Consider the following 54,504-nt stretch of genomic DNA (forward strand, 5'->3'; position numbering starts at 1 on the left):
CTGGAGATGAACACCCGGCTCCAGGTCGGGCACCCGGTCACCGAGATGACCACCGGGATCGACCTGGTGGAGCAGCAGATCCGGGTCGCGGCGGGGGAGCGGGCGTCGTTCCCGGAGGTCCGGCCGCGCGGGCACGCGGTGGAGTTCCGGGTGTACGCCGAGGACCCGCGCCGGTTCGTGCCGTCGCCGGGGCGGATCAGGGTGTGGGAGGAGCCGGTCGGCGAGGGCATCCGCATCGACGCCGGATACGCCGAGGGCACCACCGTCACCCCGTTCTACGATCCGCTGCTGGCGAAGCTGTGCGTGTTCGGCGCCGACCGGGAGGCGGCGCTGGGGCGGGCGGCGCAGGCGCTGGAGGCGTTCCGGATCGAGGGACCGACGACGAACCTGCCGTTCCTGCTGGAGCTTCTGAGCCGCCCCGAGTTCGCGGACGGCTCCTACGACACCGGCCTGGTGGCGCGGATGCGCCCCTGAGCCCCGCTGTCCTGTTCGACGCGTACCGCGTCGAACAGGCGTTGGCCGGCCCGGTCGTCCCCGGTGACGGTGAGCCGGCCGTCGTCGATGGCTCCGGCGAGCACCGTCGAGTCCGTGCCGACGACGCGGTTCAAGGTGTCGGGGTCGGTGTCGATGACCGTGTCGGGCCGGCCCTGCGGCTCCCCGCGGCCCATCTCGGCGAGCCGACCGTCGACCACCCGGATGGTGAAGCGGTGGCGGCCGAGGCGCACCTCGTAGGTGGCGGTCCAGGGCCGGTCCGGCCGCGGGCGGAAGAGACCGCGCATCTTGATCATCGCGGAGTCCGCCCCCACGTGGTCGCCGGAGGGCTCCGGTGCGCCCTGCCCCCAATGTCCCAGCGTGACGACGACGGCATCCAGCCGGGCGCCCCATTCGGTCAGCTCGTAGACCTGTGAGGCGGCCGGCGGAGGCAGGGTGCGGCGCCGCACGACACCGTTGCCCTCCAGCTCCCGCAGCCGCTGCGCCAGGATCTTGGGGCCTGCGCCCGGCAGCCCGTCCTGCAGGTCGGTGAACCGTTTCGGCCCCAGCAGGAGCTCGCGCACGATCAGCAGGGCCCACCGCTCGCCCACGTGGTCGAGCGCGGTCGCGATCGCGCACCCATCACCGTACCGACGGTTCGTCGCCATGGTCCCCATCGTACTCACCGCCGCTTGCCCTTGACGCGTTGATACTTCCTATAAGAAAGTAGCGAGTATCAAGTTGAAAGGAGATGGGGGACATGGAACGAACAGCCGTCAACCCCTGGCCGTGGTCGGTGCGGCTCGGCTTCGACCAGGCGCAGCTCATCGAGGGCCGACGCCGGGAACTCGTCTGCAGCGCCCAGGACGCCGTCGACGCCGACGGCGAGGCGCGGCATCCGGGCGACATGGCCGCCCAGCTCCGCATGGCGGTCGACAACCTCGAAGCGGTCCTCGCCGACGCCGGCATGACGCTGGCCGACGTGGTCCGGCTCAACGTCTACACGACCGACGTCGACACGCTGCTCCAGCACTTCGCCGTTCTGACCGGGCGCTTCGAGGGCGCCGGCGAGCGCTTCGCCAGCACCCTGCTCGGCGTCGACCGTCTGGTGAGCCCGCAACTCCTCGTCGCGCTCGAAGCGACCGCGATGGACTGAGCCGAACCGGCCGCGCCGCACGCGGCACCCCGCCACGAACGCGGAAACCGCGACCCACAGGAAAGAGAAGCCGATGGTCCAGCTCACCGAGAAGGCGCGCGCGCTGTTCGACGGCGCGAACTTCGCCGTACTCTCCACGCTCGATCCGGACGGCAGGCCGCACTCGACCGTGGTCTGGGTGAAACACGACGGGGACGACCTGCTGTTCGCACTGCCCAGAAGCCGTCGCAAGGTCGCCAACCTGGAGCGGGACCCGCGGGCGACCGTGGCGATCTTCGACCCCGCCCGCCCCTACGAGAGCGTCCAGGTGCAGGGCACCGCCTCCCTCACGGACGACCCGGACGGCACGCTGATCGACGAGCTGTCGCACAAGTACACGGGCGGGCCGTATCCCGGGTTCGCCGGACCGGACCCGCAGTGGGTCGTCGCGCGGATCACGCCCGGCAAGGTGACCGCCACCTGGCCGAGCCCCTGATCCCCGGCCCGTGGCGACGAGGTGACGCCTCCCCGGCCGGTCCGCGCACTGGTGGTGCCGTTGATGTGGCCGTGCGGTTGGGTGACGGGGCCTGGTGTGGCCGTCCTCGGGAGTAGGTAGGGTTCCGGCCGTGACGAACGCTGTGGAGACGTACTGCGACCGTTGCGGGGAGCCCGCCGGGGAGGGCGACCACGCGGCGTGCCGCGCGGCCCGCGCGATGGAGCCGCCCCGGTACTGCCCCCGGTGCCGCCGCCGGATGGTCGTCCAGGTGACGCCGCTGGGGTGGACGGCGCGCTGTTCGCGGCACGGAGAACTCGCCTCGGCCTAGCCGGTCCTAGCCGGTCCCGGCCGGTCCCGGCCGGGCGGGAGGGCCGCCGCGCGACCCGCTCGTAGTCGTTAGGGTCTTGACGACGGGTGGGGTGGGGCGGTTGGTTGGAGGTGTCGCCGGGCGCTGTTGGAGGCGTGATGCCGATCCCCCGTTCCATCCTGTCCAAGACCGGCATGACCGACCTGGAGCTGGCGGTCGTCGCCGGGACCTGGCCGGACGACATCACCGGCCAGTTCGTGGTCAGCACCTCCGACCAGCGCACCCATCCCGTCCACGCGTTCTTCGGCGACGGGATCATGGCGCGGCTGGCGCTGCGGCCCGGGCCGGGCGGGACGTTCGCCTGGCGCGTCCACCTGATCGACACCCCGTCGGTGCGGCTGCGGCGCAGGCGGCCCGACCTGTTCACCGCCGGGCCCGTGGGGACCGGCTCGCCGTGGGGGTTCGTGAACGCCGCCAACACCGCGCCGCTGCCGTGGGGCGACCGGCTGTTCGCGACCTGGGACGCCGGGCGGCCCGTGGAGGTCGATCCGGTGACGCTGGCGTTCGTCGCCGAGGTCGGGCACCGCGACGACTGGAGGCCCGCGCTGGACCAGGCCGTGCTGCCGCTGGTCTCCTCGTCGGCGCACCCGGTGATCGACCCCGAACGCGACTGCATGTGGAACGTCAGCCGCGACGTCGTGTCCGGCGCCGTGTCGGTGGTCCGCTACGACGGCACCGGAAAGCACGTGCGCCGCTGGGTCGTGGAGAACGCCACGCTGCCGCAGGCCACCCACACCATCACCCAGACCCGGGACTGGCTGGTGCTGGCCGACACCGCCTACAAGGTCGATCCGCAGGAGATCCTCGGCGGGGACCGGACCGTCGCCAACAACCCCGACGGCCCCGTGCTGCTGGTCCGCAAGGACGACCTGGTGCCGGGGCGCACCACGGTGACCTGCGAGGAGTTCCGGATCGCGCCGGAGGTCAACCACTTCTACGCGCGGTACGACGACGCCGACGGCATCGAGGTCGTCATGGAGCACACGCCGGGCGTGGACATCGGGATGTACCTGCGCGAGGACGACGTGGACGCGTTCGGGAGGCCGATCGACCCGGCGCTGCGCGGGATGTACTGCCACGGGATGACGCCCGCGCTGACGACCCTGCTCCGCTTCGACCCCGGAACCGGGAAGGTCACCGAACGGGCCCGCGCCCGCGATCCGCGGCGCTGGTGGCAGGCGGAGCTGTCGGCGATCGACTGGAGCCTCCCCGGCCAGCTCGGCCCGACCCGGCACCACCTGGTCTTCCTCGGCTTCCACCCCGAGGCGATCAACGAGCGGGCGCTGCGGAACTACGGCGACCGGATCGACCGGTCGCTGTTCCCGGCGGAGGAGACCCCGGCGGTGCTGGCGTCGTTCGACCGGGACGGGCTGAAGCCGCTGGCGGAGTGGACGTTCGCGCTGGACGACTACCCGACCTCACCGGCGTTCGTGCCGCGTTCGCCGGGCGCGGGCGGCGACCCCTACGCCGGGGCCGACCCCGGCGGGCACGACGGGTACCTGGTGCTCGCGGTCCACAACGACGACCGCTTCCGGGTGGAGGTGTTCGACGCCGCCGACGTGGGGCGCGGCCCGGTCGCGGTGCTGGCGCCGCCGCACGGCACGACGGTGCCGTTCCTGATCCACTCGGCGTGGATGCCGCGGGCGGTGCCCGCCCCGGAGGGCCTGGACCGGCTGCGCTTCGCCGACGACCTGGACGAACGCCTCGACCGGCTCGATCCCGAGCTGGTCGCCCTCACCCGCGAGGTCGCCGCCGAACTGGACGCCGGCGCGCCCTGACGCGCCTCCGCCCGGCGCGGCGGGCCGCCTTGCGGAGGGCCTCGTCGCCGGGGACCAGCTCGCGGGCGAGGCTGGGGCGTCCGGGGCGGTTCCGGCAGAAGCCGCAGGCGTCGTCCCAGCAGGTGCCGTTGGTCCAGCGGTCGCAGGAGGCGCACAGGTAGGAGTCGAAGTCCACCGCGTACTCCTGGCGGAGGCGGCAGCGCGGGCAGATCCCGCCCGGGCGGAAGTCGGCGCGCAGGGCGCCCGGCCGCCTACGCGGCATCGCCCCTTCGGGTGGTGATCATCATGGGCATCAGGGCCGGGCGAGGTCCCGGCAGGTGGTCTCGTCGGGCAGGAGCGGGCGGAAGCGGACCGAGTAGGTCCCGCCCCGGCTGCGCCATCGGTCGGCGGGCTTGGCGGTCCGGGCCAGGGAAGCGGCCTTCCCGGCGTCGGCGCCAGTGTAGACCCGGCACGCCGCGCCGCCCAGACGCTCGCCCCCGCCGAGCGCGGGCAGCGGCCAGGGCCTGGCGTCGGGGGCGGGGTCCTCGCCGGTCAGCACCGCCACGCGCCGCGGAACGTAGGGGCGCGGCGGGGCCGCCTGGTCGCCGTCGGGCCAGGCGCGCGGATCCAGGCGTTTCCGGAAGCGCACGGCCGGGTCGCCGGGGGCCGCCTCGGGCTGCGCGATGCGGACGCGCGCCCCGCCCATGACGAATTCGAGGGTCAGTGCGTCGGGGATCCGGTGGTCTCCGGCGGTGCGGCTCCGGTCCAGCCCGGCGGCGCGGGCCTCGTCCAGGAGACGCCGGAGGGCCTCGGGCCGGAGACGGTACTCCCGGAGGGCGCCGCGTTCGGCGGTGACGGCGCGGCCGTCGCCGTAGAGGGAGAAGTCGGGGAGGCCGCCCGGCTCGCCCAGCCCGGCGATGCCGCCGAGCGTCCGCCAGCGCAGGACGAGCGCGGTGGGCGCGGCGGTGGGCGCGGGGGAGGCGGTCGGCGCCCGGTCCGGAAGCGGGGTCGTCTCCGGACCACCGTCCCCTGCCGGGCCGCAGGCGGTGAGCGCCGCTCCCGCGACGGCCGCCGCGATCCCCCGACTGGTCGCGTTCCTGAGTCGTGCGGATGGACCGGCCATGCGACTGGGACGCGGCGGGCGCCGTTCCGGTTCCCGGCCGTACAAAAAGGGGAGGGGCAAGACTGTGGGTTCCGGTGGACGTGCTCCGCGCGGGGTCACGCTAGGGTGCCGCTCGTGAGTGTGCTCGTGGTCACCGGGACCTGTACCGGCGTCGGAAAGACGGTCGTCACCGCCGCGCTCGCCGCGCTGGCGGCGGCCCGCGGCTCGTCGGTCGCCGTCGTGAAGCCGGGCCAGACCGGCATCGCCGACGGCGAGCCCGGCGATCTGGACGCGGTGCGCCGCCTGGCCGCGATCGACGACCTGCACGAGTACGCGCGCTACCCGGACCCGCTGTCCCCGGCCGCCGCCGCCCGGCACGCCGGAACGCCCCCCGTCCGCCTCGCCGAGATCGTCGGCCGGATCCGCGAGCTCGCGGCGTCCCGCCGCCTGGTGCTGGTGGAGGGCGCGGGCGGGCTGCTGGTCCGCTACGACGAGGAGGGCACCACGATCGCCGACCTGGCGCGCTGGCTGGGCGCGGCCGTCGTCGTGGTCGCCCGTCCCGACCTCGGCACCCTCAACCACACCGCGCTCACCCTGGAGGCGATGGCGCACCGCGGCGTGCAGCTCGCGGGCCTGGTGCTGGGCGAGTGGCCGGACGACCCCGACCTGGCCATGCGCAGCAACATCCAGGACCTGGAGACCATCGCCGCCCGCCCGCTGGCCGGAGCACTGCCCGCCGGGGCCGGGGCCCTGGACCCCGCCGAGTTCCTGGTGGCCGCCCATCGCGGGCTGGCCCCGGCGTTCGGCGGCTCGTTCGACGCCGCGGCCTTCCGCGACGCCTTCGGCCTGAACAAGGAGAGACCGTGACGGACATTCTCGATGTGGCCCGCCGGCAGGTGCTGGAGGAGGGCAGGGGCCTGACCGCCGCGCAGGCCCTGGAGTGCCTCACCCTGCCCGACGACCGGGTCGGTGACCTGCTGGCCCTCGCGCACGAGGTGCGGATGCGCTGGTGCGGCCCGGAGGTCGAGGTCGAGGGCATCGTGTCGCTGAAGACCGGCGGCTGCCCCGAGGACTGCCACTTCTGCTCGCAGTCGGGCCAGTTCGAGTCGCCGGTGCGCTCGGTGTGGCTGAACATCCCGCAGCTCGTCGAGGCCGCCAGGGAGACCGCGAAGACCGGCGCGACCGAGTTCTGCATCGTGGCCGCCGTGCGGGGGCCCGACGAGCGGCTGATGGCGCAGGTCCGCGAGGGGATCAAGGCCATCAACGAGGCCGTCGAGATCAACATCGCCTGCTCGCTCGGCATGCTCACCCAGGGGCAGGTCGACGAGCTGGCGGCGATGGGCGTCCACCGCTACAACCACAACCTGGAGACCGCCCGCTCCCACTTCCCCAACGTCGTCACCACCCACTCGTGGGAGGAGCGCTGGGACACGCTGCGGATGGTCAAGGAGGCCGGGATGGAGGTGTGCTGCGGCGGCATCATCGGCATGGGCGAGACCGTCGAGCAGCGCGCCGAGTTCGCGGCCCAGCTCGCCGAACTGGAGCCGGACGAGGTGCCGCTGAACTTCCTGGCGCCCCGCCCGGGAACGCCGTTCGCGGACCTGCCGCTGGTGGAGGGCCCGGAGGCGCTGAAGACGATCGCGACGTTCCGCCTGGCGCTGCCGCGCACGATCCTGCGCTACGCGGGCGGCCGCGAGCTGACCCTGGGCGACCTCGGCACCCGCGACGGGATGCTGGGCGGCATCAACGCCATCATCGTCGGCAACTACCTGACGACGCTGGGCCGCCCGGCCGAGAAGGACCTGGAGCTGCTGACCGAGCTCCAGATGCCGATCAAGGCCCTGTCCAAGACCCTCTGACACCCCGCGCCCCGGGGCGGCGGCGCTCCCGGGGCGCGTCGGCGGGAACGAGGACGCCGCCCAGCAGCGACCCGAGCGCGAGGCCGGCGGCCCCGGCCCCCGCCCCGGACGGCGCAGCAGCGCGCCGCCGATCTCCGGCGGCGTCACGGACACGACGCTGTCGTCGATCGCGCTGATGACCTGCGCGATCGCGAGCAGGACCGGCATCGCCCCGGTTCCTCGTCGACGCCCCCTGGGCCCGCACCCTGCGCGGCTGACCTCAGCGACCTTGCCGGGGCAGGGCCTCTCTGACCGCTTCCATCTCAGCCTTGACGTGGCCACCGCAACGCGACCAACGCGCGCTGTCGATCTCGATGCTGAACGGTTCGGGCAGCACGACGACCTCACCGAACGCCCGGCTCCGCGCCGAGCCATAAGTCCCGGCGCCGGAATCGGGGGCGGAGTACGGCGTCGTACGGGGCTCGTCCGCATGCCGGTCGATCAGAAGATGGTGCGGGATCCCGGCCCTCGCGCAGGCGGTCCACTTGGAGATCCGCCCGTCCGTCGGCGGCCGCGTCGCGTCCGGTCCGCTCCAGGGCGTCACCTCGGCGACGATCTCCACCTGGCCGGGGAGCAGGTAGTGGGCGCCTTCGCGCGCGGCCGCCTCAAGCACCTCTCGGTCGAGCACCACGAGGTTACGCCGGGTCCGCGAGCTCGGCCAGGGTGAACGCCCGGTTGATCTCACCGACCATGGGACCGTGCCGCATGTCCCACGGGGCCACGGAGACGGTGATCTCGCCGCCGACGACCTCCGCGTGGTTCTTCTCCGGGAGTTCGAGGAAGTCGTCAAGCTCTCCACGTGCCCACAGGGCGTAGGGCGCGGCGGGCAGAGCGGTTCGTGTCCATTCCGGGAGAAGCATGAGTGGCGGTGGCCGTCACTCCCAGGGCTCCCAGAGCTCGGTGTCGATCTCGAAGTCGAGCGGCTCCGGGAGGCGGATGGTCTCGCCGAACGCCCACGAGTCCTCGTGGAGGTAGGCGGCGGTCGCCTCGTCCGGGATGGAGTACAGGAAGACGCGGGCGACTTTCGGATCGCGGTCGACGAGCAGGTAGTAGGGGATGCCCGAGGCGGCGTAGGAGTTCCACTTGTTGTCGTTCCGGCGCGCCCGGGGGCGTCGGTCGGTGTCCGCGTCCCCGGGCGAGGTGATCTCCACGACCATCTCGACCTCGTCGGAGACGTACTTCTTGGCCTTGGTCTTGTGCACGGCCAGAGCAGCCTGCTGGTCGAGAACGGCCAGGTCGGGAACGAACCCCTTCTCCGTCCCCATGAGTACGATCCTGCTCCCGGCGTCGCACCCCCACGGGAAACCAGGCTTGTCTCGCTGTGCGTCCCTCACCGCATAGATGAGGCTGATGACGAAACTGTTGTGTTCGGGTACTGGAGCGGGGGACACGATGATCTCGCCTTCGACGACTTCGACCTTGGAGCCTTCGGGCACGGGGAAGAAGTCATCGAGCCTGTCGTTCACCCACAGGTTGAACAGGGTGTCCGGGAGGGCTTCCGGGTCCCTGTAGTGAAGTGTGACGGTCACGTTCGGCGACTCCTCTCTCACGATCTGCTCCAGTCATCGTAGGGACGCTCGCCCTTGAGCGTACCCGGAACGGCAGGAGTGGTCGCCGAGAGTGACGAGGAGTCAGTGGCGGTCGCGGCGCAGGCGGGTGATGAACTTGTAGCGGTCGCCCCGGTACAGGGACTGCGCCCATTCCACCGGCTGGCCCGTCGAGTCGAACGCGTGCCGCGACAGCAGGAGCATCGGCAGCCCCACGTCCACCCCGAGCAACTGCGCGTCGTGCGGGGTGGCCAGGACGGTCTCGATCGTCTCCTCGGCCTCCGCCAGGTGGACGTCGTACGCCGTGCCCAGCGTCTCGTACAGCGAACGGTGCCTCGGCAGCTCCCGGCGCAGGCCGGGGAAGCGGCGGGCCGGGAGGTGGGAGGTGTCGATCGACATCGGTTCGCCGTCGGCCAGGCGGAGGCGGTGGATGCGCAGGACCCGGCCGCCGGGGCGGATGCCGAGCAGCGCCGCCAGGCGCTCGTCGGCGCTCACGTAGCCGATCTCCAGGATGCGGGTCTCCGGGTGCAGGCCGTGGTGGCGCATGTCCTCGGTGTAGGAGACGAGCTGGAGTTCCTGGGAGACCTTCGGCTTGGCGACGAACGTCCCCTTGCCCTGGATGCGCTGGAGCCGCCCCTCGACGACCAGCTCGGCGAGGGCCTGGCGGACCGTGGTGCGGGAGGTCTCGTACTTCTCGGCCAGGGTGCGCTCCGGGGGGAGCGGGCTGCCCGGCGGGAGGGACTGGATCAGCTCGACCAGCAGTTCCTTGAGCTTGTAGTACTTGGGAATCCTCGCCGGCGTCGACGCCGGGTGACGCCTGTTGATGTCACCCAACGGCGCGCGTTCGTAGCCGACCCCGTGGCGGGGCCTGCCACTGACCTCCGTCACGGCCTCTCCTCACGTTCATCACCGGTTGTCCCCGATGTTACGTCCGAAGACTACGGGCGGTAGAGGCCGCCACCCGCCTCAGGGCCCCCCGGAGTGTTGCGATATCGGTCTCGTTCAGGCCGGCGTGGGCCGTCAGGCGCAGGCAGGCGCGGCCCTTGGGGACCGAGGGGGGACGGAAACAGCCGACCCGGACACCGTGGTCACGGCAGGTTTCGCGGGCCTGGAGGGCGAGATGGGGTTCACCGAGGAACACGGGGACGACGGCGGCGGCCGGGACGGCGGTCTCCAGGCCGAGACCGGCCGCGAGGTTTGACAGGGCGGCGGCGTTGGAACGGGCCCGCGCCGGCAGGTCCGGATCGGCCTCGACGACGTCCAGGGCCGCCAGGGCCGCGCCGACCGCCGCCGGGTTGAGGCCGGTGTCGAAGATGAACGAGCGTCCCGTGTCCACCAGCGTGTCGATCACCTCGGGCGCGCCCAGGACCGCCCCGCCCTGCGCGGCCAGGGACTTGGACAGCGTCAGGGTCAGGACCACGTCCGGTTCGCCGGTGAGACCGGCGGCGTGGGCCGCGCCCCGGCCCCCGGGGCCGACGACGCCCAGCGAGTGCGCCTCGTCGACCACCAGCAGGGCGCCGTGGGCGCGGGCGGCCCGGTGCAGGTCGCCCAGCGGGGCCAGGTCGCCGTCCACCGAGAACACCGCGTCGGTGACCACCAGCGCGTGCTCCTCCTCGCGTTCGGCGAGCGCCTGCTCCACGGCGGCGGCGTCCCGGTGCGGGACGATCACCACGCGGGACCGCGACAGGCGGCAGGCGTCCACGATGGAGGCATGGTTGACCTGGTCGGACACCACCAGCACGCCGGGGCCGGCCAGCCCCGCCACCGCGCCCAGGTTCGCCAGGTAGCCCGAGGAGAACGTCAGCCCCGCCGCCGCCCCGGTGAACGCCGCCAGCCGCCGGTCCAGCTCGGCGTGCAGCTCGGTGGTGCCGGTGACCAGGCGGGATCCCGTCGAACCGGTGCCCCAGTGCCGTGCCGCGCGGACCGCGCCCTCGATCAGGCGGGGGTCGCGCGACAGACCCAGGTAGTCGTTGGAGGCCAGGTCGAGCAGCCCGTCGTGGTCGGCGGTGCGGGGGTGCAGGCGGCGGCGCAGGCCCGCCTCCTCCCGGCGGAGCGCGGCGGCGCGGAAACGGGCCAGGACGTCGGTCATGCGCGCATCCTGCCAGGTGGGAGCGGTGTCGGGGATGGGGCAGGGCGACAAATGAGCGATGATGTGTTTTGTGCCTACGTTGAGCGACCTGGTGCGCGACCACACCGATCTGACCGCCGAGGACGTGGAGTGGCTGCACGCCCTGGTGTCGGACTGGCAGCTGCTGGCCGACCTGTCCTTCGCCGACCTGCTGCTGTGGGTCCCGCTGAAGGCGGACGCCGCGCCGCCCGAGGAGCCGGGGCGGCGGCCCCGGGGCGGCGACCCGCGCCCGGCCGCGCCCGACGCGGTGCCCGGCTGGGTCGCCATCGCCCAGATGCGCCCCACGACCGGCCCCACCGCCTACCCGGAGGACCTGGTCGGCAAGGTCGTGCGGACCGGGCGGCGCGGGCTGATCGACGTGGCCTGGCGGGAACGCCGCATCGTGCGCGAGGGCGACCCCGAGTGGGGGAGCGGGATACCGGTCCGCGAGGAGTCCATCCCGGTCCGGCGGGGCGCCAAGCTGGTCGGCGTCATCCAGCGCTCCACCAACCTCAGCTCCGCCCGCACGCCCAGCCGCCTGGAGCTGACCTACCTGCAGAGCGCCAGCGACCTCGCCCAGATGATCGCCGAGGGGCGGTTCCCGGTGCCGGGGGAGGAGCCCAACCTGGTGCGCTCCCCGCGCGTCGGCGACGGGCTGATCCGCCTGGAGCGCGCCGGCCGCATCACCTACGCCAGCCCCAACGCGCAGTCGGCGTTCCGGCGCCTGGGGTTCTCCGGCGACCTGGTCGGCGAGTCCCTGGGAACGGTCACCGGTGCGCTGTGCGACACCGGCGAGCCCGTGGAGGAGGCGGTCAGCGCCGTGCTCAGCGGGCGCGCGCCCCGCGAGGTCGAGGTCGAGGCCAACGGGTCGATCATGCAGTTGCGGACCATCCCGCTGGTGGTCGGCGGCACCCGGATCGGCGCGATCGTGCTGTGCCGCGACGTCACCGAGCTGCGCTGGCGCGACCGGGAGCTGATGACCAAGGACGCCACCATCCGGGAGATCCACCACCGGGTGAAGAACAACCTGCAGACCGTGGCGGCGCTGCTGCGGCTCCAGGCGCGGCGGCTGCGCATCCCCGAGGGGCGGGCGGCGCTGGACGAGGCGGTGCGGCGCGTCGGGTCCATCGCGATCGTGCACGAGACCCTGTCGCTCACCCCGGACGAGCTGATCGACTTCGACGACATCGCCGACCGGGTGATCATGATGGCGGGGGAGGTGTCCACGCCCGAGACGCGCGTGGTGCCCAAGCGCACCGGGACGTTCGGCGTGCTGTCCGCCGAGATCGCCACCCCGCTGGCGATGGCGCTGACCGAGCTGCTGCAGAACGCCCTGGAGCACGGCCTGGCCAACCACCGGGGCGGCACCCTGGAGGTCTCGGCCCGCCGCTACGGCGAGCCCGGCCCCGCGGTGAAGACGGCCGTGGACACGGCGCAGACCCCCGTGTGGGGGGAGTGGCCCGACTCCGGCGACGCCCAGGCCGCGCCGCGCGAACCGGCGGGCGAGGGGCGGCGGCTGGTCGTCACCGTCTCCGACGACGGCGTGGGCCTGCCCGACGACTTCGACGTGGAGAACAGCAACAGCCTCGGCCTGCAGATCGTCCGCACGCTGATCGTCGGGGAGCTGGGCGGCCGGCTGGACTTCCGGGCCCGGCCCGGCGGCGGCACGGAGGTGGAGGTGGACGTCCCCCTCGACCACGGGCAGCGCCCCGGACCGCCGCGCTGACGAATGGCGCCGCGGTGAGGGGGCGGAACGCGACGAACCCCCGTGGTGTCACGGGGGTTCGTTCGTCTGAGACGCCCTGGGCTCTCCGGCCGGGAGGTTCGGAGGCGGCGCCGCCGTCGAAGTGTCGCGGTCCTCGTGGAGTTGTGGTGTCGCGGTGTCGTGGTCTCGCGGTGTCGTCGTGCGGCCGCCGTCAGGCCGACACGTCGGCGTTGGCGCGGGCGCGGGCCCGGGCGGCGCGGCGCTTGAGGGCGCGGCGCTCGTCCTCGCCCATGGCGCCCCAGACGCCGGAGTCCTGGCCGGACTCCAGGGCCCAGCGCAGGCAGGCGTCGGTCACGTCGCAACGCCGGCACACCTGCTTGGCCTCTTCGATCTGCAGGAGCGCGGGCCCGGTGTTACCGATCGGGAAGAACAGCTCGGGGTCCACGTCACGGCAGGCTGCGCGGTGGCGCCAGTCCATGCGGTCCACTCCTTCGTCAGCGATGGTGGAAGTCACTTCACTTGTGAACAGATTCACACGTCGCGAACACCCCAAGATCCAAAAGGTTTGGTCAGGGGTGACGGTGTGGCGGCGCTGCGATCAGGAGGCTGACGGCACTGGGCCACCTGTCGGCTGGCGCACTTTGAGCGTGTCAGGGCCGCCTGGGCAGACGCAAGACCTTTGAGAAATGTTTCTCAAAGGTTGGGTGTCGTATGTGTCACATCAGTGGGTCGCCGCTGTTGCTTTCCTGTTAACAGGGTCCGGCGGCGGCCTCAAATGACGATCCGCACCGCCCTGGGCACCGCCCGGAACACGAAGCCCTCCTGCTCTCCCAGGTAGTCGCCGTCCAGCTGGAACGCCACCGGGCGGTCGGCGTGCAGTGTGACCTGCGCCGCATCGTGGACGTTCACCACCTGCCGCCCCTCCACCGGCCGGGTCCGCGTCGACATCATCCGCAGCAGCGCCGCCAGCGTCGGCGCCACGTCCAGCGAACGCATCCCGAACACATCCAGCCCGCGCGAGAAGTTCGCCTTCGGACTGGGATTCACCGGCAACGGCCCGAGGAAAGTCCAGGGCGCGGCATTGGACACAAAGGCGAGAAAGAGGCCTTCTTTGCTGGGCCGTCCCGGCACTTCCAACGTAAGCGCCGGATGGCGCCGGTCGGTGCCGGTGAAGAAATGCCGCAGCGCCGTGCGCACATACAGCGACGGGTCGGCCTTCGCGCCGCCCAGCCGCCGCAGCTCCACCTCGCGCACCACCTCGGCGTCCAGGCCCACGCCCGCGTTGAACGTGAAGTACCGCTCGGTCCCGTCGGCGAGCTCGGCCACCGCCAGCCCCACCGAACGGTGCCGCCCGGCCCGCAGCGCCTCCAGCACCGGGCGGGTCGCGGCGATCGGGTCGTTGGGCAGGCCCAGGGCGCGCGCGAACACGTTGGCGCTCCCGCACGGCAGCACCGCCAGCGCGGGCAGCTCCGGGTCCGCGCCCTGCGAGAGCAGGCCGTTCACCGCCTCGTTGACGGTGCCGTCGCCGCCCAGCGCGATCACCATGTCGAAGCCCTCGTCGGCGGCGCGGCGGGCCAGCTCGGTGGCGTGGCCGCGGTGCCCGGTCTCGGCGACGTCCACGTCGAGGTCGCCGGTGAAGGCCCGCAGCAGCAGTTCGCGGGCACGCCGGGAGGTGGAGGTCGCCATGGGGTTGGCGATCAGCATCGCGCGCACGGCGCAAGGGTATCCACCTCGTCCGGGGCATGAGCCCACCATGGGCCCACCGCGATCGCCCCAACACCCGGTCAGCGCCCGGCCGGCGCCCGATCGCGTCGGGTCGCGGCGGGCCCGCGCGGTGCGGGCAGTAGGGTTTCGGGTTGTGTCCAAGCGTCCCAGCACCGTTTACGCCGCCGCCGCGTTCGAGGGCCTGGAGGGCCTGGCCGCCCTCGGCTTCGGGCTGTTCGTCGGCCTGGAGACCGTCCTCGGCAAGGCCGTCGATCCGGCGACCGCCGTCGCGTTGACCGTGTTCGCGCTGGTGGGCGGGGCCGTCATGGTGGGTGTCGCCCGCGGCCTGCTGCTGGCGCGGCACTGGTCCCGCGCGCCGGTCGTCGTCACCCAGCTGTTCGCGCTGCCGGTGACGTGGAGCCTGTGGCAGAGCGGCCAGCCGGCGTACGCGATCCCGCTGGGCGTGGCCGCGATCGGCGCGCTGGTGACGGTCCTGGCGGGCCCGACGACCCGCTGGCTGGCCGAGGCCGAGCAGGACGAGGACGACGCCGAGCTCTCGGAGTGACCCCGCGACGCCGTGGAGCGCCGGCCCCTTCCGGGGTCCGGCGCTCCACGGCGTTCGTCGTCCGTCGCGTCACTCGTCGGCGGTCAGGCCGTCGCGGAGCTGGGCCAGCGTCCGCGCCAGCAGGCGGGACACGTGCATCTGGGAGATGCCCAGCTCCGCCGCGATCTGCGACTGCGTCATGTTGCCGAAGAAGCGCAGCAGCAGGATCTTCTTCTCGCGGGCCGGGAGCTTCTCCAGCAGCGGCTTGAGGGACTCGCGGTACTCCACGCCCTCCAGCGACTCGTCGATCATGCCGAGCGAGTCGGCGACCGCCGGGGCGTCCTCGTCGCCGGAGTCGGGGGCGTCCAGCGAGACGGTGGAGTAGGCGTTGGCGGACTCCAGGCCCTCCAGCACCTCCTCCTCGCTCATCTGGAGGTGCGCCGCCAGCTCGCTGACGGTGGGCGCGCGGCCCTCGCGCTGCGCGAGGTCGCTGATCGCCTTGGTCAGCGACAGCTTCAGCTCCTGGAGCCGCCGGGGGACCCGGACCGCCCAGCCCTTGTCGCGGAAGTGCCGTTTGATCTCACCGACGATCGTGGGCGTGGCGTAGGTGGAGAACTCCACGCCCCGGCCCAGGTCGAACCGGTCGATCGACTTGATCAGGCCGATGGTGGCGACCTGGATCAGGTCGTCCAGCCACTCGCCGCGGTTGCGGAACCGGCGCGCCAGGTACTCCACCAGCGGCAGGTGCAGCTCCACGAGCTGGTCGCGGATGCGCTGGCGCTCGGGGTCGCCCTCGGGCAGCTCGGCGAGCCGCTCGAACAGCGCGCGCGCCCGCGCGCGGTCCGGCACGGCGCTGCTGTTGCCGGTCACGGCCTCGGGGCGCTCGTTGCCCTCGCCCGCCAGGGATGTCGTCTTTTCCGTCACGGGGCCCCCGCAGAACCGCGGCGCTTCTGGAGCGTCACGGTGACCCGGTCGTCGGCGCCCGCGCGGGCGTCCACCTCACCGGCCAGCGACGACAGAACGGTCCAGGCGAACGTCTCGCGGCTGGGTTCCTGACCGTCGACGGTCAGCACGGACACCGCGATCCGGACGGTGTCGTCGGTCAGCTCGAACTCGCAGGTCAGGTCGGTCCCAGGGACCGCCTGCGCGAGCAGCATCGCGCACGCCTCGTCCACGGCGATGCGCAGATCCTCGATCTCGTCCAGCGTGAAGTCCAGGCGCGCCGCCAGACCCGCCGTCGCGGTCCGCAGCACGGACAGGTACGCGGAGGCGGCCGGCAGCTTCACCGTCACCACGTCGCGCTCGGACAACTTCGTACTGGCCGCCAGTGCAGCGGTTTCCTCGGTCACGTCACTCCTCGTGGGATGGTCCCGCTGTTTCGAAACTACCGCTAACGGGGCCCGGTGCGAGCGTTCGGCGCGCGTGGCTTTCCCACCGATGTCGCGCCGACTTCGGAGTTCGCCCCGCAAACCCGTACACGAAGCGAAATAAGTCACGCCGTGTGACGTGTTCAGCGTCCCGTGGCCGGTGTGACGGCGCTCTCGGCGAGTTCCCCGATGGTGTCGCCGGTGAGCCGGTACACGTCCCACTCGTCCTGCGGGCGGGCGCCGAGCGACTCGTAGAACCTGATCGACGGGGTGTTCCACTTCAGCACGGCCCACTCGACGCGGCCGTAGCCGCGCTCGTCGGCGATGCGGGCGAGCTCGGCCAGCAGCAGCCTGCCGTAGCCCCGGCCCCGCATCTCCGGGTCGACGTACAGGTCCTCCAGGTAGATGCCGTGGCGGCCGAGCCAGGTGGAGAACGTCAGGAACCAGACCGCGAAGCCCACGACCCGGCCCTCGTGCTCGGCGATCAGCGCGAAGACCTTGGGCTCGGGGCCGAACAGGGCGGCGTTCAGCTGCTCCTCGGTGGCCCGCACCTCGTGCAGGGCGCGCTCGTACTCGGCCAGGTCACGGATCAGCCGGAGGATCTCCGGAACGTCCTCGGGGGTCGCATTGCGGATCATTGCCGCAGGTTATCGCGTACCGGGAACGCGACGGGCCCGCCCGCCGGAGTGCGGCGGACGGGCCCGGTCCGCGCGTGCGCGGGTTCGCCCGGAGGTCGGGCGGAGGTCAGGCGGCGACCTTCTTGGTCTCCCAGAAGATGTCGCTGATCTCCTGGATCTTGGCGAGGAGCTCCTCGGCGACCTTCACGTCCACGCTGCCCTTGGTGCCCGCGGCACCGGCCAGCTTGGTGGCCTCGTTGAACAGCTCGTGGAGCTGCGGGTACTTCTCGAAGTGCGGCGGCTTGAAGTAGTCGGTCCACAGCACCCACAGGTGCTCCTTGACCAGGTTGGAGCGCTGCTCCTTGATCTGCAGCGCGCGGGCGCGGAAGACCGGGTCCTCGTTGGCGTGGTACTTCTCGACGATCGCCTTGACGGACTCGGCCTCGATGCGGGCCTGCGCGGGGTCGTAGACGCCGCACGGCAGGTCGCAGTGCGCGCTCACCTTGGTCGTGGGGCGCAGAAGGTTGACGAGCACCTTCGTTTCCCTTCCCTCGTAACGGATCATGCTCAGGTCTCTGACATTACTCTTGTGCGCGCGGCGGCGGCGCGTCAGGGCGCTCGGTCTTTGGGCGTAGGACCCACAGGCCACGGCCCGTGCGCCGGGTTCGCCGGACTCGCCGGTCCTTCACCGCTCGGCGGACGTTCGATCGGGGAGCGCGGGATGAAGTCGAGGGGAGCCGCCGGGCTGCTGGCGGCCGGGGGCGCGCTGGCGGCCGGAGGCGTGCTGCTGGCGCGGCGGCGGCTGCGGGCGGTCGCGGTGACGGGGGAGTCGATGCTGCCGGCGCTGCGGCCGGGGGACTGGCTGCTGGTGCGGAACGGGGCGCGCGTGTCGGCCGGGGACGTGGTGGTCGCGCGGCATCCCCTGCGGCCGGGGACGCTGGTGGTGAAGCGCGCGGCGTTCCGGTCCGGGGACGGCTGGTGGCTGGAGAGCGACAACCAGGGGGCCGCCGGGCGCCAGGACAGCTGGGACTTCGACGCGGTGCCGGACCGGCTGGTGCTGGGGCGCGTGGTGGCCCGCTACTGGCCGTCGCCCCGGGTGTTCCCCGCCGGGGACTGAACCTCGGCGGTGACCTGGTCGCTGGTGCGGCGGGCGGCGGCGACGCCGGGGCGGCCCGTCCAGTGGACGGCGCAGTGGCGGCGGGTCCGGGTGGAGGTGGCGTCGAAGAACACCCGTTCGCAGCCGTCGGCGCGGCACACCCCGAGGCGCTGGAGACCGTGGTCGCTGATCTTCACGGCCAGGCCCATCGCGGCGCGGGCGGCGAACCGGTCGGGGATCGAGCCGCCCTCGTTGAGGTGCAGGTGCCACTCGCCGTCGTGGTCGGAGATCTGCGGATGGACGGGGTGCTGGATGAGCAGCGAGTTGAGGCGGTCCATGGCCTCCTGCTCGCGTCCGGCCGCGGCGGCGACGAAGACGGCGTGCAGCTCGGCGCGGAGGCTGCGCATGACGTCCAGGTCGCGGTGGCCGATGCGGCCGCCCATGTGCGGCTTGTCCCGCAGCAGGGTCTGTAGTCCGGTCAGGTCCTGTAGCGCGTCGCCGGCGGAATCCCGCGTGTTCACGAGTTCGATCGCCAGGTCCGCGTAAGAGGCGAGGTCCACGTGCGCTCCTGACGGAGTGACCTGATGTGCGAATCGTTGAGGTGGTGATTCCCCTATGTCGAGTATTACACCTTGGGTGACGAAGGAAGCAGGCACGAGAGTCGCAGAATATGAAATATTGTGCGGCCGCGGCCGATGGTGGCCGTCAAATTGATCGTCGGACGGCCGATCGGAAACAAACTCCATGGCCGCCTCGGGGCGGCGCGGGATGACCGGAACGGTGACGGCCCGTGATCCCCCCGGGGGATCACGGGCCGTCGCGCGTCGGATGCCGGGGTCAGGCGCGGGCGACGCCCTCCCGGCGGGCCTGCGCGGCGACCGCCTCGGTCACCGCCGGGGCGACCCGCTCGTCGAACGGGTTCGGGATCACGTAGTCGGCCGACAGGTCGTCACCGACGATCGCGGCCAGCGCGTCGGCGGCCGCCAGCTTCATGCCCTCGGTGATGGTGTGCGCCCGCACGTCCAGCGCGCCGCGGAAGATGCCGGGGAACGCCAGCACGTTGTTGATCTGGTTGGGGAAGTCGCTGCGGCCGGTCGCCACGACCCTCGCGTGCCGCCGCGCCACCTCCGGGTGGACCTCCGGGGTCGGGTTGGACAGCGCGAACACGATGGCGTCCTCGCTCATCGTCGCCACGCACGACTCCCGGACGGTGCTGCCGGACAGGCCGATGAACACGTCCGCGCCGCCCAGCGCCTCCTCGGTGGAGCCCTCCAGGCGCGACCGGTTGGTGATCGTCGCGATCTCCCGCTTGATGGGGTTGAGCCCGTCCCGGCCCTCGTAGATCAGCCCCTTGCTGTCGGACAGCGCGATGTCGCCGATGCCCGCGTTGATGAGGATCTTCGACACGGCGATGCCGGACGCGCCCGCGCCCGCCACGACCGCGCGCAGCTCCGACAGGTCCTTGCCGACCAGGCGGGCGGCGTTCTTGAGCGCCGCCAGCGTCACGATCGCCGTGCCGTGCTGGTCGTCGTGGAACACCGGGATGTCCAGCGCGGCGCGCAGCCGGTCCTCGATCTCGAAGCAGCGCGGCGCGGAGATGTCCTCCAGGTTGATGCCGCCGAAGCTCGGGGCCATCCGGATGACGGTGTCGACGATCTCGTCCACGTCGGTGCAGTTCAGCGCGATCGGCACCGAGTCGACGCCCGCGAACTCCTTGAACAGCAGCGACTTGCCCTCCATGACCGGCATGGAGGCGGCCGGGCCGATGTCGCCCAGCCCGAGCACGGCGGTACCGTCGGTGACGACCGCGACGACCTTGGAGGTCCAGGTGTAGTCGTGGGCGAGCTCGGGGTTGTCGGCGATGGCGGTGCAGACCCGGGCCACGCCGGGCGTGTAGGCCAGCGAGAGGTCCTCGGCGTTGCGCACCGGGATGCTGGAACGCATCTCCAGCTTGCCGCCGCGGTGCAGCGAGAACGCCGGATCGTCGTCGAGGGACGGTTCGGTGGGAATGGGCTCAGCAGCCACAGCGACCCCTGTCAGTGAAATGGATTCGGGCGATGCCCGCCGCAAGGTGGTGCGGTCTGGTGGCCGTGCACCCGGGAGGCATCTCGCGACGTACGGGGGTCACCCGTTGTCCGATTGTGCCACACGGCCGCAGGACTTCCAGGAAACGGCAGGTGAGGATCGTCACGCGACCCGCCGCGCCGGGGCGCCGGCGGCGCCGACGCGTGACGCGGGCGGGTGGCGTCGGCGATGATCGGTAGATCATCGGTGGGCACGCGGACCGGTCCGCACTGTTGTGTGATTGTTTCGCATCCTTAATCGGATACATCCTCGTCATGCGACAGGATGTGCCCTCAACCTTCGGATCTGCCCGGATCTGACGTGAAGAAAATGGAGGGGGACCTGATGAGCACCGGTTCTCTGGGTCGTCGTGCCGTGACGGCCGCAATTGCCCTTGCGGGTGTGCTCGCGCTGGGAGCGTGCGCCGGCGGCGACGACAAGAACTCGTCGGCACAGCAGCCCAAGGTCCCCGGGGTGAAGCTGGTGACCCCCGGCAAGCTGAAGACCTGCACCAGCCTGCCCTACCCGCCGTTCCAGTTCCCCCAGGGCGGCAAGACCGTCGGCTTCGACGTGGACATGATCGACCTGGTCGCCAAGAAGCTCGGCGTCACCCAGGAGATCGTCGACGTGAAGTTCGACATCATCAAGAGCGGCGCGGCGCTCAACTCGGGCCGCTGCGACGTGGCCGCCGCCGGTATGACGATCACCGACGAGCGCAAGGCCAACCTGGACTTCTCGGTGCCCTACTTCCCCGAGACCCTCGGTCTGATGATCAAGAAGGGGGCGGGGGTCAAGTCGCTGGACGAGGTGAAGGCCAAGAACCTGCGCCTGGGCGTCCAGACCGGCACCACCAGCCTGGACGAGGCCAAGAAGAAGGGCATCCCGGCCAAGGAGTTCGACGACGCGGGCAAGCAGCTGCTGGCCATGCAGTCCGGGCAGATCGACGTCATCCTCCAGGACCTGCCGGTCGTCAACGACTGGATGAAGAAGCCCGACGTCTCCAGCAAGTACGAGCTGAGCAACCAGTTCCCGTCGGGCATGCAGTACGGCTTCGCGGTGAAGAAGGGCGGCAACCCCGAGCTGCTCAAGGTCATCGACGAGACCATCAAGACCGCGGTGTCCGACGGCACCTGGAAGAAGAGCTACGTCCAGTGGATCGGCTCGGAGCCGCAGACCACGCCGAAGTTCTGACGGGGGCCTGATCTCGATCATGGTTACCACCAGCAAGGAACCGTCCGGACCTGCCGGCGCCACCGCCGGCCGGTCCGGGCTGTCCCCCCGGCAACGGCGCCGGATCAGCATGATCACGCAGTACGTCCTGTTCGTGGTCGTGCTGGTCGTGCTGGCCTTCACCATCGACTGGCCGAAGATCCAGGAGACGTTCTTCGACTTCAAGGCGACCCGGGAGATGTACCCGGACCTGTTCACGGTCGCCCTGAAGAACACCGTCATCTACACCGTCAGCGCCTACGTGGTGGGCTTCGTGCTCGGCCTGGTCGTGGCGCTGATGCGGCTGTCGTCGGTGGCGCTGTACCGCTGGGTCGCGCTGCTGTTCGTGGAGATCTTCCGCGGACTGCCCGCGCTGCTCACCCTGCTGATCATCGGGTTCGGCCTGCCGGTCGCCCTCGGCGGGCCGGTGCCCGGCGGGACGGTCGGCGCCGTCGCGGTCGGCCTGGGCCTGGTCGCGGCGGCCTACATGGCCGAGACGTTCCGGGCGGGCATCCAGGCGGTGCCGCGCGGCCAGATGGAGGCGGCCCGCTCGCTGGGCATGTCCTACCCCCGCGCGATGTTCTCGATCGTCATCCCGCAGGGGCTGCGGATCATCATCCCGCCGCTGACCAACGAACTGGTGCTGCTGTTCAAGGACTCGTCCCTGGTGTCGGCGCTCGGCATCGCGGCGGCCGGCGTCGAGCTGACCAAGATGGGCTCGGACTTCGCCATCAACACGGCGGACGCGACGCCGTTCGTGGTGGCGGGCGCGTCCTATCTGATCATCACGGTGCCGCTGGGCATCGTGGTGCGGCGGCTCGAAGCGCGACAGGCGAAGGCACGGTGACCCGATGACCCACATGGTGGAGATCCGCGACCTGCACAAGTCGTTCGGATCCCTGGAGGTGCTGAAGGGGATCGACTTCACGGTCGACCGCGGCCAGGTCATCTGCGTCATCGGGCCGTCCGGCTCGGGCAAGTCGACGCTGCTGCGCTGCGTGAACCTGCTGGAGACCCCGACCAAGGGGAAGGTGTTCGTCGAGGGCCTGGAGCTGACCCACCCCGACGTGGACATCGACGCCGCGCGCCGCCGCGTCGGCATGGTGTTCCAGCAGTTCAACCTGTTCCCGCACCTGACGGTGCTGGACAACATCACCATCGCGCAGCGCCGCGTGCTGAAGCGCGGCAAGGCCGAGGCCGTCCGGGTCGCCGAGGAGAACCTGGCGAAGGTCGGCCTGGAGGGCAAGGGCAGGAGCTACCCGGCGCAGCTGTCGGGCGGCCAGCAGCAGCGCGTCGCCATCGCCCGCGCCCTGGCGATGGACCCCGACCTGATGCTGTTCGACGAGCCCACCTCGGCGCTCGACCCCGAGCTGGTCGGGGACGTGCTGGCGGTCATGCGGCAGCTCGCCGACGAGGGCATGACCATGATCGTGGTCACGCACGAGATGGCGTTCGCCCGCGACGTGGCCGACCGCGTGGTGTTCATGGACGGCGGCGTGATCGTCGAGGAGGGCTCGCCGGACCGCGTGATCGGCGCGCCGGAGCACCCGCGCACGCAGACGTTCCTGCGCCGCGTGCTGGACCCGACCCACGCGGAGCCGGACGGGCTGGGCGCCGGGCACCCGCGCCGGGGCCTCACCGACGAGGAGTCCCCGGAGGTGGTCAAGGGCCCGAGCCGCCACGGCGGCGAGGGCGCCGGCGCCGGAGGCGTCGGAGCGCTCTAGCCCACGCGTCGGCGGCCCCCGCCTCCCCTCCGGGAGGCGGGGGCCGTTCGCGTTTCCGGTAACCGGGTGCTGATCCGGTGGGGGGCGGCCGACTAGGGTCGGGGCATGTTCGCTGTCACGGCTACGAGTTTCGACGCAGACAATCCGCTCAACGGGCTGACGGCGGGGGAGCGGCCCGATCCGCGGGCCCCCGACGGGTGGGCGACCGTCACGGTGCGGGCCGCCGCGCTCAACCACCACGACCTGTGGTCGCTGCGGGGCGTGGGGCTGCGCGAGGAGCAGCTCCCGATGATCCTCGGGTGCGACGCGGCCGGGGTGGACGAGGACGGCAACGAGGTCATCGTGCACGCCGTCATCGGCGACCCGGACCGGGGCGACGGGGACGAGACGCTGGACCCCAAGCGGACGCTGCTGTCGGAGAGGCACGACGGGACGTTCGCCGAGAAGGTCGTGGTGCCGCGCCGCAACCTCGTGCCCAAGCCCGAGGGGCTGTCGTTCGAGGAGGCGGCCTGCCTGCCGACGGCGTGGCTGACCGCCTACCGGATGCTGTTCGAGAAGGCGGAGCTGCGGCCGGGCGGGTCGGTGCTGGTGCAGGGCGCGGGCGGGGGCGTGTCGAGCGCCGCCATCGCGCTGGGGGCGGCGGCCGGGTTCCGGGTGTTCGCGACCAGCCGGAGCGAGGCCAAGCGCAAGCGGGCCCTGGAGCTGGGGGCCGACGCGGTGTTCGAGCCGGGGGCGCGGCTGCCCGAACGCGTCGACGCCGTCATCGAGACCGTGGGCGAGGCGACCTGGTCGCACTCGCTGAAGTCGCTGCGGCCCGGCGGGCGGATCGTGGTGTCGGGGGCGACCAGCGGGCAGGTGCCGCCGGCCGAGCTGAACCGCGTGTTCTTCCTCCAGCTGTCGGTCGTCGGCTCGACGATGGGCACCCGGGCGCAGCTCGAACGGCTGGCGAGGTTCCTGGTCAAGACGGGTGTGCGCCCGCACATCGACCGGGTGCTGCCGCTGTCGCGGGCGGGCGAGGGCTTCGCGGCGATGCACGGGGGCGACCTCTTCGGGAAGATCGTCTTCACTCCCTGAGCGCTCCTCCCGGACGGTCATAGCCATCGGTTATCGCGACGTGTCTTGGACGGGGCGGGACGTGCGGCGGCAGAGTCGGACGCGTTCCCCCCGACCATGACGCGAGGAGTTCCCCGATGAGCAAGGTATGGCTGGTCACCGGTGCCACCAGCGGTTTCGGACGTGCGATCGCCGAGGCCGCCGTGGCCGCCGGGGACGTGGTGGTCGCCGCCGCGCGCCGTCCGGCCGCCCTGGACGACCTGGTGGCCGCGCACCCCGGCCGGGTGGAGGCGGTGGAGCTGGACGTCACCGACGCCGCCGCGGTCGACGCGGCCGTGGCGGGCGTCGTGGACCGGCACGGGCGCGTCGACGTGCTGGTCAACAACGCGGGCCGCAGCCACGTCGGCGCGCTGGAGGAGACCACCGACGCGGAGCTGCGGGCGCTGTTCGAGGTGCACGTGTTCGGCCCGGCCGCGCTGACCCGCGCCGTCCTGCCGCACATGCGCCGCCAAGGGGGCGGCGCGATCGTGCAGATGAGCAGCATGGGCGGGCAGATGTCGTTCGCGGGCTTCGGGGCCTACAGCGCCACCAAGTTCGCGCTGGAGGGCCTGTCGGAGGCGCTGGCCGACGAGGTGCGGCCGTTCGGGATCAAGGTGCTGGTGGTGGAGCCGGGGGCGTTCCGGACCTCGCTGTTCGCCAACGTCGGCCTCAGCGCGCCGAGCGACGCCTACGCCGACACGGTCGGCCCGACCCGGCGGATGGTCGAGACGGGCGACGGCGCGCAGCCCGGCGACCCCGCCAAGGCCGCCGCCGCCATCCTGGCGGCCCTGGAGGCGGAGGAGACCCCGCTGCGGCTGCCGCTCGGCGACGACGCGGTGGACGCGGTCCTCGGGCACCTCGACGCGGTCCGCGCCGAGGTCACCGCCTGGGAGAAGGTCGCCCGCGACACCCGGTTCAGCGACTGAGCGCGCGCAGCGTCCCGGCGAACCCCTCCCGGGTCCGTTCCCGGAAGCCGACGAAGAACCGGTTGGCCAGGGGAACGGCCCAGCGGCCCCGTGGGGCGACGTTGAGCACGCGGTGGGTGATCCGCGTGCCGTCGCCCTCCGGGGCGAGGCGGTACTCGCCCCGGTACCACCATCCGCCCTGGACGGCGACCAGGTCGTCCCGCTCCTCGACCTTCAGGTAACCGTCGGAGAACATCGCGACCAGCGCCCGCCGGACCTCGGCGGGCGCGCGGTCCACGTGGCCCGTCTCCTCCGCCAGCGGCGTCGCGCTCATCGCCGCCCTCCCGGAACGGTGCCGGGCGCGGCCCGGAAGCCGACCGCCTCCAGCAACGGCCTGCGCTTGGTGTTGTGGAACGCGGCGATGCGCCACCGCCCGTCGCCCTCCCGGACCAGCGTGGTGGTCTGCACCTTGTCGAGCTTGCGCGGGGCCCTGCCCTTGTAGGTGTCGCCGCGCCCCGTGACCACCGCGACGTCGGGGGTGAGGAAGCGGACGTCCACGATCTCCCCGGCGAGCCGGGTCCCCTTGAGGAACCTCCCGAAGAGCGCGCGGTGGCTCTCCACGATGTCGCGGCGCCCCCGGTACTGGGTGCCGACGTACGTCGTGTAGGTGGCGTCCTCGGTGAACAGCTCCCCGTAGGCGTCGGCGTCGCCGCGTTCCCAGGCGTCGTCGAGGGCGTCCAGAACGGCGGTGACCTCGGTGGGGTCGTGCGTGACCGGCATGGCATGCTCCTGTTCGTTAGACTGGAACAGCTTCTGCATTGAAACAGTATCTGCACACATGCAGATATTCAAGGAGTGTCATGACGCAGCGGCCTTCGGGCGAACGGCACGAGATCTTCCGCGACTACCTCGACGCGGTGGGGCTGCACGCCCTGGCCGGGGCGGAGGCGGCCGGGCTCCAGGCGTCCGAGTGGTACGCGATGAGCCAGATCTCCCTGGCCGGGAGCCTGACCCCGGGCGAGCTGTCCGCGCGCACCGGCCTGACCACGGGCGCGACCACCCGGCTGATCGACCGGCTGGAGCGGGCGGGCCGCGTGCGGCGCGTCGCCGATCCGGGCGACCGCCGCCGGGTCGTCGTCGAACCGGCGCCGGACGCGCCCGACGTCGACATCGACGCCATCGTGGGACCGGCGCGCCGCCGCGTCGGCGAGGTGCTGGAGCGGTACACGCCCGAGCAGCGGGAGGTGCTGTTCGACTACTTCCGCCGCGCCGCCCCGGCGTTCCGCGAGGCCACCGAGGAGATCCGCGCCGCGCTCAGGGACCGGAAGCGGCGCTAGGGGCGGCGAGCGGATCGGCCGGCGGCGGCTGCTCGCCGGTCGGGGAGACCGGGAACCACAGCACGAACGTGCTGCCGACGTCCTCCTCCGAGTGCAGCCGCACCTGGCCGCCGTGCGACTCGGCGATGTGCCGGACGATCGCCAGGCCGAGGCCGGTGCGGCGTTCGCCGGGGCGGTGCCGGTCGCCGCGCCAGAACCGGTCGAACACGCGCTTCCGGTCGTCCGCGCGGATGCCGGGGCCGGTGTCCTTGACCGCCAGCCACAGCCAGCCGTCGCGGCGGCCCGCGCCGACGGTGACGGCGGAGGCGGGCGGGGCCAGGCGGACCGCGTTGGACAGCAGGTTGCCGACGGCGCGGCGCAGCGCGTCATGGTCGCCGATCACCGTCAGGCCGGGGGTGGCGCGCAGCACCAGGGTCTGGTCGCGTTCGGCGGCCAGGGGCTCGTGCTCCTCCACGGCCTCCCGCGCGACGGCCGCCAGGTCCACGTCGGCGTCGTCGAGGGCGGGCGCGGACCGGCGGGCGGTGGCCAGCAGGTCCTCCACCAGCCGGGTCATGCGGGTGGTGGCGCGGTCGACGACCTGCACGGCGCGGTCGTGGTCGGCGGGGTCGGTGCCGGGCGCGGTCAGCACGGCGTCCAGGTTCGCCCGGATGATCGCCAGGGGGCTGCGCAGCTCGTGCGAGGCGTCGTCGATGAGGCGGCGCTGCGCCTCGAACGCCGCGTCCAGCCGGTCCAGCATCGAGTCGACCGTGTCGGCCAGCGACCGCAGCTCGTCCTTGGGCCCGGCCAGCCGGATGCGCCGCGACAGGTCGGTCGCCTGGATCTCCTCGGCGGCGGCGGTGATCGCGGCGACGGGCCGCAGCGCGCGGCCCGACAGCACCCAGCCGATGCCGAGGCTCGCCACGAACAGCCCGCCCAGCACCCCCAGCGAGTAGTCCCGCAGCGTCCGCTGCGTCTCGTAGTGGATGGCGGAGGCGACCTCGCTCTCCTTCACCACCTCCACCACCTGCCCGGTGGACAGCTTGCTGCCGTCGGCGGTGACGCGGACCTTCTCGGCGTTGAACGTCTTGCTGATCGGGCGCGCGTCGGTGTTGGCGGCGATCACCCAGTAGACGCCGCCGAGCACCAGCGCCGTCAGCACGAACAGCAGCGTCGAGTACATGACGGTCAGCCGGAAGCGGATCGTCTGGGTGAACGCCGGCGGCCTCACGCGGGCACCTCCCGCAGCCGGTACCCGCGCCGCACCAGCGTCTCGATCAGCGGCGGGTCGTCGTCGCCGAGCTTGCGGCGCAGCGTGCCGACCGTGACCCGCACGGTGTTGGTGAACGGGTCGGCGTTCTCGTCCCACACGTGCTCCAGCAGCTCCTCGCTGGAGACGACCTCGCCGGGGCGGCTCATCAGGTAGCGCAGCACCGCGAACTCCTTGGGCGTCAGGCGCAGCGTCCGGTCGCCCCGGAACGCCTCCTGCCGGGAGGTGTCCAGCCGCAGCGCCCCCACCGTCAGCACGGCCGTCCCGCCGCCGCTGTCGCGGCGCAGCAGCGCCCGCACGCGGGCCAGCAGCTCGGGGAACGCGAACGGCTTCACCAGGTAGTCGTCGGCGCCCTGGTCCAGGCCCTGCACCCGGTCGGCGAGCCGGTCGCGGGCGGTGAGCATCAGGACGCGCAGGTCCGCCCCGGTCTCCCCGGCCACCTCCCCGGCGCGGATCGACCGGCAGAACTCCATGCCGTCGCCGTCGGGCAGGTTCAGGTCCAGGATCATCAGGTCGTAGGCGGCGGCGTACAGCTTCTCGGTGCCGGTCGCCACGTCCAGCGCGACGTCCACCGCGTAACCGGCCCGCACCAGGCCGAACCGCAACGCCTCGACCAGGTCTTCCTCGTCCTCGACGAGCAGTACCCGCATGGCCGTTCACCCTATGAGCCGGCGGGCCGTGTCGACAGCCCGGTCGGCCGGGATCGCGAAGCCGATCCCGATCGAACCCGATCCGCCCCGGCTGAGCATCGCGGTGTTGACGCCGACGACCTCGCCGCGCGCGTTCACCAGCGGGCCGCCGGAGTTGCCGGGGTTGATGGAGGCGTCGGTCTGCAGGACCGGGCCGTTCAGGGAGCCGCCGCCGGGCAGCTCGCGGTCCAGGGCGCTGACGATGCCGCCGGTGACGGTCCCGGCCAGCCCCAGCGGCGACCCGATCGCCAGCACCGGGTCGCCGACCCGCACGTCCGCCGACCGGCCCATCACCAGCGGCGGCGGGCTGTCGCGCGGCTCCACGGCCAGCACGGCGATGTCCTGCCCCTCGTCGGCGCCGACGACGCGGGCGGCGAGCCGCCGCCGGTCCGGCAACACGACGGCGACCTCGCCGCCCCGCCCGGCCACGCCGTCCACGACATGGGCGTTGGTGACGATGTGGCCGCCCCGGTCCACCACGAACCCCGACCCCGAGGCGCGCGCCCGGCCGCTGGCCACCTCCACCGACACCACGCTCACCTGCACGCGGGCGGCCATGTCGGACAGGTCGCCGGGGCCGTTCACCGGTCCGGCGGAGGACTGGCGGATCGGCGCGGGGGCCCGCCCGCCGGTCACCCAGCCGCCCGCCGCGCCCGCGGCGCCCCCGGCCAGCGCGGCGGCCAGCACCGCCGCGACCACCACCCGCGACCGGCCGCGGCCCGGCGCCGGGGGCGGCGGGGGGACCGGGACGAACGGCGGGGGCGGCGGGACCGGCGGCGGGACGTGGGCCACGAAGTCGGGGCCGCGCGGCTCGCCCAGCCCGAGCGGTCGATCGTTCATGTGCGACTCCTCAGGGAAGACGGGAGAACCACAGCAGCGACCCGGCGGCGGCCGCGCAGCCGAGCACCAGCGCCGCCCCCACGAACCACACCCACACCTCGCGCCGCTCGGTGCGGTGGCCGATGCTGCTGCCGATGTCGGCGTAGACGCGGCCCAGCTCCGCGCCGGACGCGGCCTCGTAGAACCGGCCGCCGGTCTGCTCCGCGAGCCGCCGCAGCGCGGGCCCGTCCACCGGCACCGGCAGCGCGCTCCCCTCGCTCCAGATGACGCCGCCGGGGGTGCCGTAGGCGATCGTGGACACCGGGACGCGGCGCGCGGCGGCCTCCTGCGCGGCGACCCCGGGCAGCCGCCCGGCGGTGTTCTCGCCGTCCGACAGCAGCACGATCCGCGCGGGCGGGGCCTGCCGCCCCCACTGCGCCCCGAACCGGGAGAGCGCGTCCAGCGACGTGAACACGGCCTCGCCGATCGCGGTGCGCGGGGCCAGCCGCAGCCCGTCGATCGCGGTGCGCACCGCGGCCCGGTCGGTGGTGGGCGGCACCGCGACGGTGGCGCTCCCGGCGAACGTCACCAGCCCGACGTTGAACCGCTCCGGCAGCTCGCCGAGGAACGCGCGGGCGGCGCGCTGCGCGGCGGCGAGCCGGCTGGGCGCGACGTCGGTGGCCTCCATCGAGCTGGACACGTCCACCGCCATCATGATCGTCGCCTGCTCCCGGGGCACCCGCACGTCGGCGGCGGGCCGCGCGAACCCGAGCACGCACACCAGGATCATCAGCAGGAACGCGGCGGCGGGCAGGTGCCGCCGCCACCCCGGCCGGACCGGGACGACCTTCTCCAGCAGCGCGAGGTTGGTGAACCGGGCGGCGTACCGGGCCTGCCGCGCCCGCATGACGACGTACACGCCGAGCAGCAGCGCGGGCACCACGAGCAACAGCAGCCGCAGAGGCTCCAGGAACGTCACGAGAACACCTCCCCGACCACCGATCGCCGCCCGACCACCCGAGCACCGGGCACCGGCGCGGACGGGACCGGCCGCCTGGGGCGATGGGTTTTCTGGCACGTCATGTGGGTGCCTCCTGCGGTGTCGGTGGCGGTCCGACTGCGTGGATGCCGGGCGTTGGCGCGGACGAGACCGGCCGCCTGGGGCGATGGGTTTTCCGGCATGTCATGCGGGCACCTCCCTTGGTCTCGCGATCGCATGGCCGCGTGACAGCGAGCGGCGGCGCGGGCAGCGCCGGAGAGGCTTCGGGGGCGTCATGCGGGCGTTCCCGTCGCGGCCAGGCGGCGGTGGGCCGCCACGTGGTGGACGATGTCGCGGAGCCAGTCGCCGTCGGTGCGCAGCGTCAGGCGGGACGCGCCCGCCGCGCGGATCCCCTCGGCGATGGCGGCGCGCTGCGCGGCCGCCTCCTCCGCGTAGCGGGCGCGCAGGCGGGGACTCGCGGTGGGGATCTCCGCGCGGCGGCCCGTCTCCGGGTCGGTGACCGTCAGCAGGCCCACGTCCGGCAACGTCAGCTCGCGCGGATCCACCACCTCCACCGCCAGCACCTGATGGCGCCGGGCCAGCAGCGCCAGGGGGCGCCGCCAGGTCTCCGGCGGGTCCAGGAAGTCCGACACCACCACGGCCAGGCCCCGGCGGCGGGCGGTGCGGCGGAGGCGTTCCAGGCCGTCGGCCAGCGCGGGCTGCCCGCCGGGCGCCGAACGCGGCAGGCCCAGCAGCGTCCGCAGCAGCGTCAGCAGGGGTCCCCGTCCGGTGCGGGCCGGAACGAGCCGGGGGCCGGAGCCGTGGAGGATCTGCGCCCCCAGCCGGTTCCCGGCCCGTTCGGTCAGGAACCCGACCGCCGCCACCGCCGCCACGGCCAGGTCCCGCTTCTCCACGCGGCCGGTCCCGAAGTCCATGCTGGCGGTGGCGTCCACCAGCGTCCACGTCTCCAGCTCGCGGTCGGCGTCGGTCTCGCGGACGTGCGGCTGGAGGGAACGGGCCGTGAGGTTCCAGTCCATCGCCCGCACGTCGTCGCCGGGCACGTACGCCCGGCCTTCGGCCCGCTCGGTGCCCGGACCCGGCAGCAGGCCGAGGTGGTCGCCCTGCAACAGGCCGTCCAGGCGGCGCAGCACGACCAGTTCCAGGCGGCGCAGCACCGCTTCGGGGGCCAGCTCGGGGCCGATCACGCCGCCTCCTCGCGGGGGGCGACCCGGGGCAGCGGGACCGCGGCGACGATCCGCTCGACGATCGCGCGGGCGTCGATCCCGTCGGCCAGCGCGTCCAGCGACAGCACCAGCCGGTGCGCCAGCACGTCCCCGGCCAGGTCGCGCACGTCGGCGGGCAGCACGTACTCGCGGCCGCGCAGCAGCGCCAGCGCGCGGGCCGCCGCGACCAGCCCCAGCGTGCCGCGCGGGCTCGCGCCGAACGCCAGCAGCCGCGCCGTGTCCGGCACGCCGTACGCCTCCGGGTCGCGGGTGACCGCCACCAGGCGCACCGCGTACCGCGCGACCGCGTCGTGGACGAACACCCGGCCCGCCGCCTCCCGCAGCCCGGCCAGCTCGGCGGTGGTCAGGATCCGTTCGGGGACCGGCGGGGCGCCGCCCATCCGGTAGAGGATCGCCAGCTCGTCGGACTCGTCGGGGTAGCCCACGTCCACCTTGAGCAGGAACCGGTCGCGCTGCGCCTCGGGCAGCCGGTACACGCCCTCGGACTCGATCGGGTTCTGCGTGGCCAGCACCAGGAACGGCGCGGGCACCGGGAACGTCCGCCCGCCGATGCTGACCTGCCGCTCGGCCATGACCTCCAGCAGCGCCGACTGCACCTTGGCGGGCGCGCGGTTGATCTCGTCGGCGAGCACGACGTTGGCCATCACCGGGCCGGGCTCGATGTCGAACTCCTCGGTGGAGGGCCGGTAGATCCGGGTCCCGACGATGTCGGCGGGCACCAGGTCGGGGGTGAACTGGATGCGGTGGAACGTCCCGCCGACGGCCGTGGCGAGCGTCTGCGCGGCCAGGGTCTTGGCGACGCCGGGCGCCCCCTCCAGCAGGCAGTGCCCGCCCGCCAGGGCCGCGACCAGCAGCCGTTCGACCATGCGGTCCTGGCCGACGATGACGCGCTTCACCTCGAACAGGACGCGTTCGGCCCGGCCCCCCGGGCCCTGCCGGGCCCGGGGGGTGTCCGCGGTGGTCATCGGGTGTCCGCCGCGGGGGCCGCGCCGCCCTTGTCCGGGCAGTCCGGCTTGGCCGTGGCCGGGTCGGCCGCGGCCGGGCCGTCGGCGTACTCGACGATCCGCAGCTCGGTCCGGTCCCCGCCGGGATCACCGGCCGCGAGCGCGGTCCCGGTGGCGGCGAGCCCGGCCGCCGCCAGCCCGGCCCCGACGATTGCGATCTTGATACGCGGGTTCAGTGCCATCTCTGCTGCCTCCTGACGAAACGGAGTGACAGCAGAAAGTCCAACAAGCCACCGCGAAAACGAACTTAAGGATCAACCCCCACGAAGGCGGCGACCGCCGCGAGCGGAACCCCGCCGACCACCGCCACCGACCGTTTCCCCAGGTCAGCGCCGCCCTGGGGAAACCCTTCAACTCCCCGACGAAAACGCGCCGATCGAAACCCCTCACTCGGCTGAGGGCGCTGACCGAAGCCCTTCGCTTCGCCGGCGTCTTGGCCGTGCCGTTCTGGGGGACGGCTTCCGGGCCTCGGGCGGGAATGCGTCGGCCGGAGGTCCGGGCTTCGGTCAGTGGGGTGGTAGCGGTACGTGGTCGGTGTCGTAGCCGAAGTAGCGGGGGCCCGCCAGGTCCAGGCCGCCGGGGGTGAGCCAGCGCGGGTCGCAGGGGACGCCGAGCACCGTGACGCGCAGGCCGTAGCGCAGGCCCTCGGTGGTGACCGGGTCGCCGGTGTCGGTGTCCAGGACGCAGATCAGGTCCGGCGTCGTCGCGATCACCGTGCCGTCGCGGCGGGCCAGCAGGTGCTCGTTCTGGAAGCTCAGCTCCAGGGTGCGGCCGGTGTCGCCGGCGGTTCCCGCCAGCCTGGCCTCGCCGCGCGCGAAGCCGCCGGAGGTGCGGCGCTCCACGTCCACGACCTTGCCGGTCAGCAGGCGCACGCCGCCCAGCATGCCGGCGGCGGCCGCCACCGGGTCGGCGTGGACGGCACGGGCCTCGCGGACGGCGCGGCCCAGCTCCTCGGCCAGCGTCAGCGTCGCCGGGACCAGGCCGTCCCTCAGCTGGTCGCCGCGCATGACGGTGTCGGCGCAGGAGACCGAGCAGCCCATCTCCACGCAGGCGGACCGGGCCAGGCGCTCGGCCCACAGGTTCGACACCGTGTCCAGCACCAGCGTGTTGCCCTTGTCGTCGGCGACCGCCATCGGCGCGACCGTCACGCCGATCAGGCCGGGCAGCACCATCTGCGCCTCGGGGAACGCCCGCCCCATCGCGTCCCCGTCCACCACCGGCAGGCCCGTCTGGGCGGCGGCGATGAACGGGACCATCGAGTTCAGCCCGCCGACCTCGATCGGGACCAGATGGGTGGCGCGGCGGCCCAGGGCGCGTTCCAGCGCGCGCAGCGCCGTGACCTCCTCGGTCCCGGCCGGGATCTTCTCCAGCGACACGGTCGGCGCGCCCATCCCGGAGATCGCGACCACCATCGCGTCGGCGGGGACCTCGTCGATGTCCACGACGGTCACCGGGCCGTGCGCGCGGATCGCCTGCTGGGCCAGCAGCTTGCCGACGTAGGGGTCCCCGCCGCCGCCGGTGCCGAGGATGCCCGCGCCGCGCGCCAGGTCGTCGAGCTGTTCGGGCTTGATCTCACGCACGGGCGTCCTCCAGGGCGGGCAGGCGGGTCAGGTCCAGGTCGCCGACGGCCTTGACGCGCACCCGCGTCGCGCCGCCGGGCAGGTAGGCGAGGGGGACCTCCTCGACGTCGACGACCGCGACGGTGCCGGGGCGGGCCCCGGCGCGTTCGGCGGCGGCCACGGCCTCGGCGCGGGCCTCCTCCAGCACGGCGGCCCGGCGGCCCTCGGGCACCTGGAACACCCGGTCCACCTCCCCGCCGACCTGCGCGATGGCCGCGCCGATGGCGTTGGCGACCGCGTGGTGGGCGGGGCGGCGCACGTCGGTGAAGCCGGGCAGGCCGGTGATCAGCACGCTGCCGCCGCCGACCGCGACCACCGGGATCGGGTCGGCGGAGGTGCGCATCCGGTCCACGGTCTCGGCGAGGCGGGCGGCGATGTGGTCCAGCGCGGCGGCGACCCGGGCGCGGTCCAGGTGGGCGACGCGCGCCGGGTCGCCGATCTCGGCGCGCCCGGCGGCGACGGCCAGGTCGGTGGCGGTGAGGGTGTCGCCGCCGAAGACCAGGGCGCGTTCGGTGAGGCGGTAGCCGACGCTGCGCGGCCCGACCTCCGGGGCGTCCAGGTCCACCAGGGAGCCGCCGCCGATGCCCAGCGACAGCACGTCGGGGATGCGGAAGTTGGTGCGGACCCCGGCCAGCTCGGCCTCCCCGGACGCCTCGCGCGGGAACCCTCCGGTCAGGACGCCCACGTCGGCGGTGGTGCCGCCGACGTCCACCACGGCGCAGTCGGCGAGGCCCGACAGGTAGGCCGCGCCGCGCATGGAGTTGGTGGGGCCGGAGGCGAACGTGGCGACGGGGTGGGTGCGGGCGTGCTCGACGTCCATCAGCGTCCCGTCGTTCTGCGACAGGAACAGCGGCGCGATGATGCCCGCCCCGGCCAGCGCCCCGGTGAACGCCGCCACGATGTCGACGGCCAGCTCGCGCAGGGCGGCGTTGACGACGGTGGCGTTCTCGCGGGGCAGCAGCCCGACCCGGCCGGTCTCGTGCGACAGCGACAGGTGGACGTCCGGGCCCAGCTCGGACGCCAGGATCTCGGCGGCGCGCAGCTCGGCGTCGGCGCTGACCGGTGAGAACACCGCCGACACCGCCACCGAGCGCGCGCCGCGCGCGGCGATGTCGGCGGCGGCCCGGCGCAGCTCGCCCTCGTCGAGCGGGGACAGCGCGGAGCCGTCGTACTCGTGGCCGCCGTGGCACAGGTACACCGCCGGGCCGGAGGGGCCGGGGCTGACGGCGGCGCGGAGGCGGGCAGGCCAGTCCACCATGGGCGGCAGCGCGGCCCCGGCCGGGAGGCCGAGCCGCACCGCCGCGGTGGGGGCCAGGCGGTCGGCCTCCACCAGCGCGTTCACGAAGTGGGTCGTGCCGATCATGACGGCGGTGACGGCCGTGGGGGCGATGCCCGAGTCGGTCAGGACGGCCCGGATCGCGGCCTCCACGCCGCCGGTGACCTCGGGGGTGGTGGGCGACTTGACCGAGGCGAGCACGGTGTCGCCGTCCAGCAGGACCGCGTCGGTGTTGGTGCCGCCGACGTCGATGCCGATGCGCAACGGTTCTCCTTCTCAGGCGGGGCGGACGGGGGCCTGCCGCAGCGCCTCCAGGGCGGCGGCGGGCTGCTCGGGCTGTTCGACGGGCAGCTCGCGGGTGCCGCGCACCAGGCCCAGGCGGGCGGCGACGACATAGCCGACCCCGGCGATGACCAGCGAGTTCAGGGCGGGGATGCCCCACCAGTGGTAGTGCTCCGACAGCCAGCCGAGCACCGCGGCGGCGGCCCACAGCACCAGGGTGGCCGGGACCCAGCCGGGCTCGGTCTCCGGGAGCCGCCCGGTGGCGCGGGAGGCGTCCAGCACCGGCCGCCAGCGGCGGGCGACGAAGTACTCGGCGACCATGATCCCGGCGATCGGCGGGGTGAGCACGCCGAGCACGGTCAGGAAGTCGGCGAAGCGCTCCAGGATCCCGGCGGCGGCCAGCACGCTGCCCAGCACGCCGATCCCGACGGTGACGGCGACCCGGTTCAGCCGGACCTTCAGCAGCGACTCCACGGCGTTGATCAGGCCGAGGGCGGCCGAGTACAGGTTCCAGTTGTTGATCTTCACGGTGGCGGAGACCAGGATGACCACGCCGACCACGCCGGACGAGGCGGTGATGATCGCGACGACGTCGGAGGTCTTCACCGCGTACGCCAGCAGCACCCCGGCCAGGCCCAGCACGTACTCGCCGAGCGAGATGCCGACGAGGGTCTGCTTGACGACGTCGCCGGTGGTGCGGTTGAACCGGGTCATGTCGGGCGTGGTGACCGCGCCGACGATGTAGGAGCCCGCGACGATCGTCGCGCCGGTCGCCACCGACATCGCCTCGCCGAACGGCGGCGACGCCACCAGGTCGCCCAGGCTGTGCTTGGAGATCTGCACGCTCATCGCCCACCCGGCCAGGCCGAGGAACGCCGGGACGGTCACGAACGCCGTCCATCCCATCGCCCGGAACCCCTTGAGCACCAGCACCGTCACGCCGAGCCCGGTGACCAGCGCCCACGCCCACAGCGGCGGGCCGCCGACGAGCGAGTGCAGGCCCTGGGCGAACACCGCCGTCTGCACCCCGAACCAGCCGAACAGGCTGACCGCGATGACCAGGCCGATCAGCGTGGACCCGTACCGGCCGAACCCGGTCCAGCGGGCCAGCACCGAGGTGGACAGCCCCTCGCGCATCCCGGCGATGCCCACGAAGATGCACACCACCTCCAGGATCACCGAGCCGAGCGTGAACGCCCAGAACGCGCCCCAGAACGACAGCCCCGCGCCCAGCGTCGCGCCGAGCAGGAACTGGGTGAGGTCCGAGAGCTGCCCGAAGCGCTGCACGGCGACGTTGAACCAGGAGTAGCGGGCGGACTGGGGGACCCGTTCGAGGGGGAAGTCCTCGTCGAGCGGCTGGGACATGGGACGGCCTTTCGGTCCAGGGGGTCGGGGCCAGGGGTCGGGGCCAGGGGCCAGGGCCAAGGGGTCAGGGGAGGCGGGCGGGCCCGGCGGCGCGCGCGTGCAGCCGCAGGGTGACGCCCGGCAGGTAGGGCAGGGGGGAGCGGGTCACCTCCGACACCTCGACGGCGCGCGGGTCGGCCCCGGCCCGCACCGCGCTGGCGCGGGCCTCCTCGCGGACCTCGGCCAGCGCCGCCTCCAGGTCGGTGCAGGCGCCGACGCGCACGAGGCGTTCGGCCTGCCCGCCGACCGGGCTGACGGCCGCGCCGATCGCGCCCGCGACCGCGCCGTGCTCAGGTCGCAGCACCCGCGGGGCGACGGGGGCCGCGCCCGGCGGCCCGGCGGGCACCGCGCCCGCGCCGCCGCCGACCACGACCAGCGGGAGCCGCCCGGCGGCGGGCTGCATGCGGTCCACCGCCTCGGCCAGCTCCTCGCGCGCCGCGGGGCCGGTGCGGGGCACGCGGATCAGGTCCGGCATCCAGAACGCCACCGGCACCCCGCCGATCGTCGCGCCGAACGCCTGCCGCGGATAGCCCCCGGCGACCGCGCCGACCCGGATGCGGTGCTCGCCGACGTCGGCGACGACCGCGTCGGGACGGCCGGTCAGGGTCGCCGCGCCGCGCAGCGTGCTGGCCAGGCTGGAACCGAGGCCGAGACCGGGGTGGCGGCGCAGGTGGTCCAGGCCCATCACGGTGCCGTCGCCCCGGGTGACCAGCGCCGGGACGCCCGCCCCGAACGCCTCGTCGAACGCGGCGCGCAGCCCGTCGGCCAGGCTCCCGGCCAGCCGGTGCAGGGCGGCGTTGAGCACGGCGGTGTTCTCGCGTTCCAGCAGGCCGAGCGGGCCCAGCTCGCCCGACAGGGTCAGGTGGACCTCGCCCAGCTCGGCGCGGACGATCTCGGCGGCGCGGCGCTCCTGGCGGCCGTCCACCGGCGCGAACACCCCGGTGATCGCCACCGCGTCGGCGCGTCCGGCCAGCCCGGCGGCGAACCGGGCGACCGCGTCCTCGTCCAGCGGCGTCCACTCCTCGGCGGAGAACCCGCCGCCGCCGTCCACGACGGCGGTCCCGGCGCACACGGCCGCGCGCAGCTCCTCCGGCCAGCCCGCCAGCGGGGGCACCGCCCGCGCGGCGTCGCCGCCGACGCGCAGCACCCCGACGCGGGCGAGGCCGCGGCGTTCCACGACGGCCCGCGCGGGCCCGCGCAGCCCGGCCGCCACCCGGGTCACCTCCGCCCGGGGCAGCGCCCGCAGCGCCGCCCGCACCCCCGCCACCGGGTCGCCGGGCACCGAGGGCACCTTGGCGGTCGCCCGGGGCAGGCCCGCCTCGTCCAGCAGCACCGCGTCGGTGTTGGTGGGCCCGGCCTCGACTCCGGCGATCATGGCGCCGCCAGCCCGAACGCCCGCGGCCCGGCCAGCTCCAGGCCCCGCGCGGTCCGCCAGACCGGGGCGCAGGGCGCCGTCAGCACGCTGACCCGCATCCCGTACCGCAGCTCGTCCACCTGGACGGCGGCGGCCGTCCGGGTGTCCAGCACCGCGACCACGTCGGGCACCAGCGCCCGCTCCCGGCCGTCCTCGAACGCGGCCAGGTACTCGGTCTGCGCCACGATCCGCAGCAGCCGCCCGGCGTCGCCGCCCAGCCCCTCCACGACGGCCTCGGTGGAGCCGTCGGTGGCGCGTTCGACCTCGGCGACCTTGCCGGTGACCAGGCGCGTCAGCCCCGCGCCGGGCGCGGCCGGGACGCCCCCGCCAAGGGCCTCCCCGATCGCCAGCGCCCGCGACACCGAGCCGGTGACGGCGGCCGCGCGCACCTGCCCGGCCCGCAGCGGGTACTCGCTGGCGGCGGCGACGCCGCCGAACGAGTCGAGCACGCCGCGCGTGATCCGTTCCATCCAGGGCCCGTCCACCCGGTCCAGCACGACGGTCCGGCCCCGGTGGTCGACGAGCACGCTGGGCGTGGGCGGCAGCCCGGCGACCTCCAGCGCCGACTGGTCCATCCGGGGGAACGCCCGGCCCATGGCGTCGGCGTCCAGCAGCGGCAGCCCCAGCAGCGCGGCCCAGGCGACGGCGACGCAGCCGTTGGACCCGCCGATCTCGCTGGACATCAGCGCCCCGACGGGGACGCCGTGCAGGCGCTCCACGGTGGCCCGCAGCGTCCGCGCCTCGACGGGCCCGCCGATCCGCTCGGCCGAGACCGCCGGAGAGCCGATCATCCCGCACGACATGACCAGCGCGTCGCCGGGGAGCTCCTCGGGGTCCACCACGTCGACCGGCCCGTGTTCGGCGAGGGACTGCCGCGCGGCGGCGAGGGTGACGCCGACGTCCCCGCCGCCGCCGGACCCCAGCACCGAGCAGCCCCGCGCGAACGCGGGGAGCAGGGCCTCGGTCAAGGTGAGCATGCCGCCAGCGTAGGCACATCGGAGCGCCCCGCCAGTGGGCCGCGAGCACAGGTATCGGCAGGCCGGTGTGCTCCCGGCACACCGGCACCCGGCCCCGGGGCGGGATGCGAAGATCGTTTCCATGGAATTCTTCTGCTACCACCGGGATCGTCCCGGTTCCCTGCCGCTGCGCGAGGAGCTGGGGGAGGCGCACTGGTCCTACATGGACCGGTACGAGGCGGAGCTGATCGCGCGCGGCCCGACCTTCGCCGCCGACGGCGAGACGCCCAGCGGCAGCGTGCACATCATCGACCTGCCGGACCCCGCCGCCGCCCGCGCGTTCGCCTTCGACGAGCCCAACCACCAGGCCGGCGTGTACCGGGACGTGCTGCTGCGCCGGTGGCGCAACCTGCTGGGACGCACGATGTGGGACTTCCCCGGCGGCCGGACCGACGGCGACCGGTTCCTGGTGCTCGGCCTCGGCGCGGGGGAGGCCGCCGACCTCGACGTGCCGCCCGGCCGGGACGAGCTGATCGCGTACGGGCCGCTGCTGTCCGACGACGGCGCCGCCTGGCTGGGGACGGCGGTGCTGCTGCGGGCGCCGGACCCGGACACCGCCCGCGCCGTCCTGACCGCGGACCGGTACGCCGACATCGAGGTCCACCCCTGGGAGTTCGGCGGCCGGCGGTGAGCCGCGGCGGGGGGCGGGCCGCGTCCGGGATCAGGTGAGGCGGTACTCCCAGCCCTCCCGCCACCCGAAGTCGGCGTCCACCAGCTCCTCCAGCGGCCGGCCGTCGATGAGGTGGCCGAACGCCCACCGCGTGGCGACGTGCCCGATGACCAGGACCCGCGCGTCCGACCAGCGCGGGGGCGGGTCCGCCAGGAACCGTCCCGCGCGGTGCACCGCCTGCCGCCAGCTCTCGCCGCCCGGGTAGGGCCGGTCGAGGTACCGGGCGCGGCCGGCGTGCACCTCGGCGGCGGGGGCGCCGTTGAGCTCCCCGTGGTCGCACTCCCGGAGCCGCCAGCCGTGCAGCACCGGGACGCCGGTGTCCCCGAAGGCCAGGGACGCGGTCTCGGCCGCGCGCGCCAGGTCCGAGGAGAACACGGCGGCGATGCCGTCGTCCCGCCGCCGCTCGCCCAGTTCGGCGGCCGGCCGCCGCCCCCGTTCGGAGAGCCGTCCGGGCAGCCAGCCGGTGGCGATCCCCCGGTCGTTGTCCAGGCTCCACGCGTGCGTCTCGAACACGATCTCCATGCCCGCTCCCCTCGGCGCGGGCGCGTTCCCGCGCAGGTCGGCGTGCTTTCCGTCGATGATCTGCGGGGTAGCCTCGGGGCGTGGAGATCCTGCCGGCCGACCTGCCGGACGCCCCGGTGTCGCCCGCCCGCCTCACCCTGCTGGCCGCTCCGCCGCGGGGACGCCCCGCCACCGGCGTGCGCCTGGTGGAGGATCCGGCGACGCTGAGCGCCGCGCCGCCGGGCTCGGTGGCCGTCCTCACCGCCGCCGCCTCCGCGAACGCCACGGGCCACCGCCTGGACGTGGCCCTGCGCGACGCGTCCGCCGCGGGGGCCGCCGCCCTGGTCCTGACCGGCGCCGAGCCCCCGGCCCCGGTCCCGGCCACGGCGCGGTCGATCGCCGAACGCGGCGACGTCGCCCTCCTGCACGCCGGGACGGCGGACCTGGCCGCGCTGGTCGTGGCCCTCCACCGGCTGATCGAGGGGGACGCCGCCGAGGCGCTGGCCCGGCTGGGCGCCGCCGTCGACGGGATGCTGGCCGCGGGGGCCGAGCTCGGGCGGGCGCTGGGGGCGGCCGGTTCCGCGCTGGGGGTCCCGCTGCGCGCCGGGACGCCCGGGGCGGACGAGGTCGGGGCCGTCGCGCGCGGGAGCGGCGGGGACGTCGCCGTCGCCGGGCCCCGGGTCGGCGGGTGCCTCGGGCGGGCCGTGGAGCTGGCGGCGCGGCTGGTCGCCGCGTTCGCCGCCCGGGGCGAGGAGCCCGAGGACGTGCCCGTGCGGTCGCGCAGCCTGCTGCTGTCGGAGCTGCTGGTGGCCCCCGAGGGGCAGGCGCTGCGGCTGGTCGGCCCGGCCCGCGCCGTCGGGCTGCCGGTGGACGGGTGGCACGTCGCCCTGCGGATCGAGCCCGCCGCGCTCCAGGGGACCGAACGCTACGAGCTGCTGGACGCCGTGGACCGCGCCGCGCTGCGGGAGCTGCGCAGCGCCGGCGGGGCCCAGTGGAACTCGGCGCGCGCCGAGGACGCGCTGTCGCTGATCCGCAGCCGGCCGGGCGATCCGGGGCGGGGCGGGCTGCGGGACGTCGTCGCCGGCGCCGAACGCCTCCTGGCCTCGCTGCGCGAGCGCTTCCCGGGCGCCGACCTGCGGTGCGGCGTGGGCGGCGCGCACCAGGGGCCGCTGGGGCTGCGGGCCTCGGTGCGGGAGGCGCGGACCGCGCTGGCGCGGGGCGGCGGGGACGGGCGGCCGGTCGTCGTCCACGACCTGGCGGGGCTCGACCGGATGCTGGGGGAGTGGTACGCCTCCGACACCGCCCGCGCCGCCGCCGGCGAGCTGCTCGCGCCGATCGTCGGGCTGGGACCGGACCGCGCCCGTCCCCTGCTGCGGACCCTCCAGGTCTACCTGGACCACCAGGGGTCCCCCGCCCGCGCCGCCGAACGGCTCCATCTGCACCGCAACGCCGTCACCGACCGGGTGCGGCGGGCGCAGGCGCTGCTCGGCGTCGATCTCGCCGACCCCGAACAGCGCCTGGCCGTGCAGCTCGCCTGCCGCGCCCTGCGGCTGTGACCGGGACGGCCGGGGCGGCCGTGCTCAGTCGAGGATCTCGCGGCGCAGCCGGTCGCGGGTCTCGGCCAGGAGGGTCTGGACGGCGGTCAGGTCCTCCTGCGACAGGTCGCTCTTCTTGGCCGCGCGCCGCACGTCCTCCACGAACGAGCTGAGCAGCCGCTCCAGCTCCAGGCGGGCGACGTCCTGCCGGGTGCCGGTCGCGGTCGCCCACGCGTCCTCCCAGTTGCGCCGCCACTCCTCCTTCCAGCGCTGGCTCTGCTCCCGCCAGTGCTCCTTCTGGCGCCCCCACTCGCCCTTCTGCCGGTCGGTGGCCGCGCCCCACACGTCCCCGCCGGTCCCGCCCGTCCCGCCGGTCCCCCCGGGCCCGCCCTGCTCGCGCACGGTCCGGGCGGCCTGGGTCAGCTCCTCGCGCAGCGTCCGCACGGTCTGCCGCACGTCCTGCTGGAGCTCGCGGGCGAACTCCTGCGCGGACGCGGAGATCTCCTCCTCCAGCTCGGCCAGCTCGTCCAGGCGGCGTTCCAGCTCGGCGCGGCCCTTGTCGGTGAGGGAGTAGACCTTCCTGCCCTCGACCACCTCGTGGGTGACCAGGCCCTCGGCCTCCAGCCGGGCCAGGCGCGGGTAGATCGTGCCGGGGGAGGGCGAGTAGACGCCGAGGAAGCGGTCCTGGAGGAGGCGGATCACCTCGTAGCCGTGCCGCGGGCTCTCCTCCAGCAGCTTGAGCAGGTACAGCCGCAGGCGGCCGTGGCCGAAGACGGGCACGTCACTTCTCCATTCCCGGGGTGGTGATCCCGGCGGGGCCGTCGGGATCGTCGGCGGGGCGGCCCAGCAGCGTGACGCCGCCCGCGACGGAGGAGACCGCCACCCGGCCCGAGCCGTCGCCGACCGTGCCGGTGACGGTGCTGCCGACCGGGCGGTCCTGGCGTTCCAGGCCGGGGAACGAGGTCTCGATCCGCCCGGCGGCCGCGTTCAGGTGCACGGTGGCCCCGGTGCCGTCGGGGACGCGCAGCGTGATCTCGCCCGCGACGGTGTTGACCTCGACGCTGCCGCCCTGCGCCAGGGCGACGTCGGCGGCGATCCGGCCGCTGCCGCTGCGGGCCGACAGCCGCTCGACCACGCCCCCGGCCAGCGCCAGGTCGCCGGAGACCGAGGTGAACGACACCGTCCCGTCCACGCCCTGCGCCTCGACCGCGCCCGCGACGGTGTTGACGTCCACGGCGCCGGTGACGCCGTCCAGGGTCACGTCGCCCGCCCCGGTCTTGATCGAGGTGCGGGCGGCCAGGCCGGTGACGACGGCGTCGGCCGACACCAGGTTGAGGGTGACGGGGCAGTCGCGCGGGACGGTCACGGTGACCACGGCCCGCACCCGCTGCGTGCGCAGCCAGTTCAGCACCCCCTCCCACAGCTTCTCGTGGGTGACGGTGAGCATTCCGGCCTCGTGCGCGACCGTCAGCGGCGGCCCCTCCACCTCGCTGATCTCGATCGAGGGTTTGTCGCCCCCGGCCAGCACGTTGACGCTGCCGGTGATCAGCGTGACCTTCAGCGCGACCACCCCGTCGAAGGCGAGGGTGGTCGGTTCGTCGATCGTCCAACGCGACATCGCGTCTTGCCTTTCGTCCGAGCACGGGGTGTCACGGGTCAGGCGGCGGGGACACCTGTCCACAACACGATATGTCGCGTTGATCGGAAGTCAAGATGTATCGCGTCGGCCGGTCGGCGCGTCACTCGTCCTCGTCCTCGTCGTCCAGCCGGGCCAGCCACGTCGCCAGCCGCTCGACCGGCGTCTCGAACTCGGGGTTCAGGTCCACGAACTCGCGCAGCCGCTCGGCCAGCCACGCCAGCGTGACCTCCTCCCCGCCGCGCCGGTCGGCCAGTTCCTCGATGCCCCGATCGGTGAAGTACATCCTGCCCTCTTTCTTCGTGAACGGCCGAAGGCCCCGGCACACGCGGGCGGTGTGCCAGGGCCTTCGGAACGGACCGGTGTCCTGCTCGCCGTGCTACTCGGCGTCGCCGAACAGGCGGCCGAGCAGGGACTCCTGCTCCGCGGCGTGCAGCTTGGCCGAGCCCACGGCCGGGGCCGACGCGGCGGGACGCGAGACCCGCTTCAGCTTCAGGCCCTCGATGTGGTGCGGCAGCTTCAGCGCCATGAACGGCCACGCGCCCTGGTTGGCGGGCTCGTCCTGCACCCAGATCACCTCGTCGGCGCCGGGGTACCGGTCGAGCTCGGCCTTGATCTCGTCGACCGGCACCGGGTAGAGCCGCTCGACCCGCACCACGGCGGTGTCGGTGCGGTCCAGCTTGTCCCGCTGCGCCGCCACGTCGTAGTAGATCTTGCCGGTGGTGAGCAGCACCCGCCGGACGCCCGCCGGGTCGACGGCGGGGTTCGACTCGGGGATGACCGGCAGGAAGCGGCCCTCGGTGATCTGCTCGACGCTCGCGGCGGCGGCCTTGTGGCGCAGCAGCGACTTCGGCGTGAACACGATCAGCGGCTTGTTGCGCTGCGACATCACCTGCCAGCGCAGCAGGTGGAAGTAGTTCGCCGTCGTGGTCGGGTACACCACGGTCAGGTTGTCCTCGGCGCAGAGCTGGAGGAACCGCTCGATGCGGGCCGACGAGTGGTCGGGTCCCTGGCCCTCGTAGCCGTGCGGCAGCAGCAGGACGACGCCGGAGCGCTGGCCCCACTTCTGCTCGCCGGAGGAGATGTACTCGTCGATCACCGACTGGGCGCCGTTGACGAAGTCGCCGAACTGCGCCTCCCACATCACCAGCGCGTCCGGGCGGGTCATGGAGTAGCCGTACTCGAAGCCCAGCGCCGCGTACTCGCTGAGCAGCGAGTCGTGGACGTAGAACTTCGACACGCCCTGCCCGAACTGCTTGAGCGGGGTGTGCTCCTCGCCGGTCTTGCGGTCCACCAGCACCGCGTGGCGCTGGCCGAACGTGCCGCGCCGCGAGTCCTGGCCGACCAGCCGGACCGGGTGGCCGTCGATCAGCAGCGAGCCGAACGCCAGCAGCTCACCGGTCGCCCAGTCCATCGTGCCGTCCTCGACCGACTGCACGCGGCGCTGGAGGATCGGCTGGAGGCGCGGGTGGACGCTGAAGCCGTCGGGCAGCGTGACCTGCGACTCGATGATCCGCTTGACGGTCTCGGTGGAGATCGCGGTGCCGACCGAGGAGTGGTCGATCGGGATCGACTCCTCGACGTCGGGCTTGACGACCGAGCCGGGCTCCAGCGGCTTCTTGGCGGCCTCGCGGGTCTCGGTGAACGCGCGCTCCAGCTGCTCCTGGTAGTCGCGCAGCGCCGCCTCGGCTTCCTCGACCGTGATGTCGCCGCGGCCGATCAGGGCCTCGGTGTAGAGCTTGCGGACCGACCGCTTGGCGTCGATCAGGTCGTACATCAGCGGCTGAGTGAACGAGGGGTTGTCCGACTCGTTGTGGCCGCGCCGCCGGTAGCAGACCATGTCGATGACGACGTCCTTCTTGAACGTCTGGCGGTACTCGAACGCGAGCTGCGCCACCCGGGCGCACGCCTCGGGGTCGTCGCCGTTGACGTGGAAGATCGGCGCCTGGATCATCCGGGCCACGTCGGTGGAGTACACGGTGGAGCGCGAGTACTCCGGAGCCGTGGTGAAGCCGACCTGGTTGTTGATGATCACGTGCACGGTGCCGCCGGTGCGGTAGCCGCGCAGCTGCGACAGGTTCAGGGTCTCGGCGACCACGCCCTGCCCGGCGAACGCCGCGTCGCCGTGGATGAGGATCGGCAGGACGGTGAAGCCCGCCTCGCCGACGTCCAGGACGTCCTGCTTGGCGCGGGCGACGCCCTCCAGCACCGGGTCGACCGTCTCCAGGTGGGACGGGTTGGCGACCAGCTCGGTGCGGATCTTGGAGCCGTCGGGGGCGACGAAGTCGCCACTGGCGCCCAGGTGGTACTTCACGTCGCCGGAGCCCTGGGCGCTGCGCGGGTCGAGGTTGCCCTCGAACTCGCCGAAGATCTGCCCGTAGGACTTGCCGACGATGTTGGCCAGGACGTTCAGCCGGCCGCGGTGGGCCATGCCGATGACGACCTCGTCCAGGTGCGCCTGCGCGGCCGAGGAGATCACCGCGTCCAGCAGCGGGATGACCGACTCGCCGCCCTCCAGCGAGAACCGCTTCTGGCCGACGAACTTGGTCTGCAGGAACGTCTCGAACGCCTCGGCGCTGTTGAGCCGCCGCAGGATGTGCAGCTGCTCCTCGCGGGAGGGCTTGTCGTGCGGGACCTCGACGCGCTCCTGGATCCAGGCGCGCTCCTCGGGGTCCTGGATGTGCATGTACTCGATGCCGACGGTGCGGCAGTAGGCCATGCGCAGCACGCCCAGGATGTCGCGCAGCTTCATGGTCGGCTCGCCGCCGAACCCGCCGGTCGCGAACTCCCGCTCCAGGTCCCACAGGGTGAGGCCGTGCTTGAGGATGTCCAGGTCCGGGTGGCGACGCTGCTTGTACTCCAGCGGGTCGGTGTCGGCCATCAGGTGGCCGCGGACCCGGTAGGCGTGGATCAGCTCGTGGACGCGGGCGACCTTGGCGACGTCGTCCTCGTGGGTGGCGGAGATGTCCTTGACCCAGCGCACCGGCTCGTACGGGATGCGCAGCGCCTCGAAGATCTCGTCGTAGAAGCCGTCCTCGCCCAGCAGCAGCTGGTGGATGCGGCGCAGGAAGTCGCCGGACTGGGCGCCCTGGATGATGCGGTGGTCGTAGGTGGAGGTCAGCGTCATGACCTTGCTGATCCCCATGCGGGACAGCGTGTCCTCCGACGCCCCGGCGAACTCGGCCGGGTACTCCATCGCGCCGACGCCGATGATCGTGCCCTGGCCCGGCATCAGGCGCGGCACCGAGTGGACCGTGCCGATGGTGCCCGGGTTGGTCAGGGAGATCGTGGTGCCCTGGTAGTCCTCCAGGGTCAGCTTGTTGTTGCGCGCCTTGCGGACGAGCTCCTCGTAGGAGGCCCAGAACTGGCGGAAGTCGAGGGTGTCGGCCGCCTTGATGTTCGGCACCACCAGCTGCCGCTGGCCGTCGCCCTTCTGCAGGTCGATGGCCAGCCCGAAGTTGACGTGCTCCGGCTTGACCAGCGTCGGCTTGCCGTCGACCTCGGTGTAGGCGTTGTTCATCTCCGGCATGGCCGCCAGCGCCCTGACGATGGCGAAGCCGATCAGGTGGGTGAACGAGACCTTGCCGCCGCGCCCGCGCTTCAGGTGGTTGTTGATCACAATCCGGTTGTCGATCAACAGCTTGGCCGGGACCGCGCGGACGCTGGTGGCCGTCGGCACCGACAGGCTCAGGTCCATGTTGGCGGCCGTCCGGGCGGCCACGCCGCGCAGCTTGACCTCCTCGGCGCCGGCGGGGACCGCCGGGGCGGGGGACTTCTTGGCCGCGGGGGCCGCCTTGGCGGCGGGCTCGGCCTTGGCCGGGGCCGGCGCGGTCGCGCGGCCGTCGGCCTTCGGCGCGGCCGTCGGCGGAGCGGCCGCCGTGCCGTTGGCCGTCTTGCCCGGCTCCTGGTCGGTGGCGGACGGCCGGGAGTCCGGCTGGTAGTCCGCGAAGAAGTTCCACCAGGCTTCGTCAACCGAGTTCGGGTCTTCGAGGTACTTCTGGTACAGCTCGTCAACCAGCCACTCGTTGGCACCGAAGTCGGTCAGCTTGGGGTCGGCACTAGATTGCGACGACTCTGTCGACACGGCGGAGATCGCCCTCTTCCGCTGCTCGCAGGTGAGTTCTGAGACGAGTCAAGGCTACTCGCCTTTTGGGGCGGGAACTGCAAGCACGGCGGCCCCCGCCGACGTGACGGAGGTTTCCGGAGGTTTCCCCCGCCGCCACGACCCGTTCCGGCCAAGATCTCACATATGTCGCCTCCCGGCGGTGGAACCGCCGGGACACGCGTTGCCACAGGGGTTTCCGCCGCCCCCTCCGGCGCCGGGCTCCGCCGGCGGGTGCGTCAGCGGGCGCGTCGGTGGACGCGTCAGTGGGTGTGCGGCGGCACCGTGGGGCCCTCGCTGGCCTGGACCAGGACGAAGTTGCTGGAGCCCTGGGTCGGCTGGAAGGCGAGCTGCACCGCCTCGCCGCTGCCCCGGCCGATCAGCGCGGCGGCCTTGATCGTGCGGTTGACCCCGATCTGCAGGGTGCTGCTCCAGGCGACGGCCGACTGCGCGTCGGCGAACGTCGGGGCCCGCCCGGCGTCCAGCATCACCGGCGTGCCGTGGGTGTGCAGCGCGACCCAGCCGGTGCCCGCGATCGTGGTGTTGAACAGGCCGCCCGCCATCATGCCCGCGCCCTCCACCTTGCGGATGTCGGTCTGCAGGTGGGAGTCGTAGGCCAGGATGTTGGCCCCGTTGACGGTGATCGCCTCGTTCTCCAGGTAGAACAGGTGGATGTCCTCGGCGTTGTGCGCCAGGAACAGCAGGCCCTGCCCGCGCGCCCGCATCAGCGGCGCGCCCTCGCCGGTCAGCACCTTCTTCATGAACTTGCCGATGCCGCCGGCGCCCTGGTACTCGAAGTCCATCTGGCCCTGGAACGCCACCATCGCCCCCTGCCGGGCGACGACCTCGCCGTTCAGGTGGACCCGGAGCATCCGGGGGTTCTGGAGGGCGAAGTGGCCGGGGAGCTGCTGCCCGGCGTCCAGGTTGCCGAAGAACGCGCTGCGCATGACGGGGAAAACCTCTCGCTGAGGGTCGGGGCTTGCCTTGCGGAACGCCAGGATATTGATCGCCGCGTGTGGTGATCGTCAGGATCGGTGATCGCCGGAGCCGCCGACCCGGTTCCGGCCGTGCGGGGCGGTCCAGTCCAGCAGCGGCCCCCGGGGCACCACGCCCGAGGGATTGATGTCGCGCTGCGTGACGTAGTAGTGGCGCTTGATCTGGTCGAAGTCGGTGGTCTCCCCGAACGCCGGGATCGCGTACAGGTCCCGGGCGTAGCCCCACAGGTTCGGGTGGTCGGCGAGCCGCCGCAGGTTGCACTTGAAGTGGCCGTGGTAGACGGCGTCGAAGCGGGCCAGCGTCGGGTAGAGCCGCACGTCGGCCTCGGTCAGCCGGTCGCCGAACAGGTAGCGGCGGGAGGCGAGGCGTTCCTCCAGCCGGCCGAGCGTGGCGAACAGCGCCTCCACCGCCTCCTCGTAGGCGTCCTGGGAGGTGGCGAACCCGGCCTTGTAGACCCCGTTGTTGACGGTCGTGTAGACGAGCCCGTTCAGCTCGTCGATCTCCTCGCGCAGCTCCGCCGGGTACAGGTCGGGCGCGCCGGGGGAGCGGAACGCGGCGAACGCGTCGCCCATCATGATCGTGATCGCCGGGAAGTCGTTGGTGACCAGGCGCCCGGTGACGGTGTCCCAGACGCACGGCACGGTGTAGCGGCCCTCGTAGCCGGGGTCGGACGCGAGGTACAGCTCCGACAGGAACGTCGCGCCGGTCACCGGGTCGGGCTCGGGGAACCGCCAGCCGCGCTCGTCGCGGATCGGGTCCACCACCGCCACCGGGATCGCCTCCTCCAGCCCCAGCAGCCGCCGCACGATCAGCGTGCGGTGCGCCCAGGGGCAGGCGAGCGAGACGAACAGCCGGTAGCGGCCGGGCTCGGCGGGGTACCCGCCCTCGCCGTCGGCGGTGATCGTGCCGGTGAACCGGTTGGCCTGCCGTACGAACCGGCCGCCGTCGAGCTCCCGCGCGGTCATGTCAGCCTCCTCGGGCCCGGTCCACCGTCGCCGCCACGATGACCTCCGGCCGCCGGCGGGAACGCGGGCCGCTCCATGGTCAGTGGACCGGCCGCCCGGTGACCGGCGGCAGGTCCAGGAAGGTGCGGATGCCCGGCTCGGCCCGGCACACCGTCGGGATCGCGTTGACGGCGTGCGCGGCGGCGGCCGCCACCCCGTTGGACACCCACTCGGGGCCGGTCGTCAGCGTCATCGGCGGCCGGCCGTCCACCCGCACCGCGTAGCCGGGCTCGCCCCACTCGGGCGTCCGCGCCGCGTCCGCCTTGTGGATCACCTCGGTGGTCAGCACCGGGCGGCCGTCCGCCATGGCGTTGAACGTCCAGCGCGTCGCCGCCACCGTGCCCGCCGGGATCACCCCGGAGGCGATCTTCAGCTCGGTCCCGGCCAGCCGGTGGTCCACGGTGGCGTCGATCTCGTCGAGCTCCAGGCCGAGCCCGGCCGCCACCAGGTGCAGGCTCTCGCCGAACAGCGACCGCATCACGGCGCGGGCGGGCCGCAGGATCCGCAGGTAGTCGCACTCGGACCGGCCGAACCCGACGGTGTGGTGCACGAGCCGCCACGACGGGTGGGTGGAGAAGTCCGAGCACTCCCGCGTGTAGATGTGGGTGATGTCGCGGGACAGCCGGGACAGCACCAGCGGCAGGACGTCGGACATGAAGCCGGGGTTGACGCCGGTGCCGTGGATCGAGGACGCGCCGCGCTCGCAGGCCCGCTCCAGCTCGCCGGCCAGGCGCGGGCCGCGCGCGTGCGGGTAGACGAAGCCGTTGGTGGCGACGACGTTGGACCCGGCGGAGAGCAGCGCGCAGACGTTGTCGAGCTGGGAGGCCGGGTCGTCGTAGTCGGCGGGCGCGTAGACCACGCAGTCGGGGGCCAGGTCCAGCACCTCCTCCAGCCGGCCGGTGGCGGCGATCCCGACCGGCCCGACCCCGGCCAGCGTCCCGACGTCGGTCCCGGCCTTGACCGGATCGTGCACCCACGCGCCGACCAGTTCCAGGTCGGGGCGGTTGAGCACGGCCCGGATCGCGGTGCGGCCGAGCGCGCCGGTCGCCCACTGCACCACCCGGAGCGGGCGGGGCGCGGGACCGGTGGGAGAAGAGGAGGCACCGTGCATGGGCGGCTCCATGCTCGCTGGGGTGGGTATCGGGACGGTGGAGACACGGAGACTACGCGCTTCCCGCACGGGAACCCGGAGATTTGCCGCGATTTTCCAGGAACCCTCCAGGTTTCTGACGCTCGGCCGGGGGTGCCGCCGAGCGGGATTCGGTTTTCGTGGTACCACTGGGTAACCCCCGGGTGATTACCCGGGGGCGTAGTTGGCCGGGCACCACCGGCGTGCGGCGCGCGTCGGGTGCGGACGTGAGGAGACAGGGATGTCGGAACTGCGCTACGACGGTCGGGTCGCGGTCGTCACCGGGGCCGGGCACGGCCTCGGCCGCCAGCACGCGCTGGAGCTGGCCGCCCGCGGCGCCAAGGTCGTCGTCAACGACCTGGGCGGCGACCGCACCGGCGCGGGCGCCTCGGCGGGCCCCGCCCAGGAGGTCGTCGAGGAGATCAGGAAGAACGGCGGCGAGGCCGTCGCCAACCCCGACAACGTCGCCACCCCCGAGGGCGCGCAGGCGATCGTCCAGACGGCGCTGGACGCGTTCGGCAAGATCGACATCGTCGTCAACAACGCGGGCATCCTGCGCGACAAGTCGTTCAAGAACATGACCGTGGAGGAGTTCGACGCGGTCATCGCCGTGCACCTGCGCGGCTCGTTCCTGGTCAGCAGCGCCGCCTGGCCGCACCTGCGGGAGAACTCCTACGGCCGGATCGTCAACACCTCGTCCCCGGCCGGCCTGTTCGGCAACTTCGGCCAGGCCAACTACGCCACCGCCAAGATGGGCCTGGTCGGCTTCACCAAGACCCTGGCCCACGAGGGCGCCAAGTACAACATCAAGGCCAACGCCATCGCCCCGGTCGCCTGGACCCGCATGACCGAGGACCTGCTGCCGGCCGACTTCGCCGACAAGCTGGGCGTGGAGCAGGTCACCCCGCTGGTGGCGTGGCTGGCGCACGAGGACGTCCCGGACTCCGGCGAGGTCTACACCGTCGGCGGCGGCCGCATCGCCAGGATCTTCGTGGCGGAGGGCCCCGGCTACGGCCAGAAGGAGACCCTCACCGTCGAGGCGGTGCGCGACAACTGGGCGGCGGTCAGCGCCAACGAGCCGCTGACCGTCTTCCGCAACGTGGGCGAGCAGATGGGCCCGCTGATCCAGCAGCTCACCTCCTGACCCGTCCCCCATGGGAGACCTCAAGCTCGACCGGCGGGACGGGGTGCTCACCATCACCCTGTCCCGCCCGGAGCGCCTGAACGCCGTCACCGGGGCGCTGACCGAGGAGATGCTCGACGTCCTCAACGAGCTGATGCGCGACGCCGACACCCGCGTCGTCATCCTCACCGGCGAGGGCCGCAGCTTCTGCTCGGGCATGGACCTGCAGGGCGGCGACCCCGGGGGCGGCGGCGAGGGCCGCGTCCAACGTATCTACCGGGGCATCGCGCGCGGCGGCGAGGTGACCGCGCGGCTGCGGGAGATCCCGCAGCCGGTCATCGCGGCGCTGCACGGCCCGGTGGCCGGGATGGGCGTGTCCTGGGCGCTGGCGTGCGACCTGCGCGTGGCCGACCCGACGACGCGGTTCGTGGTGCCGTTCACGGACCTGGGGCTGTCGGCGGGGGACTGCGGCCTGTCGTGGCTGCTGCCCCGGCTGGTCGGCCCCGCCAGGGCGGCCGAGATCCTCTACCGGGCGCGGCGGCTCACCCTCGACGAGGCCGACGCGCTGGGCCTGGTCACCGAGCGGGCCGGGGAGGGCGGGGACCTGGCGGGCGCGCACGCGCTCGCCGACGAGCTGCTCGCCCGCTCCCCCTACGGGCTGCGCCGCACCAAGGAGCTGCTCAACCTGTCCCTGGACGCGCCCGGGCTGCGCCAGCAGCTCATGGCCGAGACGGGGATCCAGACGCTGGCGTTCTTCACCGAGGACCTGGCGGAGGGCATGACGGCGGCGCTGGAGAAGCGCCGCCCGGAGTTCCGGAACCGCTGACCGGTCCCGCCGAACAGCGCGACGACCCGCCACGTGCCAGGACGTGGCGGGTCGTCGTCGCGTCCCGGTCGCGCGGCGGGGCTCAGCCGTTGCCGGACAGGGCCGCCGCCAGCGCCTCGACGTAGCGCAGCGCCGCCAGCCGCGCCAGCGCCGGGTGCGCGCCCAGCGGGGCGGCGTGCCGCCCGCCCGCGACGGACGCGGCGGCCGCGACCCGGCCCGCATCGGCCTCCGGCCCGATCAGGTGCGGGGCGACGGCCACCGAGTGCGCGCCCGCCAGGCGAAGCTGCTCGGCGGCGGCCTTGACGCCCGCCTCGTCGTCGAGCGAGGCGGTGAACACCGGCGTGGCCAGCCGCGAGGCCAGCAGCACGCTGGTGATCTCGGCCTGCCGGACCGCCTCGGCGCCGCCCGGGGTCGCCACGATGATGCCGCCCGCCTCGGTGACCATGGTCATCATGCGGATGCGGTCGGCGCGCGCCAGCCCCGCGTCGGCCAGCCGGTCGTGCAGCGCCTCGGCGATGAACGGGTGCGGGCCGAGCGGCTCGGCCGCCAGCATCGGGGCCGGGGCCTGCGCCACCGCGTGCGCCACCGCGTGCCGGACCGCCGGGTCGGGCCCGGTGATCAGCGGGACGACCACGGCCGCGGGCTCGTCGGGCCGCTGCTGGCGCAGGCCGCCCAGCAGCGGGCCGAGCGCCTGCTCGCCGCCCTCCAGGAAGCCGACCAGCGCGGGCTGCCCGGTGTGCTCGATCTCCACCAGTCGGGCCAGTTCGGCGGCGACCGCCGCACCGGGACGCGCGGCCGAGCCGGGCACCGCCAGGACCAGGGCGGGGGAACCGGGGGGGAGCAGGAACGACTCGTCGCCGCGGTGCCGCCCGCCGCGGAGGGCGCGGCGGCGTCGCGACGGAAGTGCCTCGGATGCCTGGCTTTCGGGACTCACGGCGGGAATGGTAACGCCGATCGGTGGCCGTCCGACCGGCGCGGTGCTGGATCAGCAGCGAATTGTGACCGTACGGGCGGGGTGGAAAGTCACGAGTTATGTACCGATTTAAGGAGGGCTTGCGATCATTCTACGTGGTCCCCTTAAGATCTCGGCCAACTCCGCCGACCAGGGGGGCTATAGCCGCGAGGTGTCATGAGTCAGCCCAGCACACGATCGATTCGTTCCAGGATCGTGACCTTGCTCGTGGTCCCGTTGCTGTCGCTGGCGGGGCTGTGGACCTTCGCCGCGGCGCTCACCCTGGGCGACGCGATGGGCCAGCGCCGGTCCGAGGGCTCCATCGAACGGCTCGCCGACATCATCCAGGACACGGTGTTCGCGCTCGGCGCCGAGCGCCGGGTCTCGGCCGCCGCCGTGGGCGCCGAGCCCGCCTCCCGCGAGAAGGTCCAGCAGGCCCGCGCCGCCACCGACGCGAAGGTCGCGGTGTTCCGCCAGCGCTCCCGGGAGGAGCTCGACGCGGCGTCGGACGACGGCTCGACCCGCGTCCGGCTGCTGAACGACGCGCTGCGGCGGCTCGACGGCCTCAAGGACGTGCGCGACGCCGTCGACGGGCAGACCATGGACCACGTCGCCGTCGTCGCCGCCTACGGCGGCGTCGTGGACACCATCTACGAGTTCTCCGACCACACGCTGCTCACCGACGACGCCCGGCTGAACCAGTGGGGCGCGGCCATCGTGAACGGCGGCCGCGCCATGGACCTCGTGATGCGCGAGAGCGCGCTGGTCGCCGGGGCGGTCAACGGGCGGCTCAC

Annotated in this window: 60 protein-coding genes (2 of these 60 cut by a window edge); 21 read left to right on the forward strand and 39 right to left on the reverse strand. The window is 73.5% G+C overall.

The genetic code is table 11. The annotated features are described in order from the left end of the window. A protein-coding gene (locus HNR61_RS02620; protein WP_220508864.1) for an acetyl-CoA carboxylase biotin carboxylase subunit crosses the window boundary here: on the forward strand, nt 1-474 show its final stretch. It extends 882 nt beyond the left edge of the window; 474 of the gene's 1,356 nt are visible here — the last part of the coding sequence; the start codon falls outside the window, past its left edge; its stop codon occupies nt 472-474. Here HNR61_RS02620 and HNR61_RS02625 read toward each other — a convergent pair. Further along, on the reverse strand, nt 438-1,139 hold the full coding sequence (locus HNR61_RS02625; protein ID WP_182841478.1) for a winged helix-turn-helix transcriptional regulator: 702 nt from the start codon (nt 1,137-1,139) through the stop codon (nt 438-440). The two genes, HNR61_RS02620 and HNR61_RS02625, sit on opposite strands and share 37 nt — an antisense overlap. Nucleotides 1,140-1,231: 92 nt before the next feature. On the opposite strand from HNR61_RS02625, the gene HNR61_RS02630 reads away from it, so the two are divergent. The 4 genes from HNR61_RS02630 to HNR61_RS02645 all read left to right on the forward strand — a co-directional run bounded on the left by HNR61_RS02630 (nt 1,232) and on the right by HNR61_RS02645 (nt 4,247). Further along, complete coding sequence (locus HNR61_RS02630) at nt 1,232-1,627, forward strand: RidA family protein (RefSeq protein WP_182841479.1); 396 nt, start codon at nt 1,232-1,234, stop codon at nt 1,625-1,627. Between the two features lie 73 nt (nt 1,628-1,700). Next, nucleotides 1,701-2,102, forward strand: coding sequence for a PPOX class F420-dependent oxidoreductase (locus HNR61_RS02635; RefSeq protein WP_182841480.1), 402 nt, complete (start codon nt 1,701-1,703; stop codon nt 2,100-2,102). Nucleotides 2,103-2,232: 130 nt separating this feature from the next. Further along, nucleotides 2,233-2,430 carry a biotin synthase auxiliary protein BsaP gene (gene bsaP, locus HNR61_RS02640; protein ID WP_246441928.1) on the forward strand — a complete coding sequence of 66 codons (198 nt, stop codon included), beginning with the start codon at nt 2,233-2,235 and terminating at the stop codon, nt 2,428-2,430. Nucleotides 2,431-2,567: 137 nt separating this feature from the next. Then, entirely contained in the window at nt 2,568-4,247 is a 1,680-nt protein-coding gene (locus HNR61_RS02645) for a carotenoid oxygenase family protein (RefSeq protein WP_182841481.1), read from the forward strand. Here HNR61_RS02645 and HNR61_RS02650 read toward each other — a convergent pair. Further along, nucleotides 4,204-4,509 (reverse strand): hypothetical protein, encoded by a 306-nt coding sequence (locus HNR61_RS02650; RefSeq protein WP_182841482.1) that lies wholly within the window; start codon nt 4,507-4,509, stop codon nt 4,204-4,206. The genes HNR61_RS02645 and HNR61_RS02650 overlap by 44 nt on opposite strands. Before the next feature lie 30 nt (nt 4,510-4,539). Further along, on the reverse strand, nt 4,540-5,349 hold the full coding sequence (locus tag HNR61_RS02655) for a hypothetical protein (RefSeq protein ID WP_182841483.1): 810 nt from the start codon (nt 5,347-5,349) through the stop codon (nt 4,540-4,542). Between the two features lie 114 nt (nt 5,350-5,463). Here HNR61_RS02655 and bioD point away from each other — a divergent pair, with 114 nt between their 5' ends. Together bioD and bioB are read left to right on the forward strand one after the other, a co-directional pair. After that, entirely contained in the window at nt 5,464-6,195 is a 732-nt protein-coding gene (gene bioD, locus HNR61_RS02660; RefSeq protein WP_182841484.1) for a dethiobiotin synthase, read from the forward strand. Next, the gene (bioB, locus tag HNR61_RS02665) at nt 6,192-7,187 is read left to right on the forward strand and encodes a biotin synthase BioB (protein WP_182841485.1); all 996 of its coding nucleotides are present in this window, start codon (nt 6,192-6,194) and stop codon (nt 7,185-7,187) included. The genes bioD and bioB overlap by 4 nt, the downstream gene beginning before the upstream one ends. Before the next feature lie 259 nt (nt 7,188-7,446). Here the strand turns inward: bioB and HNR61_RS02670 are convergent, their stop codons facing one another. The 5 genes from HNR61_RS02670 to HNR61_RS02690 all read right to left on the reverse strand — a co-directional run bounded on the left by HNR61_RS02670 (nt 7,447) and on the right by HNR61_RS02690 (nt 10,862). Beyond that, nucleotides 7,447-7,857: a hypothetical protein gene (locus HNR61_RS02670; RefSeq protein WP_220508865.1), complete on the reverse strand. Its 411-nt coding sequence runs from the start codon at nt 7,855-7,857 to the stop codon at nt 7,447-7,449. A gap of 4 nt (nt 7,858-7,861) precedes the next feature. Beyond that, nucleotides 7,862-8,086 (reverse strand): hypothetical protein, encoded by a 225-nt coding sequence (locus tag HNR61_RS02675; RefSeq protein ID WP_182841487.1) that lies wholly within the window; start codon nt 8,084-8,086, stop codon nt 7,862-7,864. 15 nt (nt 8,087-8,101) lie between these two features. Further along, nucleotides 8,102-8,776 (reverse strand): Uma2 family endonuclease, encoded by a 675-nt coding sequence (locus HNR61_RS02680; protein ID WP_182841488.1) that lies wholly within the window; start codon nt 8,774-8,776, stop codon nt 8,102-8,104. An 81-nt stretch (nt 8,777-8,857) separates the two neighbouring features. Next, a complete protein-coding gene (locus HNR61_RS02685) occupies nt 8,858-9,607 on the reverse strand; it encodes a GntR family transcriptional regulator (RefSeq protein WP_083999843.1) in 750 nt (249 codons plus the stop codon). 91 nt (nt 9,608-9,698) lie between these two features. Continuing rightward, nucleotides 9,699-10,862, reverse strand: coding sequence for an 8-amino-7-oxononanoate synthase (locus HNR61_RS02690; RefSeq protein WP_182841489.1), 1,164 nt, complete (start codon nt 10,860-10,862; stop codon nt 9,699-9,701). Between the two features lie 70 nt (nt 10,863-10,932). Between HNR61_RS02690 and HNR61_RS02695 the strand changes: the two genes are divergently transcribed. After that, a complete protein-coding gene (locus HNR61_RS02695) occupies nt 10,933-12,606 on the forward strand; it encodes a GAF domain-containing sensor histidine kinase (protein WP_182841490.1) in 1,674 nt (557 codons plus the stop codon). A gap of 190 nt (nt 12,607-12,796) precedes the next feature. Here HNR61_RS02695 and HNR61_RS02700 read toward each other — a convergent pair whose 3' ends face one another. Both HNR61_RS02700 and HNR61_RS02705 read right to left on the reverse strand, forming a co-directional pair. After that, nucleotides 12,797-13,063: a WhiB family transcriptional regulator gene (locus tag HNR61_RS02700; RefSeq protein WP_067819381.1), complete on the reverse strand. Its 267-nt coding sequence runs from the start codon at nt 13,061-13,063 to the stop codon at nt 12,797-12,799. A gap of 293 nt (nt 13,064-13,356) precedes the next feature. After that, entirely contained in the window at nt 13,357-14,289 is a 933-nt protein-coding gene (locus HNR61_RS02705; RefSeq protein WP_246442148.1) for a diacylglycerol/lipid kinase family protein, read from the reverse strand. Between the two features lie 154 nt (nt 14,290-14,443). On the opposite strand from HNR61_RS02705, the gene HNR61_RS02710 reads away from it, so the two are divergent. After that, entirely contained in the window at nt 14,444-14,854 is a 411-nt protein-coding gene (locus HNR61_RS02710; protein ID WP_182841492.1) for a hypothetical protein, read from the forward strand. 69 nt (nt 14,855-14,923) lie between these two features. Here HNR61_RS02710 and HNR61_RS02715 read toward each other — a convergent pair whose 3' ends face one another. From HNR61_RS02715 to sodN, 4 genes are all read right to left on the reverse strand, one after another. After that, a complete protein-coding gene (locus HNR61_RS02715; protein ID WP_182842244.1) occupies nt 14,924-15,682 on the reverse strand; it encodes an RNA polymerase sigma factor SigF in 759 nt (252 codons plus the stop codon). A 71-nt stretch (nt 15,683-15,753) separates the two neighbouring features. Next, the gene (locus tag HNR61_RS02720) at nt 15,754-16,182 is read right to left on the reverse strand and encodes an ATP-binding protein (protein ID WP_067819373.1); all 429 of its coding nucleotides are present in this window, start codon (nt 16,180-16,182) and stop codon (nt 15,754-15,756) included. Nucleotides 16,183-16,343: 161 nt separating this feature from the next. After that, complete coding sequence (locus tag HNR61_RS02725; protein ID WP_182841493.1) at nt 16,344-16,838, reverse strand: GNAT family N-acetyltransferase; 495 nt, start codon at nt 16,836-16,838, stop codon at nt 16,344-16,346. 106 nt (nt 16,839-16,944) lie between these two features. Further along, nucleotides 16,945-17,352, reverse strand: coding sequence for a superoxide dismutase, Ni (gene sodN / locus HNR61_RS02730; protein ID WP_376770245.1), 408 nt, complete (start codon nt 17,350-17,352; stop codon nt 16,945-16,947). Between the two features lie 186 nt (nt 17,353-17,538). Here sodN and sodX point away from each other — a divergent pair, with 186 nt between their 5' ends. Further along, on the forward strand, nt 17,539-17,934 hold the full coding sequence (gene sodX / locus HNR61_RS02735; protein WP_220508868.1) for a nickel-type superoxide dismutase maturation protease: 396 nt from the start codon (nt 17,539-17,541) through the stop codon (nt 17,932-17,934). Here sodX and HNR61_RS02740 read toward each other — a convergent pair. Together HNR61_RS02740 and HNR61_RS02745 are read right to left on the reverse strand one after the other, a co-directional pair. Continuing rightward, nucleotides 17,895-18,473 carry a CGNR zinc finger domain-containing protein gene (locus HNR61_RS02740; RefSeq protein ID WP_182841495.1) on the reverse strand — a complete coding sequence of 193 codons (579 nt, stop codon included), beginning with the start codon at nt 18,471-18,473 and terminating at the stop codon, nt 17,895-17,897. The two genes, sodX and HNR61_RS02740, sit on opposite strands and share 40 nt — an antisense overlap. Nucleotides 18,474-18,750: 277 nt before the next feature. Continuing rightward, nucleotides 18,751-19,938, reverse strand: a complete 1,188-nt coding sequence (locus tag HNR61_RS02745) for an NAD(P)-dependent malic enzyme (RefSeq protein WP_312897735.1) — start codon at nt 19,936-19,938, stop codon at nt 18,751-18,753. Nucleotides 19,939-20,379: 441 nt separating this feature from the next. On the opposite strand from HNR61_RS02745, the gene HNR61_RS02750 reads away from it, so the two are divergent. From HNR61_RS02750 to HNR61_RS02770, 5 genes are all read left to right on the forward strand, one after another. Next, nucleotides 20,380-21,168 carry an ABC transporter substrate-binding protein gene (locus tag HNR61_RS02750; RefSeq protein WP_245681696.1) on the forward strand — a complete coding sequence of 263 codons (789 nt, stop codon included), beginning with the start codon at nt 20,380-20,382 and terminating at the stop codon, nt 21,166-21,168. A gap of 109 nt (nt 21,169-21,277) precedes the next feature. Further along, complete coding sequence (locus tag HNR61_RS02755; protein ID WP_245681695.1) at nt 21,278-22,033, forward strand: amino acid ABC transporter permease; 756 nt, start codon at nt 21,278-21,280, stop codon at nt 22,031-22,033. A 4-nt stretch (nt 22,034-22,037) separates the two neighbouring features. Beyond that, nucleotides 22,038-22,910, forward strand: a complete 873-nt coding sequence (locus HNR61_RS02760; RefSeq protein WP_425544496.1) for an amino acid ABC transporter ATP-binding protein — start codon at nt 22,038-22,040, stop codon at nt 22,908-22,910. 105 nt (nt 22,911-23,015) lie between these two features. Continuing rightward, nucleotides 23,016-23,984: a zinc-binding dehydrogenase gene (locus HNR61_RS02765; protein WP_182841496.1), complete on the forward strand. Its 969-nt coding sequence runs from the start codon at nt 23,016-23,018 to the stop codon at nt 23,982-23,984. 116 nt (nt 23,985-24,100) lie between these two features. Further along, nucleotides 24,101-24,928 (forward strand): oxidoreductase, encoded by an 828-nt coding sequence (locus tag HNR61_RS02770; protein WP_182841497.1) that lies wholly within the window; start codon nt 24,101-24,103, stop codon nt 24,926-24,928. Here HNR61_RS02770 and HNR61_RS02775 read toward each other — a convergent pair. Together HNR61_RS02775 and HNR61_RS02780 are read right to left on the reverse strand one after the other, a co-directional pair. Continuing rightward, nucleotides 24,918-25,241 carry a hypothetical protein gene (locus HNR61_RS02775; protein WP_182841498.1) on the reverse strand — a complete coding sequence of 108 codons (324 nt, stop codon included), beginning with the start codon at nt 25,239-25,241 and terminating at the stop codon, nt 24,918-24,920. The two genes, HNR61_RS02770 and HNR61_RS02775, sit on opposite strands and share 11 nt — an antisense overlap. After that, the gene (locus HNR61_RS02780; RefSeq protein WP_182841499.1) at nt 25,238-25,687 is read right to left on the reverse strand and encodes an SgcJ/EcaC family oxidoreductase; all 450 of its coding nucleotides are present in this window, start codon (nt 25,685-25,687) and stop codon (nt 25,238-25,240) included. The genes HNR61_RS02775 and HNR61_RS02780 overlap by 4 nt, the downstream gene beginning before the upstream one ends. Before the next feature lie 80 nt (nt 25,688-25,767). On the opposite strand from HNR61_RS02780, the gene HNR61_RS02785 reads away from it, so the two are divergent. After that, the gene (locus HNR61_RS02785; protein ID WP_182841500.1) at nt 25,768-26,244 is read left to right on the forward strand and encodes a MarR family winged helix-turn-helix transcriptional regulator; all 477 of its coding nucleotides are present in this window, start codon (nt 25,768-25,770) and stop codon (nt 26,242-26,244) included. Here HNR61_RS02785 and HNR61_RS02790 read toward each other — a convergent pair. From HNR61_RS02790 to HNR61_RS02845, 12 genes are all read right to left on the reverse strand, one after another. Then, on the reverse strand, nt 26,222-27,451 hold the full coding sequence (locus HNR61_RS02790; protein WP_220508870.1) for a sensor histidine kinase: 1,230 nt from the start codon (nt 27,449-27,451) through the stop codon (nt 26,222-26,224). The genes HNR61_RS02785 and HNR61_RS02790 overlap by 23 nt on opposite strands. Then, complete coding sequence (locus HNR61_RS02795; RefSeq protein WP_182841501.1) at nt 27,448-28,140, reverse strand: response regulator transcription factor; 693 nt, start codon at nt 28,138-28,140, stop codon at nt 27,448-27,450. Before HNR61_RS02795 ends, HNR61_RS02790 begins: the two co-directional genes overlap by 4 nt. 6 nt (nt 28,141-28,146) lie before the next feature. Beyond that, a complete protein-coding gene (locus HNR61_RS02800; protein ID WP_182841502.1) occupies nt 28,147-29,019 on the reverse strand; it encodes a S1C family serine protease in 873 nt (290 codons plus the stop codon). A gap of 10 nt (nt 29,020-29,029) precedes the next feature. Next, the gene (locus HNR61_RS02805) at nt 29,030-29,977 is read right to left on the reverse strand and encodes a VWA domain-containing protein (protein WP_312897736.1); all 948 of its coding nucleotides are present in this window, start codon (nt 29,975-29,977) and stop codon (nt 29,030-29,032) included. A 293-nt stretch (nt 29,978-30,270) separates the two neighbouring features. Further along, on the reverse strand, nt 30,271-31,182 hold the full coding sequence (locus tag HNR61_RS02810; RefSeq protein ID WP_182841503.1) for a DUF58 domain-containing protein: 912 nt from the start codon (nt 31,180-31,182) through the stop codon (nt 30,271-30,273). Beyond that, nucleotides 31,179-32,186 carry an AAA family ATPase gene (locus tag HNR61_RS02815; RefSeq protein ID WP_182841504.1) on the reverse strand — a complete coding sequence of 336 codons (1,008 nt, stop codon included), beginning with the start codon at nt 32,184-32,186 and terminating at the stop codon, nt 31,179-31,181. The genes HNR61_RS02810 and HNR61_RS02815 overlap by 4 nt, the downstream gene beginning before the upstream one ends. Further along, nucleotides 32,183-32,407 carry a hypothetical protein gene (locus HNR61_RS02820; protein WP_182841505.1) on the reverse strand — a complete coding sequence of 75 codons (225 nt, stop codon included), beginning with the start codon at nt 32,405-32,407 and terminating at the stop codon, nt 32,183-32,185. The genes HNR61_RS02815 and HNR61_RS02820 overlap by 4 nt, the downstream gene beginning before the upstream one ends. 324 nt (nt 32,408-32,731) lie before the next feature. Beyond that, entirely contained in the window at nt 32,732-33,805 is a 1,074-nt protein-coding gene (locus tag HNR61_RS02825) for an S-methyl thiohydantoin desulfurase family protein (protein ID WP_067833209.1), read from the reverse strand. Then, on the reverse strand, nt 33,798-35,384 hold the full coding sequence (locus HNR61_RS02830; protein WP_182841506.1) for a hydantoinase/oxoprolinase N-terminal domain-containing protein: 1,587 nt from the start codon (nt 35,382-35,384) through the stop codon (nt 33,798-33,800). The genes HNR61_RS02825 and HNR61_RS02830 overlap by 8 nt, the downstream gene beginning before the upstream one ends. 12 nt (nt 35,385-35,396) lie before the next feature. Continuing rightward, nucleotides 35,397-36,767 (reverse strand): purine-cytosine permease family protein, encoded by a 1,371-nt coding sequence (locus HNR61_RS02835; RefSeq protein WP_182841507.1) that lies wholly within the window; start codon nt 36,765-36,767, stop codon nt 35,397-35,399. Between the two features lie 64 nt (nt 36,768-36,831). Then, the gene (locus HNR61_RS02840; protein ID WP_182841508.1) at nt 36,832-38,181 is read right to left on the reverse strand and encodes a hydantoinase/oxoprolinase N-terminal domain-containing protein; all 1,350 of its coding nucleotides are present in this window, start codon (nt 38,179-38,181) and stop codon (nt 36,832-36,834) included. Next, on the reverse strand, nt 38,178-39,197 hold the full coding sequence (locus HNR61_RS02845; protein ID WP_182841509.1) for an S-methyl thiohydantoin desulfurase family protein: 1,020 nt from the start codon (nt 39,195-39,197) through the stop codon (nt 38,178-38,180). Before HNR61_RS02845 ends, HNR61_RS02840 begins: the two co-directional genes overlap by 4 nt. Nucleotides 39,198-39,318: 121 nt before the next feature. On the opposite strand from HNR61_RS02845, the gene HNR61_RS02850 reads away from it, so the two are divergent. Beyond that, nucleotides 39,319-39,867, forward strand: coding sequence for a YciI family protein (locus tag HNR61_RS02850; protein WP_182841510.1), 549 nt, complete (start codon nt 39,319-39,321; stop codon nt 39,865-39,867). Nucleotides 39,868-39,897: 30 nt separating this feature from the next. On the opposite strand, the gene HNR61_RS02855 is transcribed toward HNR61_RS02850, so the two are convergent. Continuing rightward, nucleotides 39,898-40,428 carry a histidine phosphatase family protein gene (locus HNR61_RS02855; RefSeq protein ID WP_182841511.1) on the reverse strand — a complete coding sequence of 177 codons (531 nt, stop codon included), beginning with the start codon at nt 40,426-40,428 and terminating at the stop codon, nt 39,898-39,900. An 80-nt stretch (nt 40,429-40,508) separates the two neighbouring features. Between HNR61_RS02855 and HNR61_RS02860 the strand changes: the two genes are divergently transcribed. Next, entirely contained in the window at nt 40,509-41,963 is a 1,455-nt protein-coding gene (locus tag HNR61_RS02860) for a PucR family transcriptional regulator (RefSeq protein ID WP_312897737.1), read from the forward strand. A 24-nt stretch (nt 41,964-41,987) separates the two neighbouring features. Here the strand turns inward: HNR61_RS02860 and HNR61_RS02865 are convergent, their stop codons facing one another. The 7 genes from HNR61_RS02865 to HNR61_RS02895 form a co-directional block, all read right to left on the reverse strand. Further along, nucleotides 41,988-42,722 carry a PadR family transcriptional regulator gene (locus HNR61_RS02865; protein WP_182841512.1) on the reverse strand — a complete coding sequence of 245 codons (735 nt, stop codon included), beginning with the start codon at nt 42,720-42,722 and terminating at the stop codon, nt 41,988-41,990. A 1-nt stretch (nt 42,723) separates the two neighbouring features. Next, nucleotides 42,724-43,560 carry a DUF4097 family beta strand repeat-containing protein gene (locus HNR61_RS02870; protein ID WP_182841513.1) on the reverse strand — a complete coding sequence of 279 codons (837 nt, stop codon included), beginning with the start codon at nt 43,558-43,560 and terminating at the stop codon, nt 42,724-42,726. A gap of 121 nt (nt 43,561-43,681) precedes the next feature. Further along, on the reverse strand, nt 43,682-43,864 hold the full coding sequence (locus tag HNR61_RS02875) for a DUF6104 family protein (RefSeq protein ID WP_067832134.1): 183 nt from the start codon (nt 43,862-43,864) through the stop codon (nt 43,682-43,684). A gap of 93 nt (nt 43,865-43,957) precedes the next feature. After that, nucleotides 43,958-47,662 (reverse strand): multifunctional oxoglutarate decarboxylase/oxoglutarate dehydrogenase thiamine pyrophosphate-binding subunit/dihydrolipoyllysine-residue succinyltransferase subunit, encoded by a 3,705-nt coding sequence (locus HNR61_RS02880; RefSeq protein WP_182841514.1) that lies wholly within the window; start codon nt 47,660-47,662, stop codon nt 43,958-43,960. 281 nt (nt 47,663-47,943) lie between these two features. After that, complete coding sequence (locus HNR61_RS02885; RefSeq protein ID WP_182841515.1) at nt 47,944-48,627, reverse strand: AIM24 family protein; 684 nt, start codon at nt 48,625-48,627, stop codon at nt 47,944-47,946. A gap of 78 nt (nt 48,628-48,705) precedes the next feature. Continuing rightward, nucleotides 48,706-49,641: a glutathione S-transferase family protein gene (locus tag HNR61_RS02890; RefSeq protein WP_182841516.1), complete on the reverse strand. Its 936-nt coding sequence runs from the start codon at nt 49,639-49,641 to the stop codon at nt 48,706-48,708. Nucleotides 49,642-49,720: 79 nt separating this feature from the next. Next, complete coding sequence (locus tag HNR61_RS02895) at nt 49,721-50,791, reverse strand: NAD(P)H-dependent amine dehydrogenase family protein (protein WP_182841517.1); 1,071 nt, start codon at nt 50,789-50,791, stop codon at nt 49,721-49,723. A gap of 259 nt (nt 50,792-51,050) precedes the next feature. Here HNR61_RS02895 and HNR61_RS02900 point away from each other — a divergent pair, with 259 nt between their 5' ends. Next, nucleotides 51,051-51,953 carry an SDR family oxidoreductase gene (locus HNR61_RS02900; RefSeq protein WP_182841518.1) on the forward strand — a complete coding sequence of 301 codons (903 nt, stop codon included), beginning with the start codon at nt 51,051-51,053 and terminating at the stop codon, nt 51,951-51,953. A gap of 10 nt (nt 51,954-51,963) precedes the next feature. Beyond that, nucleotides 51,964-52,758, forward strand: coding sequence for an enoyl-CoA hydratase/isomerase family protein (locus HNR61_RS02905; RefSeq protein WP_182841519.1), 795 nt, complete (start codon nt 51,964-51,966; stop codon nt 52,756-52,758). Between the two features lie 82 nt (nt 52,759-52,840). On the opposite strand, the gene HNR61_RS02910 is transcribed toward HNR61_RS02905, so the two are convergent. Next, complete coding sequence (locus HNR61_RS02910) at nt 52,841-53,692, reverse strand: sirohydrochlorin chelatase (protein WP_182841520.1); 852 nt, start codon at nt 53,690-53,692, stop codon at nt 52,841-52,843. Between the two features lie 234 nt (nt 53,693-53,926). Between HNR61_RS02910 and HNR61_RS49015 the strand changes: the two genes are divergently transcribed. Further along, nucleotides 53,927-54,504, forward strand: the beginning of a protein-coding gene (locus HNR61_RS49015; protein ID WP_182841521.1) for a nitrate- and nitrite sensing domain-containing protein. It continues 2,038 nt past the right edge of the window; 578 of the gene's 2,616 nt are visible here — the first part of the coding sequence; the start codon lies at nt 53,927-53,929; its stop codon lies beyond the right edge, outside the window.

The sequence above is a fragment of the Actinomadura kijaniata genome, assembly GCF_014138665.1.
Lineage (GTDB): Bacteria > Actinomycetota > Actinomycetes > Streptosporangiales > Streptosporangiaceae > Spirillospora > Spirillospora kijaniata.

Bases quoted from the DNA above. Each gene is read 5' to 3' on its own strand.
- HNR61_RS02635 (WP_182841480.1), top strand. From the start codon at position 1,701: ATGGTCCAGCTCACCGAGAAGGCGCGCGCGCTGTTCGACGGCGCGAAC.
- HNR61_RS02770 (WP_182841497.1), top strand. From the start codon at position 24,101: ATGAGCAAGGTATGGCTGGTCACCGGTGCCACCAGCGGTTTCGGACGT.
- HNR61_RS02855 (WP_182841511.1), bottom strand. From the start codon at position 40,428: ATGGAGATCGTGTTCGAGACGCACGCGTGGAGCCTGGACAACGACCGG.
- HNR61_RS02650 (WP_182841482.1), bottom strand. From the start codon at position 4,509: ATGCCGCGTAGGCGGCCGGGCGCCCTGCGCGCCGACTTCCGCCCGGGC.
- HNR61_RS02780 (WP_182841499.1), bottom strand. From the start codon at position 25,687: ATGCCGGTCACGCACGACCCCACCGAGGTCACCGCCGTTCTGGACGCC.
- HNR61_RS02675 (WP_182841487.1), bottom strand. From the start codon at position 8,086: ATGCTTCTCCCGGAATGGACACGAACCGCTCTGCCCGCCGCGCCCTAC.
- HNR61_RS02835 (WP_182841507.1), bottom strand. From the start codon at position 36,767: ATGTCCCAGCCGCTCGACGAGGACTTCCCCCTCGAACGGGTCCCCCAG.
- HNR61_RS02625 (WP_182841478.1), bottom strand. From the start codon at position 1,139: ATGGCGACGAACCGTCGGTACGGTGATGGGTGCGCGATCGCGACCGCG.
- HNR61_RS02755 (WP_245681695.1), top strand. From the start codon at position 21,278: ATGATCACGCAGTACGTCCTGTTCGTGGTCGTGCTGGTCGTGCTGGCC.
- HNR61_RS02775 (WP_182841498.1), bottom strand. From the start codon at position 25,241: ATGAGCGCGACGCCGCTGGCGGAGGAGACGGGCCACGTGGACCGCGCG.
- HNR61_RS02760 (WP_425544496.1), top strand. From the start codon at position 22,038: ATGACCCACATGGTGGAGATCCGCGACCTGCACAAGTCGTTCGGATCC.
- HNR61_RS02845 (WP_182841509.1), bottom strand. From the start codon at position 39,197: ATGCTCACCTTGACCGAGGCCCTGCTCCCCGCGTTCGCGCGGGGCTGC.
- HNR61_RS02850 (WP_182841510.1), top strand. From the start codon at position 39,319: ATGGAATTCTTCTGCTACCACCGGGATCGTCCCGGTTCCCTGCCGCTG.
- HNR61_RS02690 (WP_182841489.1), bottom strand. From the start codon at position 10,862: ATGACCGACGTCCTGGCCCGTTTCCGCGCCGCCGCGCTCCGCCGGGAG.
- HNR61_RS02815 (WP_182841504.1), bottom strand. From the start codon at position 32,186: ATGACCACCGCGGACACCCCCCGGGCCCGGCAGGGCCCGGGGGGCCGG.
- HNR61_RS02630 (WP_182841479.1), top strand. From the start codon at position 1,232: ATGGAACGAACAGCCGTCAACCCCTGGCCGTGGTCGGTGCGGCTCGGC.
- HNR61_RS02890 (WP_182841516.1), bottom strand. From the start codon at position 49,641: ATGACCGCGCGGGAGCTCGACGGCGGCCGGTTCGTACGGCAGGCCAAC.
- HNR61_RS02900 (WP_182841518.1), top strand. From the start codon at position 51,051: ATGTCGGAACTGCGCTACGACGGTCGGGTCGCGGTCGTCACCGGGGCC.
- HNR61_RS02875 (WP_067832134.1), bottom strand. From the start codon at position 43,864: ATGTACTTCACCGATCGGGGCATCGAGGAACTGGCCGACCGGCGCGGC.
- HNR61_RS02725 (WP_182841493.1), bottom strand. From the start codon at position 16,838: ATGATCCGCAATGCGACCCCCGAGGACGTTCCGGAGATCCTCCGGCTG.
- HNR61_RS02905 (WP_182841519.1), top strand. From the start codon at position 51,964: ATGGGAGACCTCAAGCTCGACCGGCGGGACGGGGTGCTCACCATCACC.
- HNR61_RS02895 (WP_182841517.1), bottom strand. From the start codon at position 50,791: ATGCACGGTGCCTCCTCTTCTCCCACCGGTCCCGCGCCCCGCCCGCTC.
- HNR61_RS02765 (WP_182841496.1), top strand. From the start codon at position 23,016: ATGTTCGCTGTCACGGCTACGAGTTTCGACGCAGACAATCCGCTCAAC.
- HNR61_RS02870 (WP_182841513.1), bottom strand. From the start codon at position 43,560: ATGTCGCGTTGGACGATCGACGAACCGACCACCCTCGCCTTCGACGGG.
- HNR61_RS02705 (WP_246442148.1), bottom strand. From the start codon at position 14,289: ATGCTGATCGCCAACCCCATGGCGACCTCCACCTCCCGGCGTGCCCGC.
- HNR61_RS02885 (WP_182841515.1), bottom strand. From the start codon at position 48,627: ATGCGCAGCGCGTTCTTCGGCAACCTGGACGCCGGGCAGCAGCTCCCC.
- HNR61_RS02785 (WP_182841500.1), top strand. From the start codon at position 25,768: ATGACGCAGCGGCCTTCGGGCGAACGGCACGAGATCTTCCGCGACTAC.
- HNR61_RS02645 (WP_182841481.1), top strand. From the start codon at position 2,568: ATGCCGATCCCCCGTTCCATCCTGTCCAAGACCGGCATGACCGACCTG.
- HNR61_RS02820 (WP_182841505.1), bottom strand. From the start codon at position 32,407: ATGGCACTGAACCCGCGTATCAAGATCGCAATCGTCGGGGCCGGGCTG.
- HNR61_RS02655 (WP_182841483.1), bottom strand. From the start codon at position 5,349: ATGGCCGGTCCATCCGCACGACTCAGGAACGCGACCAGTCGGGGGATC.
- HNR61_RS02700 (WP_067819381.1), bottom strand. From the start codon at position 13,063: ATGGACTGGCGCCACCGCGCAGCCTGCCGTGACGTGGACCCCGAGCTG.
- sodX (WP_220508868.1), top strand. From the start codon at position 17,539: ATGAAGTCGAGGGGAGCCGCCGGGCTGCTGGCGGCCGGGGGCGCGCTG.
- HNR61_RS02795 (WP_182841501.1), bottom strand. From the start codon at position 28,140: ATGCGGGTACTGCTCGTCGAGGACGAGGAAGACCTGGTCGAGGCGTTG.
- HNR61_RS02840 (WP_182841508.1), bottom strand. From the start codon at position 38,181: ATGATCGCCGGAGTCGAGGCCGGGCCCACCAACACCGACGCGGTGCTG.
- HNR61_RS02800 (WP_182841502.1), bottom strand. From the start codon at position 29,019: ATGAACGATCGACCGCTCGGGCTGGGCGAGCCGCGCGGCCCCGACTTC.